This is a genomic window from Kitasatospora sp. CB02891, assembly GCF_002803145.1.
GTDB classification, from domain to species: Bacteria; Actinomycetota; Actinomycetes; order Streptomycetales; family Streptomycetaceae; genus Kitasatospora; species Kitasatospora griseola.
The window spans coordinates 57,672-112,955 of sequence record NZ_NNBO01000022.1; the positions used below are offsets into that span (position 1 = coordinate 57,672).

52 protein-coding genes, 1 pseudogene and 3 riboswitches (1 of these 56 cut by a window edge) are annotated in these 55,284 nt (G+C 71.7%); of the genes and pseudogenes, 28 read left to right on the forward strand and 25 right to left on the reverse strand.

Features of this window, described 5'->3' with window-relative positions; translation table 11 throughout:
- Positions 1-317: the 5' portion of a pirin family protein gene (locus tag CG736_RS33410; RefSeq protein ID WP_100589874.1), read on the reverse strand. It extends 619 nt beyond the left edge of the window; 317 of the gene's 936 nt are visible here — the first part of the coding sequence; it begins with the start codon at positions 315-317; the stop codon falls past the left edge of the window.
- 175 nt (positions 318-492) lie between these two features.
- Between CG736_RS33410 and CG736_RS33415 the strand changes: the two genes are divergently transcribed.
- Complete coding sequence (locus tag CG736_RS33415; protein WP_369880801.1) at positions 493-981, forward strand: carboxymuconolactone decarboxylase family protein; 489 nt, start codon at positions 493-495, stop codon at positions 979-981.
- Between the two features lie 98 nt (positions 982-1,079).
- The gene (locus CG736_RS33420; protein WP_100589876.1) at positions 1,080-1,718 is read left to right on the forward strand and encodes a DUF4291 domain-containing protein; all 639 of its coding nucleotides are present in this window, start codon (positions 1,080-1,082) and stop codon (positions 1,716-1,718) included.
- 96 nt (positions 1,719-1,814) lie between these two features.
- On the opposite strand, the gene CG736_RS33425 is transcribed toward CG736_RS33420, so the two are convergent.
- Both CG736_RS33425 and CG736_RS33430 read right to left on the reverse strand, forming a co-directional pair.
- Positions 1,815-2,345 carry a GNAT family N-acetyltransferase gene (locus tag CG736_RS33425; protein WP_100589877.1) on the reverse strand — a complete coding sequence of 177 codons (531 nt, stop codon included), beginning with the start codon at positions 2,343-2,345 and terminating at the stop codon, positions 1,815-1,817.
- A 238-nt stretch (positions 2,346-2,583) separates the two neighbouring features.
- Positions 2,584-3,360: an alpha/beta fold hydrolase gene (locus tag CG736_RS33430; protein WP_100589878.1), complete on the reverse strand. Its 777-nt coding sequence runs from the start codon at positions 3,358-3,360 to the stop codon at positions 2,584-2,586.
- Between the two features lie 403 nt (positions 3,361-3,763).
- On the opposite strand from CG736_RS33430, the gene CG736_RS33435 reads away from it, so the two are divergent.
- Positions 3,764-4,624: an S-methyl-5'-thioadenosine phosphorylase gene (locus CG736_RS33435; RefSeq protein ID WP_100589879.1), complete on the forward strand. Its 861-nt coding sequence runs from the start codon at positions 3,764-3,766 to the stop codon at positions 4,622-4,624.
- Positions 4,625-4,860: 236 nt separating this feature from the next.
- Here CG736_RS33435 and CG736_RS33440 read toward each other — a convergent pair whose 3' ends face one another.
- Entirely contained in the window at positions 4,861-5,184 is a 324-nt protein-coding gene (locus tag CG736_RS33440) for a hypothetical protein (protein WP_100589880.1), read from the reverse strand.
- Positions 5,185-5,538: 354 nt separating this feature from the next.
- Here CG736_RS33440 and CG736_RS33445 point away from each other — a divergent pair, with 354 nt between their 5' ends.
- Complete coding sequence (locus tag CG736_RS33445; protein ID WP_100589881.1) at positions 5,539-5,883, forward strand: hypothetical protein; 345 nt, start codon at positions 5,539-5,541, stop codon at positions 5,881-5,883.
- 172 nt (positions 5,884-6,055) lie between these two features.
- Here CG736_RS33445 and CG736_RS33450 read toward each other — a convergent pair whose 3' ends face one another.
- Positions 6,056-7,057, reverse strand: a complete 1,002-nt coding sequence (locus CG736_RS33450; RefSeq protein WP_100589882.1) for a Ku protein — start codon at positions 7,055-7,057, stop codon at positions 6,056-6,058.
- A 32-nt stretch (positions 7,058-7,089) separates the two neighbouring features.
- On the opposite strand from CG736_RS33450, the gene ligD reads away from it, so the two are divergent.
- Entirely contained in the window at positions 7,090-7,989 is a 900-nt protein-coding gene (ligD, locus tag CG736_RS33455; protein WP_100589883.1) for a non-homologous end-joining DNA ligase, read from the forward strand.
- Positions 7,990-8,129: 140 nt separating this feature from the next.
- Here the strand turns inward: ligD and CG736_RS33460 are convergent, their stop codons facing one another.
- Positions 8,130-9,038, reverse strand: coding sequence for a GNAT family N-acetyltransferase (locus CG736_RS33460; RefSeq protein ID WP_232734354.1), 909 nt, complete (start codon positions 9,036-9,038; stop codon positions 8,130-8,132).
- 287 nt (positions 9,039-9,325) lie between these two features.
- On the reverse strand, positions 9,326-10,087 hold the full coding sequence (locus tag CG736_RS33465; protein WP_100589884.1) for an alpha/beta fold hydrolase: 762 nt from the start codon (positions 10,085-10,087) through the stop codon (positions 9,326-9,328).
- A 109-nt stretch (positions 10,088-10,196) separates the two neighbouring features.
- Between CG736_RS33465 and CG736_RS33470 the strand changes: the two genes are divergently transcribed.
- A complete protein-coding gene (locus CG736_RS33470; RefSeq protein ID WP_100589885.1) occupies positions 10,197-10,988 on the forward strand; it encodes a DNA-formamidopyrimidine glycosylase family protein in 792 nt (263 codons plus the stop codon).
- Between the two features lie 73 nt (positions 10,989-11,061).
- Here the strand turns inward: CG736_RS33470 and CG736_RS33475 are convergent, their stop codons facing one another.
- On the reverse strand, positions 11,062-11,697 hold the full coding sequence (locus CG736_RS33475) for a uridine kinase (protein ID WP_100589886.1): 636 nt from the start codon (positions 11,695-11,697) through the stop codon (positions 11,062-11,064).
- A 156-nt stretch (positions 11,698-11,853) separates the two neighbouring features.
- Here CG736_RS33475 and CG736_RS33480 point away from each other — a divergent pair, with 156 nt between their 5' ends.
- The 3 genes from CG736_RS33480 to CG736_RS38220 are packed head-to-tail and all read left to right on the forward strand — an operon-like array spanning position 11,854 to position 12,877.
- On the forward strand, positions 11,854-12,357 hold the full coding sequence (locus CG736_RS33480; protein ID WP_100589887.1) for an HD domain-containing protein: 504 nt from the start codon (positions 11,854-11,856) through the stop codon (positions 12,355-12,357).
- 59 nt (positions 12,358-12,416) lie between these two features.
- The gene (locus tag CG736_RS38215; RefSeq protein ID WP_232734355.1) at positions 12,417-12,590 is read left to right on the forward strand and encodes a hypothetical protein; all 174 of its coding nucleotides are present in this window, start codon (positions 12,417-12,419) and stop codon (positions 12,588-12,590) included.
- Complete coding sequence (locus CG736_RS38220; RefSeq protein WP_229847972.1) at positions 12,587-12,877, forward strand: dsRBD fold-containing protein; 291 nt, start codon at positions 12,587-12,589, stop codon at positions 12,875-12,877. Before CG736_RS38215 ends, CG736_RS38220 begins: the two co-directional genes overlap by 4 nt.
- Positions 12,878-13,129: 252 nt before the next feature.
- Here CG736_RS38220 and CG736_RS33490 read toward each other — a convergent pair whose 3' ends face one another.
- Positions 13,130-13,408 carry a hypothetical protein gene (locus CG736_RS33490; protein WP_100589889.1) on the reverse strand — a complete coding sequence of 93 codons (279 nt, stop codon included), beginning with the start codon at positions 13,406-13,408 and terminating at the stop codon, positions 13,130-13,132.
- Positions 13,409-13,999: 591 nt separating this feature from the next.
- Between CG736_RS33490 and CG736_RS33495 the strand changes: the two genes are divergently transcribed.
- Entirely contained in the window at positions 14,000-15,880 is a 1,881-nt protein-coding gene (locus CG736_RS33495) for a M1 family aminopeptidase (RefSeq protein WP_100589890.1), read from the forward strand.
- Positions 15,881-15,979: 99 nt separating this feature from the next.
- Here the strand turns inward: CG736_RS33495 and CG736_RS33500 are convergent, their stop codons facing one another.
- Complete coding sequence (locus CG736_RS33500) at positions 15,980-16,540, reverse strand: dihydrofolate reductase family protein (RefSeq protein ID WP_100589891.1); 561 nt, start codon at positions 16,538-16,540, stop codon at positions 15,980-15,982.
- A gap of 268 nt (positions 16,541-16,808) precedes the next feature.
- Between CG736_RS33500 and CG736_RS33505 the strand changes: the two genes are divergently transcribed.
- Positions 16,809-17,936, forward strand: coding sequence for a serine hydrolase (locus CG736_RS33505; RefSeq protein WP_100589892.1), 1,128 nt, complete (start codon positions 16,809-16,811; stop codon positions 17,934-17,936).
- Here CG736_RS33505 and CG736_RS33510 read toward each other — a convergent pair.
- The 3 genes from CG736_RS33510 to CG736_RS33520 form a co-directional block, all read right to left on the reverse strand.
- The gene (locus CG736_RS33510; protein WP_100589893.1) at positions 17,918-18,223 is read right to left on the reverse strand and encodes a DUF2087 domain-containing protein; all 306 of its coding nucleotides are present in this window, start codon (positions 18,221-18,223) and stop codon (positions 17,918-17,920) included. The genes CG736_RS33505 and CG736_RS33510 overlap by 19 nt on opposite strands.
- 166 nt (positions 18,224-18,389) lie before the next feature.
- Positions 18,390-19,778: an NRAMP family divalent metal transporter gene (locus CG736_RS33515; protein WP_232734356.1), complete on the reverse strand. Its 1,389-nt coding sequence runs from the start codon at positions 19,776-19,778 to the stop codon at positions 18,390-18,392.
- Positions 19,775-21,142, reverse strand: coding sequence for a magnesium transporter MgtE N-terminal domain-containing protein (locus CG736_RS33520; protein WP_100589924.1), 1,368 nt, complete (start codon positions 21,140-21,142; stop codon positions 19,775-19,777). Before CG736_RS33520 ends, CG736_RS33515 begins: the two co-directional genes overlap by 4 nt.
- A gap of 596 nt (positions 21,143-21,738) precedes the next feature.
- A riboswitch (M-box (ykoK) riboswitch) is annotated at positions 21,739-21,910 on the reverse strand.
- Positions 21,911-22,163: 253 nt separating this feature from the next.
- On the opposite strand from CG736_RS33520, the gene CG736_RS33525 reads away from it, so the two are divergent.
- Positions 22,164-23,507 (forward strand): acyltransferase, encoded by a 1,344-nt coding sequence (locus CG736_RS33525; RefSeq protein ID WP_157815830.1) that lies wholly within the window; start codon positions 22,164-22,166, stop codon positions 23,505-23,507.
- Between the two features lie 7 nt (positions 23,508-23,514).
- Here CG736_RS33525 and CG736_RS33530 read toward each other — a convergent pair whose 3' ends face one another.
- Positions 23,515-24,399, reverse strand: a complete 885-nt coding sequence (locus tag CG736_RS33530) for a GNAT family N-acetyltransferase (RefSeq protein ID WP_100589895.1) — start codon at positions 24,397-24,399, stop codon at positions 23,515-23,517.
- Between the two features lie 379 nt (positions 24,400-24,778).
- On the opposite strand from CG736_RS33530, the gene CG736_RS33535 reads away from it, so the two are divergent.
- The 3 genes from CG736_RS33535 (at position 24,779) to CG736_RS33545 (ending at position 28,441) form a co-directional block, all read left to right on the forward strand.
- A complete protein-coding gene (locus tag CG736_RS33535) occupies positions 24,779-26,161 on the forward strand; it encodes a glutamine synthetase family protein (protein WP_100589896.1) in 1,383 nt (460 codons plus the stop codon).
- Between the two features lie 130 nt (positions 26,162-26,291).
- A complete protein-coding gene (locus CG736_RS33540) occupies positions 26,292-27,668 on the forward strand; it encodes an aldehyde dehydrogenase (protein WP_100589897.1) in 1,377 nt (458 codons plus the stop codon).
- Positions 27,665-28,441, forward strand: a complete 777-nt coding sequence (locus CG736_RS33545) for a 3-oxoacyl-ACP reductase (protein ID WP_100589898.1) — start codon at positions 27,665-27,667, stop codon at positions 28,439-28,441. Before CG736_RS33540 ends, CG736_RS33545 begins: the two co-directional genes overlap by 4 nt.
- A gap of 101 nt (positions 28,442-28,542) precedes the next feature.
- Here CG736_RS33545 and CG736_RS33550 read toward each other — a convergent pair whose 3' ends face one another.
- Complete coding sequence (locus CG736_RS33550) at positions 28,543-28,929, reverse strand: hypothetical protein (protein WP_157815831.1); 387 nt, start codon at positions 28,927-28,929, stop codon at positions 28,543-28,545.
- Positions 28,930-29,147: 218 nt separating this feature from the next.
- Positions 29,148-32,267 carry a SpoIIE family protein phosphatase gene (locus CG736_RS33555; RefSeq protein WP_100589900.1) on the reverse strand — a complete coding sequence of 1,040 codons (3,120 nt, stop codon included), beginning with the start codon at positions 32,265-32,267 and terminating at the stop codon, positions 29,148-29,150.
- Between the two features lie 135 nt (positions 32,268-32,402).
- Here CG736_RS33555 and CG736_RS33560 point away from each other — a divergent pair, with 135 nt between their 5' ends.
- Complete coding sequence (locus CG736_RS33560) at positions 32,403-33,350, forward strand: pseudouridine synthase (protein ID WP_100589901.1); 948 nt, start codon at positions 32,403-32,405, stop codon at positions 33,348-33,350.
- A gap of 127 nt (positions 33,351-33,477) precedes the next feature.
- A complete protein-coding gene (locus tag CG736_RS33565; RefSeq protein WP_100589902.1) occupies positions 33,478-34,404 on the forward strand; it encodes a diiron oxygenase in 927 nt (308 codons plus the stop codon).
- Between the two features lie 141 nt (positions 34,405-34,545).
- On the opposite strand, the gene CG736_RS33570 is transcribed toward CG736_RS33565, so the two are convergent.
- Entirely contained in the window at positions 34,546-35,760 is a 1,215-nt protein-coding gene (locus CG736_RS33570; protein ID WP_100589903.1) for a transglycosylase family protein, read from the reverse strand.
- A 3-nt stretch (positions 35,761-35,763) separates the two neighbouring features.
- Positions 35,764-35,932: riboswitch (cyclic di-AMP (ydaO/yuaA leader) on the reverse strand.
- Positions 35,933-36,494: 562 nt separating this feature from the next.
- Between CG736_RS33570 and CG736_RS33575 the strand changes: the two genes are divergently transcribed.
- A complete protein-coding gene (locus CG736_RS33575; RefSeq protein WP_100589904.1) occupies positions 36,495-37,748 on the forward strand; it encodes an MFS transporter in 1,254 nt (417 codons plus the stop codon).
- 97 nt (positions 37,749-37,845) lie between these two features.
- Positions 37,846-39,210 carry an MFS transporter gene (locus tag CG736_RS33580; RefSeq protein WP_100589905.1) on the forward strand — a complete coding sequence of 455 codons (1,365 nt, stop codon included), beginning with the start codon at positions 37,846-37,848 and terminating at the stop codon, positions 39,208-39,210.
- A 70-nt stretch (positions 39,211-39,280) separates the two neighbouring features.
- Here CG736_RS33580 and CG736_RS33585 read toward each other — a convergent pair whose 3' ends face one another.
- The 3 genes from CG736_RS33585 to CG736_RS33595 form a co-directional block, all read right to left on the reverse strand.
- Positions 39,281-40,003, reverse strand: coding sequence for a hypothetical protein (locus tag CG736_RS33585; RefSeq protein WP_157815832.1), 723 nt, complete (start codon positions 40,001-40,003; stop codon positions 39,281-39,283).
- A 29-nt stretch (positions 40,004-40,032) separates the two neighbouring features.
- A complete protein-coding gene (locus tag CG736_RS33590) occupies positions 40,033-40,731 on the reverse strand; it encodes a tyrosine-protein phosphatase (protein ID WP_232734357.1) in 699 nt (232 codons plus the stop codon).
- 134 nt (positions 40,732-40,865) lie between these two features.
- Complete coding sequence (locus CG736_RS33595) at positions 40,866-42,314, reverse strand: glycine hydroxymethyltransferase (RefSeq protein ID WP_232734358.1); 1,449 nt, start codon at positions 42,312-42,314, stop codon at positions 40,866-40,868.
- A 30-nt stretch (positions 42,315-42,344) separates the two neighbouring features.
- Positions 42,345-42,452: riboswitch (ZMP/ZTP riboswitch) on the reverse strand.
- Positions 42,453-42,587: 135 nt separating this feature from the next.
- Here CG736_RS33595 and CG736_RS33600 point away from each other — a divergent pair.
- Both CG736_RS33600 and CG736_RS33605 read left to right on the forward strand, forming a co-directional pair.
- Entirely contained in the window at positions 42,588-42,725 is a 138-nt protein-coding gene (locus CG736_RS33600; protein WP_255419063.1) for a DUF664 domain-containing protein, read from the forward strand.
- A gap of 86 nt (positions 42,726-42,811) precedes the next feature.
- Positions 42,812-43,303: a hypothetical protein gene (locus CG736_RS33605; RefSeq protein ID WP_100589908.1), complete on the forward strand. Its 492-nt coding sequence runs from the start codon at positions 42,812-42,814 to the stop codon at positions 43,301-43,303.
- A 739-nt stretch (positions 43,304-44,042) separates the two neighbouring features.
- On the opposite strand, the gene CG736_RS33610 is transcribed toward CG736_RS33605, so the two are convergent.
- From CG736_RS33610 to CG736_RS33620, 3 genes are all read right to left on the reverse strand, one after another.
- Entirely contained in the window at positions 44,043-45,119 is a 1,077-nt protein-coding gene (locus CG736_RS33610; RefSeq protein ID WP_100589909.1) for an FUSC family protein, read from the reverse strand.
- A gap of 231 nt (positions 45,120-45,350) precedes the next feature.
- Positions 45,351-45,536 (reverse strand): hypothetical protein, encoded by a 186-nt coding sequence (locus CG736_RS33615; RefSeq protein WP_100589910.1) that lies wholly within the window; start codon positions 45,534-45,536, stop codon positions 45,351-45,353.
- Positions 45,537-46,079: 543 nt separating this feature from the next.
- Positions 46,080-46,265, reverse strand: a complete 186-nt coding sequence (locus CG736_RS33620; protein WP_100589911.1) for a hypothetical protein — start codon at positions 46,263-46,265, stop codon at positions 46,080-46,082.
- Positions 46,266-47,927: 1,662 nt separating this feature from the next.
- Here CG736_RS33620 and CG736_RS33625 point away from each other — a divergent pair.
- Positions 47,928-48,715: pseudogene (locus CG736_RS33625) on the forward strand (transposase).
- Positions 48,716-48,732: 17 nt separating this feature from the next.
- On the opposite strand, the gene CG736_RS33630 reads toward CG736_RS33625, so the two are convergent.
- Positions 48,733-49,482: a DUF6159 family protein gene (locus CG736_RS33630; protein WP_157815833.1), complete on the reverse strand. Its 750-nt coding sequence runs from the start codon at positions 49,480-49,482 to the stop codon at positions 48,733-48,735.
- 269 nt (positions 49,483-49,751) lie between these two features.
- On the opposite strand from CG736_RS33630, the gene CG736_RS36695 reads away from it, so the two are divergent.
- The 5 genes from CG736_RS36695 (at position 49,752) to CG736_RS33650 (ending at position 52,012) form a co-directional block, all read left to right on the forward strand.
- Positions 49,752-50,306 carry a hypothetical protein gene (locus CG736_RS36695; protein WP_157815834.1) on the forward strand — a complete coding sequence of 185 codons (555 nt, stop codon included), beginning with the start codon at positions 49,752-49,754 and terminating at the stop codon, positions 50,304-50,306.
- A gap of 116 nt (positions 50,307-50,422) precedes the next feature.
- Entirely contained in the window at positions 50,423-50,650 is a 228-nt protein-coding gene (locus CG736_RS33640) for a hypothetical protein (protein ID WP_100589914.1), read from the forward strand.
- A 173-nt stretch (positions 50,651-50,823) separates the two neighbouring features.
- The gene (locus CG736_RS33645; RefSeq protein ID WP_100589915.1) at positions 50,824-51,180 is read left to right on the forward strand and encodes a hypothetical protein; all 357 of its coding nucleotides are present in this window, start codon (positions 50,824-50,826) and stop codon (positions 51,178-51,180) included.
- Between the two features lie 118 nt (positions 51,181-51,298).
- Positions 51,299-51,451, forward strand: a complete 153-nt coding sequence (locus CG736_RS36700; RefSeq protein ID WP_157815835.1) for a hypothetical protein — start codon at positions 51,299-51,301, stop codon at positions 51,449-51,451.
- Between the two features lie 207 nt (positions 51,452-51,658).
- Positions 51,659-52,012, forward strand: coding sequence for a hypothetical protein (locus tag CG736_RS33650; RefSeq protein ID WP_100589916.1), 354 nt, complete (start codon positions 51,659-51,661; stop codon positions 52,010-52,012).
- Between the two features lie 632 nt (positions 52,013-52,644).
- On the opposite strand, the gene CG736_RS33660 is transcribed toward CG736_RS33650, so the two are convergent.
- On the reverse strand, positions 52,645-53,442 hold the full coding sequence (locus CG736_RS33660) for a TetR/AcrR family transcriptional regulator C-terminal domain-containing protein (RefSeq protein ID WP_100589918.1): 798 nt from the start codon (positions 53,440-53,442) through the stop codon (positions 52,645-52,647).
- Positions 53,443-53,724: 282 nt separating this feature from the next.
- Between CG736_RS33660 and CG736_RS33665 the strand changes: the two genes are divergently transcribed.
- Positions 53,725-55,251 (forward strand): MFS transporter, encoded by a 1,527-nt coding sequence (locus CG736_RS33665; protein WP_100589919.1) that lies wholly within the window; start codon positions 53,725-53,727, stop codon positions 55,249-55,251.
- Positions 55,252-55,284 lie beyond the last annotated feature (33 nt).

Sequence of the window (55,284 nt, forward strand, 5' to 3'; positions counted from 1 at the left end):
GCCGTCATGAGGTTGAGCTCGCCGGGGCGGACGAACGCGTGCACGCCGAGGCTGTCGCGGTGCTCGATCTCGCCGCTGAACAGCCAGCTGACGGTCTGTAGTCCGATGTGCGGGTGCGGGGCGACGTCCATGCCGCCGGTGGTGGCGACGTCGTCGGGGCCGTAGTGGTCGATGAAGCACCAGGCGCCGATCAGGGTGCGCTCGCGCTGGGGGAGGGTGCGACGGACGGTCATCGCGCGCGGTCCGCCGAGCGGGACGTCCCGCGGTGGGAGAACGCGGACGGTGGCCGGGCGGGGCCTGTTCTCGGCGGTGCTCATGGTGGTGCTCCCTCCCGTGCCGTCCGGAAGCCGGGGCTTCCGTGCGACTCGTTCCGCTCGTTTCACGTGTTCTGATTGTCCTGCGCGCGCGGCAAATCGTTTCAGCTTCAACTATTATGGAGCGTATCGTCCGACAAACACCAGCGCGTAGGCGGAGGAGCTCAAGGTGACCGAGGTGGCGACCATCACGACCGGCCGGCGGGTCTACATCGACAAGCAGCACCCGCAGGTCTTCCGGGCCATGCTCTCCACCGCCGAGACGGTCCGCGTGGCCGGCGCGGAGGCAGGCCTCGACCGCCGTCTGGTCGAACTGATCAACCTGCGGGTCTCGCAGCTCAACGGCTGCGCCTACTGCCTGGACCTGCACACCAAGGCCGCGCTGCAGGCGGGCGAGAGTGTGCAGCGGCTCGGCGTGCTGAGCGCCTGGCGTGACACCGAGGTGTTCGACGAGCGCGAGCGGGCCGCCCTGGCGCTGGCCGAGGCGACCACCCACCCCGCCGACTCCACCGCCCAGGAGGCGGCGTACGCGCAGGCCCGGGCAGTGTTCGGGGACGAGCAGATCTCCGCCGTGATCTGGGTCGCCGTCACCATCAACGCCTTCAACCGCGTCTCGATCCTGAGCAAGCACCCGGTCCGGCCTGCCCGCGTGCCCGCCAAGGGCTGACGGTCCGTCGGCACGGCAAGCCCCCTGCGAACAGCCGCCCGGCCGCCGGACCGGAAAATGCGTGGCCGGTGGGCCCGGGTGGATGGCAGGGTCGGAGGATGGCTCAGCAGCCCAGCTCGCCCCGACAGCCGTCGTCCCGGCACTCGCCGCGCGGCCCCGCCGCGTCCGGGCAATCGTCCGAACTGCACGCGGTGCGCGCCGACTTCGACGACAGCACGATCGTGGTCTACCAGGCGTACGCGCCGGCCATTGCCGAACCCGCGCTGCGCGCCGGGCGGTTCGTGGCACCGTTCTCGTTCCGGCGGATGACCTGGATCAAGCCCTCGCTGCCCTGGCTGCTGCACCGCAGCAACTGGGCCACCAAACCGGGGCAGGAACGCATCCTGGCCGTCCGGATCACCCGCCGGGGCTGGGAACGGGCCCTGGCGGCAGCCGAGTTGACCACCGGGGACCAGCAGCGCCTGGCGGCGGCCGAGGTGCACGTCCAGTGGGATCCGGAGCGGTCGTTGCGCGGGGCGGCGCTCAACCACTACAGCATCCAGGTCGGCCTGGGGCGGGAGACCGTCCGCACCCTCGTCGACGAGTGGATCGTCTCCCTCACCGACCTCACCCCGCAGATCCGGCGCGCCGCCGAGCTGGTCCGCGTCGGCCGCACCGAACAGGCCCGCCGGCTGCTTCCCGACGAGCGCCGCTACCCGCTGCCCGCCGACCTCGCCGCGCGCCTCTGCCGAGTCTGAAAGCCCGCCGAAACCCGCCCGGGCGGGGCGGGAGGTCGGCGGTGCGGGCGGCGGCGGTGCGGGCGGCGGCGGTGCGGTGAGGGGCGGGGCGGGGGATCAGGGCAGGTCGGCGGGGCGGATCCGGTACACCTGCAGGTTCAGGTCGTAGTACTTGGTGGTCTCGCCGACCCAGCGCATCCCGAGCCGTTTCGCCACCGCGTGCGCCCGTTCGTTCTTCGGCCGGGCCACCGCGAAGATCTCCTCGACGTCCTTGGTGAACGCCCAGTGCAACAGGGCCAGGCCCGCCTCGGTCGCGTACCCCTGGCCCCAGGCGTGCGGGGCGAGCTGCCAGGTGATCTCCAGGTCCTCCTCGTAGGGCGGCAGCGGACGGATGCCGAACCCGCCGACCACCTTCCCGTCCTCCCGGCGCTCCACCGCCCAGCGCCCGCGCGGCGGCAGCAGCCCGGGCTGCTCCTGCGCCCAGGCCTGCAACACCGTCCGCATCGCGTCGACGTCGGTGACCCGGGCCATCGCGGGCGTCAGCCAGCGGGCGACGTCCGTGGAGCCGTACACGGCCAGCGCGTCCTCGGCGTCGTCGGGCGTCCAGTCGCGGACGACGAGCCGATCAGTGGTCAGGCTGATCCCCATGGCCGGGTCCTCCCTCATACGGTTGGCGGACGTCTCCTCCCCCGGAGTGTGCGCCCCCGGCCCGCCCTCGTCGAGCCGGAGAACCGGCCCGCACCGCCCGTCATCGACCGGTCACCCAGCCGCCGGCTCCGCACGGCCGAGGCGCGTGTCCGGCCGTCCCGCCGGGGCGGGTTCAGCGGCGGCCGACGGGCCTACTGGGGCGGGTTCAGCGGCGGCCGGCGGGCCTACCGGGACGGGCTCAGCGGCGGCCGGCGAGCGGAATGCACACGCCGTCCGAACCGCCGGCCTCCACGGCCAGTGCGGTGCCGATCTCCTCGGGCAGTGCCGCCAGGCCCAGCAGGGCCAGCGCCAACCCTGCCGCGGTGCGATGCCAGTCGCCGGCCCGGCGCATCAGGGTGTGGCCGCTGCCGAACACCCGGTAGCCGGCCACCCGCGCGCCGTGGTCGCGGGCCCGCAGCGCGAACAGATCGGTGTCCGCAGGCGGCGTCACCCGGTCGCGGTCGCCGTGCAGCATCAGCACCGACCGGCCCCGCAGGTGCTCGGTCGGCTCGTCCCGCGGACACCACGGCGCCAGCGCCACCACTCCCTGCACACACGGGTGGGCGGCCGCCCGCAGCGCCGCCCGGCCGCCCATCGAATGCCCGATCAGCACCGTCGGCACCGGCCCGAGCGTCTCCGCCAACTCCGCCAGCGCCGCCTCCGCGTCACGCGCGGCGTCCGCGCGCTCACCGTTCCAGCCACGGCAGCGGTAGTGCACCGTGCCCACCGCCAGCGACCGGCCCGCGTCCCCGCCCGGACCGTGCTGGACCGCCCGCTCCACGGCCCGCGCGAACGGGCGCATCCGCAGGCCCGGCAGGTTCAGGGCCGGCACCGGCTCCGGGCCGAACTCCCGCCCGCCGTGCAACACCAGCACCGCCGCGTCCGGCGCCGGCGGCCGCACCCGCCACGACAGTGCCCGGTGCGCCGCCCCCGCCCCGACACCGCCGGAGTGCACCGCCAGCCGCCCGTCGTTCATCACACCGTCCCGTCACCGCGCCGACCTGGGCTGCCACTGTACGCGGACGCCACCACCGACCGGGAGCGCACCTACCGCACGACGCCCGCGCACACGGGGCAGGCGACGGTCGGATGCGCGGAGTGTTCGGCCGTCGGGCAGGCGGAGCGTTCGGCCGCCGGGCACGGGGAGTCGAAAGGGATGCCGAAGGGATGCCGAAGGGACGCCGAAGAGATGCCGAAGGGAGGTCGAAGGTGAGGCGAAGCGGTCAGGTCCGGTGCGGGACGCCGGGCCTGACTGCTCGTAGGGTGGCACCGTGCCCACGGCGGGACGCACGCCCGCCGGACGGCACCCCAGCCGCAGACCCGCCGGGCGCGCCGGGCCGTGCCGGGCCCGCGTTCGACCGGCAGAGCCTAGGAGAGCCATGGCCGACGTCCACCCGCCCCGCACCGACGGCGCCCCGACCGCCGAACTCGGCGTCATCGGCGGATCCGGGCTGTACGCGCTGCTCGACGACGTCACCGAAGTGCGCGTCGAGACGCCCTACGGGCCGCCCAGCGACGCCCTGTTCATCGGCGAGGCAGCCGGCCGGCGGGTCGCCTTCCTGCCCCGTCACGGCCACGGCCACCGGCTGCCGCCGCACCGCATCAACTACCGGGCGAACCTGTGGGCGCTGCACTCGCTCGGGGTGCGTCAGATCGTCGGCCCGTGCGCCGTCGGCGGGCTGCGCCCCGAGTACGGTCCCGGCACGCTGCTGGTGCCCGACCAGTTCGTCGACCGCACCTCCGGCCGGGTGCAGACCTACTACGACGGCCGGAGCCTTCCCGACGGCTCGATGCCGGAGGTGGTGCACATCCCGATGGCCGACCCCTACTGCCCCGACGGCCGGAACGCCGCGCTGGCCGCCGCCCGCTCGCTCGCTTGGGAACCCGTCGATGGCGGCACCCTGGTGGTGATCGAGGGACCGCGCTTCTCCACCCGCGCGGAATCCCGCTGGTTCACTGCCAACGGCTGGTCGGTGGTCGGCATGACCGGCCACCCCGAGGCCGCGCTGGCCCGCGAACTCGGCCTCTGCTACACCTCGTTGACGCTGGTCACCGACCTCGACGCCGGGGTGGAGACCGGCGAGGGCGTCACCCACGCCGAGGTGCTGGAGGTCTTCGCCCGCAACGTCGACCGCCTGCGCAGCGTCCTGTTCAAGACCCTGGAATCGCTGCCCGCCACCCGCGACTGCCTCTGCTCGCACGCCCTGGACGGCGTGGAGACCGGCCTGCCCGGGGTCTGACGCCGGCCGCTGCTCCGACGGCTCGGGCCGTCGAGTCCGCGGCCCGTTCCGGTGGCATCGGGCGCGCATCGGGCCCTGCGACGTCGATCGGCCGACGCCCGTCGTTCTGCGGCGGTGCGTCGGCCGATCACGTTCGTTGCGCGGGCGGTGCGCCCGCCATCAGGGTCCCTCGCCGGCGGCTCCGCTCGTTGTCGACCCTGCCCGTTGTCGATCCCGGCCGCTGCCGGCCCCGCCCGCTATCGATTCCGGGCGCGCCGAGTGAAGCGTGCCAGCGCCAGCAGGACCGCCAGCGCCGTACCCCAGGCCGCCACCACGGCGACCAGCAGCGCCGGTGCCCGTAGCGCCACCGCCAGTCCCAACAGTCCGAACGACACGGCCAGACAGCATGCGATCACCGCGACCACTGATCGTGGCCTGGCGACCAGCGACCGTCGAAGCCGTGCCAACCTCGCCGGTCGCATCGTGCGCAGCTCGCGTTCCAGCTCCAGATCGCTCCCCAGCTCGGCCTCGATCTGATGAAGGATCAGGAGCTCACGCGGGGAGAGTGCCGGTCCGTCCATCAACCACCTCCGCGCCGCCAGGCAGGCGCGACCGGCGTCCCCTGCCGGCGCGTCCCTACGTCCCAGGTAGGAACAGATCTGCCCGCTGGACGCCGGTTCTAACATGCGAACGTCGGGCCGAACCGCCGTGCTAGCAATGGCGTTTCGTCCCCGGACGACCCATTTGCCCCGCGCGCCGCGCCCATCCCATCGGCCTCCGTCGCACCTCTCCCGGCAGCTCGTGCACGGCCGGTGCGACGGCGCGCGACGTGCACGGGAAGAACCGATTCGCCACCGGGCCCCCTCACTACGGTGGTGCGCGCCGGACCGGACCCGCCGATTCCGGCGCCCGATCGGAAAGGCCGTACCACCCCCATGCACCTGCGTCACACGGCTGCCGCCGCCGTCGCCTCGCTCGCCCTGCTGTTCGCCACGCCATGCCCCGCCGCCGCGGCCGTCGGCGAATTCCGGTACACCTACTACGACGACTTCGGCAACCGCACATCGGGCGTCCTCGTCGACCCGGACAGCCGGGACTGCCACACCCTCCCCGAGGTCGCCGACCCCGACACCACCGAACCCGCCTTCGCGCCGCAGAACCTCACCAGCGCCACCGCCACCATGTTCACCGGCCCCGACTGCGACGGTGACTACTACTCGCTCCGCCCCGGCGGCCGCGCCTCCGACCGCCTCAAGCTCCGCTCCGTCGTCTTCTCCTGATCCGCGGTCCCGTCCGCACCGCACCGCCGCGCAGCCTCGCCCCAGCCGGGGCTGCGCGCCCGGAGCCGTGTCTGCTCGCTGTCCCCGGAATCGCCGGAGTTCCGTTGCACCCGGGAGGTGTGGGAGCCCGGGGAGTTCCGGGGCTCCCGGGAGGTGTGGGACCGACGGGGCGTCAGGACGCCTTGCGTGCGGCGGACTTCTTCGCCGCGGCCTTCTTGGTGGGCGTCGGCGCCTTGGCGGTCTTCTTCGCCGCCGCCCCGCTCCGGCCTGTCGCTGCCTTCCGGGTACGCTTCGCGGCATCGTCGCCCGTCGACGCACCCGCGTCTGTCGCCTCGGCGTCCGCCCCCGACCCGGCAGCGGCCCGACCGCCCTTCGCGCCCCGGCCGTGCTCGCCCTTGGCAGCCTTGACGCTGCTGCGCAGCACCGCCATCAGGTCGATCACCTCGGCCTCGCCGCCCTCGGCCTGCTCCTCCAGATGAGGGGCCTCCACCCCGGCCAGCTTGGCGTCGATCACCTCCTGGAGTGCCAGCTGGTACTCGTCGTGAAGCGCGGACAGGTCGAAGTCCTCCGACAGCGTGTCCATCAGCGAACGCGCCATCTTCAGCTCCTGCGGACGGACCGTCACCTTCTCGTCCGGCGCCATCCCCTGCGCCGAGCGGACCTCGTCCGGCCACAGACAGGTCTGGAGCACCAAGGTGTCCTCGTGCACCCGCAGGACCGCCAGCGACTCCCTGGTCCGCATGGTCACCTTGGTCACCGCGATCTGCCCCGACTCGCGCAGCGCGTCCCGCAGCAGCACGTACGGCTTCGCCGGGGCCTTGTCGGCCGTGGCCACGTAGTAGGCCTTGGAGAACATCAGCGGGTCGATCGACTCGGCGGGGACGAACGCCAGCACGTCCACCACCTTCTTGCTCGGCAGCGGCAACTCCGCCAGGTCCTCGTCGTCGAGCACCACCTGCCGACCGTCCGGGGACTCATACCCCTTGGCGATCTCGCTGTACGGAACCTCCTTCTCCTCCGCCTCGCAGAACCGCTTCAACCGGATGCGTGAGCCGTCCTTCGCGTGCACCTGGTGCAGAGCGGGGCCGCTGTGCTCCTCGGTGGCGGCATACAGCTGGACCGGCACGCTGACCAGCCCGAACGTGATGACGCCTTTCCAGGTGACCTGTGGCATGGCAAGGCCCTTTCGCGGGGATTTCCCACGGTATGCCCGAGCGACAGGTCACGGAAGTCGAGGGCCGCCGCCTGGTCCTCTCCCACCTCGACAAGGTCCTGTGGCCCGCCACCGGGTGGACCAAGGGCGAAGCGCTCTACTACTACGCGCAGATCGCCCCCGCGATGCTGCCGCACCTGCGCGGCCGCGCCGCCAGCTTCCTGCGCTTCCCCTCCGGGATCGGCGAGGAGGGGTTCTTCGCCAAGAACCCGCCACCCGGCCTGCCCGCCTGGGTGCACACGGTGACCGCACCCAGCCACGAAGGACCGAAGCAGCGCGTCGCCGTGGACGACCTGCCGACACTGATGACCGTCGCCAACGGTTACGCCCTGGAGCTGCACGTCCCGCAGTGGACCGCCGAGAGCGGACCCGACGCCCACGACCGCCTGGTCGTCGACCTCGACCCCGGACCCGGCGCCGACCTCACCCACTGCTGTCAGGTCGCGCTGCTGATCCGTGAAGCCCTTGCCGCCGACGGCCTGGTCTGCCGGCCCAAGACCTCCGGCAGCAAGGGACTGCACCTCTATGCCGCGCTGCGCCCAGCCCCCGCCCGGCAGGTCGGCGACTACGCGCGCGCCCTCGCCGAACGCCTCGCCCGTGAGCACCCCGCCCTGGTCGTGTCCCGGATGACCAAGGCGCTGCGCCGGGGAAAGGTGTTCGTCGACTGGTCGCAGAACGCGACGGCGAAGACCACCGCCGCGCCCTACACCCTGCGCGCCACCAGCGTTCCCGGGGTGTCGGCCCCGGTGAGCTGGAGCGAGGTCGAGCAGTGCACCGACCCGGCCGAACTGACCTTCAGCCCGGAGGAGGTGCTCGACCGGTTCGCCGAACAGGGCGACCCGCTGGCCGATCTGCTCAGCGACGACCAGGCGCTGCCGGACCGCGACGGCTGATCCGAGCGGTCGATCGACAGGGGCTGCCGACCGGCCGGGACGGCCTGCTTACGGTGGGTCCGTGGACCTGTGGGCTCGCAGACCCGTGGGCCTGCTGGTCCGTGGGCCCGGCGAGCGCGGGCGCGGGCGGTGATGCGGTGTCAGGACGTGGCGGTCTCCGCGGCAGGTTCGGCGATCAGGGCGGTGGCGATGCGGCGGAAGCCGACGCTCTCGTAGATCCGGGCCACGGAGTCGTCGCTCGCGGACAGGAAGAGCGTGCGTATCCCGGTGGCCCGGGCGTGCTCGACCAGGTGTGCGGTGACTCGGCGCGCCAGGCCCTGCCGTCGCAGGGACGGGAGCGTCGCCACCGCGACGATCTCGCTGACCCCGCCGACCGGCTGGTGGCAGCCGGAGGCGGTGGCCTGACCGTCCGGCCCGACCGTCGCGGCGATGACCGTGCGGCCGGCTTCCATTCGCCCGATCATCCGCGTCACCAGACCGTCAGCCATCGCCGTCCTGGTTGCCTCGGCCAGCTGCTCCAAGCCGGCCTCGCCGACCGTGGTGCCGGGCTCGGCGAAAGCGAGGTGCGGAACGGCGACGGCGCTCGGCAGCAGCGGGTCGTCGGTCGTCAGCACTCGGACCTCCGGGCCGTCCTCCGCCGCCGGAGCGGCGGTCGACGGGCCGTCGAGCTCCAGGACCAGCAGCGGGTGCTCGTGCACCTCCAGGCCGGAAGCCTCGACTGCGGCGCGGAGACCCGGCGAAGTCTCGTGCACCCACTCGAAGCTCTCCGGTGCGCCCAACTCGCGCTGGCGGGCCCGGACCAGGTCGACGTCGGCCGCGGTGAACGGCCCGTTGCCGCCCAGGGTCGGGCGCCCGTAGTAGTGCCAGCCCGGCCCCGTGCGGACGAACAGGGTGAGCGGGCCGTGTTCCTCGGCGGTCGCGGAGAACCGGGGAACGGCGTCGTAGAACTCTTCGAGCCGGGCCAGGACGGCCGCCGGCCCGCCGGCCTCCCCCTCAGGGGTGGGGGTGACGTCGGTGTCGTGCAGGGTGTTGCGCATCGTGCCGTCCAAGGGTGTGGTGCGTCCTCTCGTGGAGGTTGATCATGCGGAATCAAATCAGCGCGATCGGACGCGTGCATCCGTTTTTTCGAACCCTTCGCACGGCCCGTTCGATCCGACTGACCGGTGTGGTTGTCCAATGCCGAATCGGTTCTGCGATGCAGAGATTGGCCAAGTGAGGTGCGGAAGCGAGGCGCAGGGGCCTCCCGCGGGTGGCTGCGAGCGGGCTCCGAGGTCCGAACAGAGTGCTGGAGTTCACCCGAGGGAGGGAATTCGGATAGTGCGCCGCTGACGTGCCGTCAGGCCTTCCACACTTCGCCGAGGTGGGCGATCAGCAGCTCTGCCACCTCGGCCGGGCGCTCCAGAGCGGGCAGGTGGCCGGCCCAGGGGAGTTCGCGGTACTCGCCGGCCGCCAGCGCAGCCGCCGTGTCGACGGCGATCCGGCGGAAGTCGTCCACGTCGTGCCTGCCGCCGAAGACCAGTGCGGGGGCGACGGCGTTGCGCAGGTCCACCTCGATCTCGGTCGGGTGGATCTCCTCCTCGGGCGCGAGCTGCACCTCGTACGCGTTGCGCTGCATCAGCCGGACCTTGGCCTTGGCGGTCTCGTCCGCGTCCGGCCCGAGCCAGGTGTCCACCATCAGCTCGACCGCCTCGTCCAGCCGGCCGGACTCGACCAGGTCGACCTCCCGCTCGCCCAGCTCCACCAGCTCGGCGCTCGGTTCGTGCGTCGAACTGCCCGGGCAGAGCAGCGTCAACGAGTGCACGCGCTCCGGGCGCAGGGCCGCGAACTGCGCGGCCAGGTTGCCGCCGAAGGAGGCGCCGACGAGGGAGACCCGGTCGATGCCGAGCTCGTCGAGCAGCTCTTCCAGGTCGGTCAGGTTGCTGTACGGCGCGTCCGCGCAGGGGGTCTCCCCGAAACCGCGGAAGTCGCACCGCACGACTCGGTACCCGGCCTCGCGCAGTGCGTCCCACTGGCCGTCCCACATCCGCCGGTCGCAGACGGAGGAGTGCAGCAGCAGTACGGCGGGGCCGGTGCCGGCCACCTCGTGAGTGATCGTCATCGAGCCAACCTAGAACAGCGGCGTGCCGCCCGACCAGGGAATTTCCTGTCGGCAGACGGGCGGGAGCAGGCCGGGACGCGGTGTCCGTGGCGGGCGGCATGATGGGGGAGTGCCCGAAGGAGACAGCATCTACCTGGTCGCCACCCAGCTCAACCACGCGCTCGCCGGCGGGGTCCTGACGGTGGCGGACCTGCGCGTGCCCGCCCACGCCACCGCCGACCTCACCGGCCGCCGGGTGCTGGAGACGGTGCCGCGCGGCAAACACCTGCTGACCAGGTTCGAGGGCGGCGTGACGCTCCACACCCACCTGCGGATGGACGGCCGCTGGCAGGTGTTCCGGCCCGGCGAACGCTGGCGCAGCGGGCCCGCGTTCCAGATCCGGGCGATCCTCGGCACCGAACAGGGCACCGCGGTCGGCTACCGGCTGCCCGTGGTGCAACTGCTGCGCACCGCCGAGGAAGCCCGGGTGGTCGGCCACCTCGGCCCCGACCTGCTCGGCCCCGACTGGGACGTCGCAGAGGTCCGCCGCCGCCTGCTCGCCGCCCCGCAACGCCCGGTCGGAGCGGCGCTGTTGGACCAGCGGAACCTGGCAGGCATCGGCAACGTGTACGCGAACGAACTCAGCTTCCTGGCCGGAGTCACCCCGTGGCTGCCGGTCGCCGAACTGCCGGACCTGGACCGGCTGCTGCACCGGGCCCACCAGCTGCTGGACGCCAACAAGCTGCGGCACGGCCACGTCACCACCGGCGACACCCGGCCCGGCTGCCAGAACTGGGTGTACGGCCGGGCCCGCCGCAACTGCGTGCGCTGCGGGACACCGATCCGCACCGGCACCCACGCACAGGACCGCACCGCGTACTGGTGCCCGCGCTGCCAGCGCGGTCCGGCGCCGACCGGCTGACAGCGCCGGTCGATCGCCGCTGCCGGGCGGCGGTCGGTTGTTGCCGCTGTCGGGCGCGGGCGGCCGAGGAGTGTCAGTCCTGCTCGACCAGGGCCGGGTGGCGGGGGTCGTCCACCCGGACGGTGAGGTCGGCGAGCGCGGCCGGGTCGGTCTCGGTGCGGTAGCGCTCGTGGGCGGACAGCGTCCAGTGCAGGTCGGCGGGCGTGCGGCGGGCGAGCGCGGCGGAGGACTGGGTGAGGTGCACGGTCAGTTCGAACGGCAGCCAGCGGCCGAGCAGGAACGGTCCGTCCAGCAGCAGCACGCCGCGCGGCGGCAGCTGAAGGTAGCGGGCCCGGGTGGAGCGGTCGGTCGCCGGATCCCAGAAGGTGGGCAGGATCCGGCCGCCCGCGCCCGGCTCCAGCGGGTCGAGGACCTCGCGCAACAGCGCCCCCTCGTCCAGCCACAGGTCGTGAAAGGCGTCCGGATCCTGCTTGCCGTACTCGAAGCGGACCGAAGCCGGACGAAGGAAGTCCCCCGCCGACACCCGCTGCACCGGCCGGCCGAGCAGCCGCAGCGGCTCCACGAGCGCGTCCGCCAGTTCCCCGGGCCGGGCGGCGGCCGCACCGTCGACCGCCACCCGCAGGCGGCGGTCCGAGTCGCCGGGCAGCTGGTGGATCCGCTTCGCGAGCAGGTCGACCAGGCGTTCCGGGGAGATCGGGGTCACCCGCACCGGACCTCGCCGGGCAGCTGGTGGATCCGCTTCGCGAGCAGGTCGACCAGGCGTTCCGGGGAGATCGGGGTCACCCGCACCGGACGATCACTTCCTTCCGTCGAACGGACTATATTTTCCGACACCTGATCGTCGCTCATCCAGGGGGGACTCACCGTGCGTTCGCCGACCCTCGCCGAAGTGGACGCCCTCGCCGCCCGTGCACACGCCGGACAGCACGACCGGATCGGCGTCCCCTACATCGAACACGTCCGCGCGGTGGCGGCGGGCGTCGCCGCGTTCGGCACCGGCCTGCAGATGGCCGCGCTGCTGCACGACGTGCTGGAGGACACCCCGACCCGCGCCGACGACCTGCTCGCCGCCGGCATCCCCGTCGCCGTGGTCGCGACCGTCCGCCGGGTCACCCGGGAACCCGGGACGGACTACCGGACGATGCTGCTCGACATCGTCACCGACCACGCCGCCACGCTCGTCAAGATCGCCGACAACGCCCACAACTCCCGCGCCGACCGGTCCGCCCGGCTGACCGAGGCCGACCGCGACCGGCTCGCCGCGCGCTACCGCGATGCCCGCGCCGTCCTGTGGCCCGCCGTCGCCGAAGCCGACCTGCGGACCGTGCTGGCCGCCGTCAACCCCGCGTTGCTGGCCGAACTCGACTGAAACGTTCGGCAGGAGCAGGCTGGAGGGAGTAGTGGGGGCCCGACAGCGAGGAGCCCAGGATGTCCGAGATGAACGACAGGCTCAACGACAAGGCGCAGCGCGACGAGGACGACATCCGCGCCGCAGACCCCCTGGAAGGCATCACCTCCGACCAGAACATGCGTGCCTGGGAGGAACCGCCGGCGGAGGGCGAGCGGCTCGCCGAGCCGCCCCAGCAGGAGGAGCAGCGGTGAGCGCCCGAGCCGCGGTGCCCGAACCGCACACCACCGACTGGTCCGTACGCCTGCGGCTGGTCGAGGTCGGCGACCTCACCCAGGCGCACGCCGTCCTCGACACCGGTGTCAACCTGATCGAGGTCGACGCCGAGGCCCACCGCAGCGCCCAGGACCCCGCCGACCCGGCGATCGGCGACGAACTCGCCGTCGGCCGTGCCCTGGCCGCTCTCGGGCAGCAGCTGATCCACCGCGGCTCCACCGCCGCCGAAGCCGTCGAATCCGCGCGCCGTCGCGACACACCGTGATCACCGATCGGCGCGCCGGCACCCCGTGTGCCGGTGCGCCGGCGTGTTCGGGCGTCCGCGTCGCGACGGGCCGGGTGACTGTGGCAGCCCGTGGCAGCCCGTAGCTGCGCGTGACCGTGTGCAGCCGCGTGCGGGGCCTGTGCAACTGCGTGCGGGGCCGGGCAGGGCGAAGCCGAACGGGAAGAGCCGGATCCGGGCAGCCCGGAACCCGGGTCGCGGCACAGCCGACTGCGCGACCCGGGTTCGGCGGAGTCAGGACTGCGGGGCGGTCGCGCCGCCGCCCGTCTTCACTGCCTCCACCATGTGCTGATGCACCTCGCGCGCCGCCGCCTCGTCGGCCGCAGTCACCGGGCTGCCCTCCACGGTGAACCAGTCGAGTGCCCCGCTGTACTGCACCGTCAGTCGCGCCTCGCCCTCGATCCACATGGTGTGCACCGTGAGATCGCCGGTGATGACGCCGATCTCCACGGTCTTCACTCCACCGTGGCCGGACAGAATGCCCTGCGTGGTCCAGGTTGCCCAGGTGTTCACAAACCCGCTCCCATCCGCCGCCCTCAGGCCGCTCGGTCCCGACCCCACAGGTACCCAACCCGTGGCGACCGTCTTCCACTGTCACCCGGAAGGCCGAAAACCGCCCCCCGAGCGGGTGCGCCGCCAACGGCACCGGGTCGGGGGCAGCGCCTCGACCGCCCGGAGAGCGAACGCGGCACCGCCTTCCGCCCCGGAGGCACGCCGACGCGCCGTGCCGCACCCGCAACGCCCCGCGCCGCCGGAAGCCCTCTCCTGCGCCGCCGAACTGCGCTTCCCGGGCGACACTGTTCCCGGAGGGCCCGTCGCCCGCGTCACCGAAGCGATCGACGAACTCGACCCGGCCCCGCGCAGCGCCTGCGGCAGGAGTCCCCGGCGCCCGCGCGGGCGCAGTCGGTTTCCGACCCCGGACGGGGCGCCGACCCTCGGCGCTTCGGCGGGATTTTGCCCAATTGAGGCGCATTCCACGGAGGTTGATGGCAGGTGGGGCGCCGTAACGATCTATGGCATGCACCTATCAATTCTGAGAGTTTGCTGGCAATCTGCCCCTCGGCCCAGGGCCCCCACAGACCCTGGCGACCGAGAGGAGCACCGATGAGCGACAGACTCCGCGTCCTCGCCACCCGCGCCGCCGCGCTGCTGAGCACCACCGTGCTCGTTGCGGCCGGCACCGCGACCCTGACCGCCGCCACCGCCCAGGCCTCACAGGGCAACGGTGTTACGGCGGCCGCGAGTTGCACAGCGACCCAGGTGGTGGCGAACGGCGGATTCGAGTCCGGCACCACGCCGTGGACTTCGTCCAGCGGCGTGGTCACCAGCGGGGGAGGCCAGAGCGCCCACGGCGGAACGTTCTTCGCCTGGCTGAACGGCTACGGGTCGGCCCACACCGACTCGCTGGCCCAGACCGTCACCCTGCCCGCAGGCTGCACCAGCGCCAGCCTCAGCTTCTGGCTGCACGTGGACACGGCCGAGACCAGCAAGACCACGGCGTACGACAAACTCACTGCCAAGATCGGCACCACCACGCTCGCCACCTACTCCAACCTGGATGCGGCGGCCGGCTATGCGAAGAAGACCTTTGACGTGTCCGCCTACGCCGGACAGACCGTCAGCATCTCGTTCAGCGGCGTCGAGGACTCCGGACTGCAGACCAGCTTCGTGCTGGACGACGTGGCGCTCGACGTCTCGGGCGGCGGCACCACTCCGCCGCCCACCGACGCCACCCGCACTCCCGCGCCCACCGGGTACACCGTCAACCTGACCAGCGACGCCAGTGGCGCCAACTGGTCCGGTCATCAGAGCATCGGCTTCACCAACCCCTCGGCAACCCCGCTGACCGAGGTGTACCTGCGGCTGTGGGACAACTACCACGGCAGCTGCCCCACGACGCCGATCACCGTCAGCAACCTGACCGGCGGCACCGCCGCTGCGCTCACCGTCGGCTGCACCGCGCTCAAGGTCACCCTGCCCGCGCCGCTCGCCCAGGGTGCGGGCGGCAGCGTCGGCTTCGACCTGTCCATCGCCGTCCCCTCCGGCGCGGACCGGTTCGGACGCGACGGATCGTTCAACTTCATCGGCAACGCCCTGCCCGTGCTCGCCGTCCGTGACGCGGCCGGCTGGCACCTCGACCCGTACACCAACAACGGCGAGTCGTTCTACACGCTGGCGTCGGACTACACGGTCGCCCTCGACCATCCGAGCAGCCTGCTCGTGCCCGCGACCGGCACCTCGGTGGACACCCCCGGCAGCAGCGGACGGACCGTCACCACCGCCACTGCCAAGAACGTCCGCGAATTCGCCTGGGCGGCCGGTCCGTTCACCAAGATCTCCGGGACCTCGCCGGGCGGCGTCGCCGTCAACGTGTACTCCGTCAGTGGCATCAGCTCCTCCAGTGCGCAGTCCATGCTGACCACCGCCAAGTCCGCCGTCGACTCGCACGCCGCACGCTTCGGCGCCTACCCCTACGGCGAACTGGACGCGGTGATCGACAACAACTTCTGGTTCGGCGGCATGGAGTACCCCGGCTTCGTGCTCGACCTGGTCTCCACCACCGCCCTCACCCACGAGATCGGCCACCAGTGGTGGTACGGCATCGTCGGCGACGACGAGTACAACAGCCCCTGGCTGGACGAGGCGTTCACCGACTACGCCACCGACCTCGCCCTCGGAAGCTCCGGCACCAACTGCTGGAGCAGTGTCTCCTGGGCCTCCTCCGCCGAGAAGATCACCAACTCGATGGCCTACTGGGACGCCAACTCCTCCCGGTACTCGACGGTCATCTACGGCTACGGCAAGTGCGCCCTGCACGACCTGCGTCGCACCATCGGTGACACCGCGATGACCACGCTGCTGCACGACTACGCGGCAGCACACTGGTACGGGGTGTCCACCACCGCCGAGTTCAAGGCCGCCGCGCAGGCCGCGACGACCGTGGACCTGACGTCCTTCTGGACCCAGCACCGTATCGAAGGCTGAGCACCGGCCGTCGGCCCCGCTCGCCCGGACCTCCACCGGGCGGGCGGGGTCGGCGTGCCCCGTTTCCGGAGCAGGCACCTGGTCGTGGAGCGCCGCGTGTCAGGGGCGCCGGTATTTGAGCATGGTGACACCGCTGTCGAAGGTGTGGCTTTCGGCGAGGACCAGGTCGGTCCGGGTGTCGGACGGCGGGAACAGTGGTCGGCCGCGGCCCAGGACCACCGGGTGGACGTACAGGCTGTATTCGTCGATCAGGTCGAGCCGCCGCATCTCGGCGGCGAGGACGGCGCCGCCGACCGCGAGGTCGGATGCGGAGGCGGCTTTGAGGGCGGTGATCGCCTGAGGGTCGACGGCGCGGGCGATCGTGGTGTTCCAGTCGGCGTGGGTGAGCGTGCGGGAGAAGACGGTCTTCGGCATGTCACGCCAGATGCGGGAGAACTCGACCATGGGCGGGGTGGCGGCCGGATCCTGGTCGGCGGTCGGCCAGTAGTCCGCCATCAACTGGTAGGTGACGCGGCCGTCGAGGAAGCCGCTCATTGCTGCCAGCCGGTGGTTGAAGTGCTCGTGCAACTGGTCGTCGACCAACTGCCAGCCGAGATCGCCGCCCGGGCCCTCGAAACAGCCGTCGAGTGACACGGACATCATCAGGACGAGCTGGGACACCACTGCCTCCCGGGACGTGTGCGATCAGTGTGGTGTTTGCCAACATACCCGGGTGATCGGGCGACGTCATCGGCATCGATGCTCGCGATTGCGGAAATCTCCTGTTGGTGGATGTCGGGGTCAACCGATCGGCTGATGGGCCATCAACTGATCGGTGAGGAACGGATAGCCGAATGTCATGAGAAGGCGTCGCGGCGGCCGGGCACACTCCGGACACCACGGAAAACAGAAGGCGCGGAGGTCGCGCCGGAGTTGGAAGGAGATCACCATGCGTGAACTGCAGAGCATGCTGGAGCGCCGGGTCGCGGACGGCACGGTGGCGGGCGCGGTGGCGTTGGTGGAGCGCGGAGGGGCGACGGAGGTCGCCACGGCGGGCGATCTGAGCAGGGAGTCCCTGGTCCGGATCGCGTCGATCGGGAAGCCGATGACGGCCGCCGCAGTGCTGCAACTGGTCGACGACGGCGTCTTCGGTCCGGACGACCCGGTCGAGCACTGGCTGCCGGAGCTCGCCGATCGGCAGGTGGTGCGAACACCGCAGTCCCCGGTCACCGACACCGTGCCGGCCGCGCGACCGATCACGGTGCGGGATCTTCTCGAGTCCCGGGCGGGGTACGGCTTTCCGGCGGACTTCTCCCTGCCGGCGGTGGTCCCGTTGACGGACGAGCTGCTCCAAGGACCGCCCCAGCCCCAGAAGGTGGTGCCACCGGACGAGTGGCTGGCGATGCTGGCCCACATCCCGATGCTCCATCAGCCGGGCGCGGCGTGGCTGTACAACATCTGCTCGGACCTCCAGGGTGTGCTGGTGTCGCGGGCGACCGGACAGCCGCTCGACGAGGCGCTGGCAGAGCGGCTGTTCGAACCGCTGGGGATGGTGGACACGGGCTTCTCCGCACCATCGGGCGAGGCCGGCCGGCTCGGTCCGCTGTACCGGCCGAACCCGGACGGGACGCTGACCGTGACGGACCCGCCGGGCGGCCAGTGGAGCACACGGCCGGCGTTCCCGTCGGGGGCCGGTGGCCTGGTGTCGAGCCTGGACGACGTCCTCGCGTTCCAGCGGATGCTGGTGTCCGGCGGCCGGGCCAAGGACGGCAGGCACGTCCTGTCCGAGGGCGCGGTCTGGCAGATGACCACCAACTACCTGACGGAGCGGCAGCGTGCGCACAGCGAGCTGTTCCTGGAGGGCCAGGGGTGGGGCTACGGCGGATCGGTGGACGTGGAGCGGCGCGAGCCGTGGAACGTGCCCGGCCGGTACGGCTGGGTGGGCGGCACCGGAACGGCGGCCCACCTGGTCCCGATGACCGGGCTGGTGACGATCCTGCTCACCCAGCGGGCGATGACCAACCCCTCCCCGCCGCCGCTGATGCGGGAGTTCTGGCGCTATGCGGCGGGCGGCTGAGCAGCCGGGCCGGCGGGAGCCCCGGCCCGGCGGTAGCTGGACCCGTCGCGGGTGCGGGTCAGCAACTGAGCCTCGATCAGATAGCGGCGAAGCATGGAGGTGTCGGTATGGACGGTGAGTAGCGCCTCATTGACCTCACGCTCACTGTACGAACGGTCGGGCTCGAACAGGGACTGCGCGAGATGGTCGAGCAGGGCGGTGCGACGGGCCGGCTTGCGCGGAATGGACGTCAGACGGCCATCGGTGAAGAAGGCGGCAAGGGCGGTCGGCGTTTCATTGGCGGACATGGACGCAAAGCCTCGCAGGGCGATCGCCGGGCGGACAACCGGATTTCGGCGCGGGACGCCGGCCACGGGCCGACGTCCCCGGCAGAGGAGGATATGCATGCGCAGGACGAACGGATGGCGCGCTGTGCTCCGGCATTTGCCGCTGCGGTGCGGGTGGGGTGCAGGATCAGGCCAGGCCGAACCAGCCGAGCACGGTCTGCACCAGCAGGACGGTGGACATCAGCGCCACGCCGGCCACCACTGTGGTCGCGGCGATCCGGTACCGGCGGCTGTTCGCGGCATCGCCGAGCAGCGAGCGGCGGTTGGTGAGCACCAGCAGGTACACCAGCACGATCGGGCTGATCAGCCCCTGGAGCACCTGGGTGCCGATCAGCAGCTGGATGACGTCGACGGGCGTCAGGGCCACGACGGCGCCGAGGGCGATCTGTGCGGTGAACACGCCGAGGAACAACGGTGCGTCGCGGAACCGCCGGGAGACCGAGCGCTCCACTCCGGCGGCCTCGCCGATCGCGTAGCTGGCGGACAGCGGAACCACGGCGCCGGCCAGGGCGGACGCGCCCAGCAGGCCGAAGGCGAACAACAGTTCCGCACCGGGGCCTGCCACCGGCTCCAGCGCCCGGGCGGCCTCGGCCGCGGACTGCAGCGGACCGGTCCCGCCGATCGCCGAGGCGGTGGCCACGATGATGGTCAGGCTGATGATGCAGGCGAACACCGCCCCCAGAACGGCGTCCGCCCTGATCAGCTTGTAGTCCTCGGGCTTCGCTCCGCGGTCCACCACCCCGGCCGCGGCGTAGAACTGCATGTACGGGCTGACGGTGGTTCCGATCAGGGCCACCGCGAGGAGGATGAAGTCGCTGGACGGCTGGAGATGCGGAACGACCAGGTTCTTGCCGACCTCGCCCCAGTGCGGGTGGCCGAGGATCATCGCGATCGGGTAGGCGAAGAACGCCAGCGACATCACCAGGAAGATCCGCTCGGCCCAGCGGTAGGAGCCGAACAGCACCAGCGCCCACAGCAGCGCGGCGGCCGGCGGGACGACCACCCACTTCGGCACGCCGAGCAGCTCGAAGGCCGCGCCGATCCCGGCGAACTCACTGACCACCAGTCCGGTGTTCGCCAACAGGAGACAACCGACCGCCAGGGCAGTCAGCCGGAGGCTGAACTGCTCGCGGATCAGGGCACCGAGGCCTTTGCCGGTGTACGCCCCGAGACGGACGGCCATCTCCTGGACCATCACCAGCGCGATGGTGACCAGCACCATGAAGAACAGCGTGCCGTAGGTGAATTGGGATCCGGCCGAGGCATAGGTGGCGATGCCGGCGGCGTCGTTGCCCGCGTTCGCGGCGACCAGGCCCGGCCCGGCGATCATCGCCAGAGCGGCGAGTCGGCGCAGCCCGCGCCGGCGACCCGGTGGCGGTGCCGGCGCGGCCGTCGGCCCGGAGAGTCCCGCGGTGACGCCCGGTTCGGCCGGCGCGAGGCCGGCCGGGGCCGAAGCGGCCTGCAGAGCGGCGGAGCCGACGGCGTCGGCGGCGATGGGGTCGATGTGGGCGTTCACTGGCGGAACCTCCGGAGGTGCAGGCGCCCGCGGTCGGGCAGCAGAGCGTCGATGATGTCGTCGGCGAGAATGCGGCCCAGCGGCCGTCCGTCCTCGCCGACCACCACGAGGGAGGACTTGCGGGCGGCCATCAGCCGGTCGGCAGCCTCGGCGAGCCGGGTGTCCGGGGCGAGCGTCACCGGTGCGCCGAACTGGGCCAGCCAGTCCGCCAGATCGGCGATCCGGGTGGAGTCCTCGGCCACCGCCAGCTCGAACAGCGGGAGGTCGGCGATCAGCCGTCCGTCGGCGTCGAGCACCGCCACGGCGTCGATCTCGGCGCGGTGCTCGGCCTGGGCGGCCAGCTCGGCGCGGACTTCGGAGACGGTCTGCTCCATCCGGACGGTGACCAGACGGGTCGTCATGGCTCCACCGGCGGTGCCCTCCCGGTGGGAGAGCAGGCCTCGGAGTTCGGCGGCCTCCTCGCTGGGCATCCGCTCCAGCAGGGTCTCCCGCTCACTGGGCGCGAGATCGCGCAGTGCGTCGGCGGCCTCGTCGGGCTCCATCGCGTCGACCAGCCGTGCGGCGTCCTCCGGGTGGGCCTCGCGCAGCAGGTTCTCGAGCTCGGCGGGCACCATCTCCTCCAGGGCGTCCGCGGCGTGTTCCGGCTCCAGCCAGTCCAGGAGCTGGTGGCGTTCGCTGCGACCGAGGTCCTCCAGGATGTCGGCCAGATCGGCCGGGCGGAGTCGGTGCAGCGCGGATCGCGAGGCCCGCAGCCGGACTTCCGCCGGGCCGTCGGTGGCCTGTTCGCCGAACGGGGCGACGGACTGCCAGTCCAGGACCCGCTCGGGTGTCGGCCGGGCCTGCCAGCGGCGGGGGCCGAGCCGGCGCAGCAGCGTCGGCAGGGAGACGTCCACTCCGACCAGGACGACCCGACCCACCAGCGGGGCCAGGTACAGGTCGGCGGCCCGAGTCACCTGGACGCCGTCCACGTCGACGAGTTGGTGGTCCAACACATCGCGGGCCAACAACACCTCCCCGGGGCGACGCTGGAAGTCCCGCAGGTCGACCCGGGAGGCGCTCAGACGGACCTGTCCGGCGGCGAGCCGTCCGATCGCGTCGGCCGGCAGGAAGGCCCGGCGGCGTCCGATCCGCAGGATCAGACCGGTCATCGGCGGGTACGGCTCGGGGCCGTACAGCCGGGCGACGACGTCGGCGAGTCGGCCCACCTCGGCACCTGCCTGATTGGTGACAGGCGCTCCGATCAGGCCCGCCAGCGAGACGAGGGAGGAGCGCACGGCACGGTCGGCGACGGTGCGGTGGCCCAGGTTGGTCCGGCGGTCGCGGATTCTGGAGGTGGTTGAACTGAAGAGTGTGTTGGTGGCCATGGCGAACACCCCTCTGTCCCGGCGAGGCGGGACCGACGGGCGGTTGGAGGCAGCTCCTCATGGACTCCGGCCGACTTCCGCGACCGGCCCGCTCCGACGGCCCGGACCGGTTTCGGCGGGACCAGGCGCGCAGCGGCCGACCCGGTCGAGACCGACCCGGCCCGGCGGAAACGGTCCGGGCCGGGCCCGAGGGCCGATCCGGCGGCCCGGGCGCAGGCGGTCCCACCGCGTGGCGTCGACGGCGAAGGGCCGTCGACCGCCCACGGCATGGCGGAGGGAAGCCGTGACAGGGCACCGCGGTGCCCGCCGGACCGCACCGGGCCGGACCGCTGTCAGGTGCGGCCGTGGAGGCGGGCAGACCGTAGGGCAGCGACAGCCGGACCCACGGTAGGTCGGGCGATCGACGGCGCTCGGCCGAGCGAGATCACGGAGTCAGTGAAGGAGGAACTGCCTCGAACCGCAGAACAACGGCGAGGACGAATCGGGAAGGGGCTGATCGTGCCCCGGACTACTGCAGTCCATCTCTCGCCTCCTCCCGATTTGGCCGACGAGTTCCACTCGTGGGCGCGCGGCAGGCGACCGGGCCACGAGAGCCCGGCGCACCCCTACTCGTCAGAGCTTTGGCACTCCACGGCGTGTCCCCGGTCAGGGGAAGCCACTTGGGGTCACCCCTTGGGCCGGGGAGACCTGTCCTGATCCGGAGCGTCTCTCGACGGGTGGGATCAGTGGCCTGTGTCCGTGAAGACGCCTCACCGAACGAGGTGTCTGTCCTTACTCGACCAGGATAGGGGCACGGCAACCCCGCTCACCGCACCCTTGACCAGGGTTTGACCCCGACCTGGTCGGGACCTGGGGAAACGACCGGCACCGGACACCCAGGTCGGACGGGGACCGGAGACGCAGACGGGGATGGCCGAGGCGGCCCGACGGTGAGGCCTGTCGCTGAACCGCGATGCGCCGGACGGGGCGGGTGTGATCGGCGAACGGAGATGATGACCGACAACGGGGAGAGGGGATCGACGTGACGGGAACGTCGGTGCGCAGCGGGTATGTCGACCTGCTGCGGGCAACGGCGATCGTGCTGGTGGTGGTCGGGCACTGGCTGATCACCGCACTGGAACGGGGGCCCGACGGGTCGTTGGCGGCACCCGAGTTGATGGCCGCCGTGCCGTGGACCCAGCGGCTGACGCTGGTCTTCCAGATCATGCCGGTGTTCTTCCTGGCGGGTGGCTACGCGGCAGCCGGCTCCTGGAGCGCCTGCCACGCCGAGGGCGGCACAGCCGCCGGTTGGATCCGTGGGCGGGCCCTGCGGTTGCTGCTGCCCACCGGCGCGTACCTGGTGCCGGCGCTGGGCGGCCTGCTGATCGCCGCGGCCTTCGGCGCGGACCCGGCACTGCTGGGGATGATCGGCTGGGCGCTGGCCATGCAGTTCTGGTTCCTGCCGGTCTATTTGACGATCAGTGCGCTGACACCGTGGCTGTACGCGGTGTACCGGCGGTGGGGTCTTCGCTCCGTGGCGGTGACGGCCGTTGCGGCCGTCGGCGTCGACCTGGTGGTTCTCGGCGCCGGCACGGACTGGGCAGGGCAGCTGGGGCGGCTGAACTACCTGCTCGTGTGGGCGGTCGCGTATCAACTCGGCTTCGCTTGGAAGGGCGGCGGGCCGACGACCCGCCCGTGGTTCGGGGCCGTTCTGGTTGTGGGCGGCGCGGCGGGCTACGCGGCGCTGGTCCGGTTCGGGCCGTTCCCCGTCAGCCTGGTGCTGGTCACCGGTGAGGAGGTGTCCAACACCGATCCGCCCTCGTTGGCGATGCTGGCCTGGCTGTTCGCCCAGTGCGGCCTGTGCCTGTTGCCGGCACCGCTCGCGGAGCGGGCGCTGCGGTCGGCACGCCGAATGCGTTTCGTCGATTCTCTCGGCCGGATCAGCATGACGCTCTACCTGTGGCACATGGTGCCGGTCCTCGCCGCGGGCGCCGCCTTCTACCTGACCGACCTGGCTCCCGAGCCGATGGTGGGCTCGGGAGCCTGGTGGGCCTGGCGGCCTGCCTGGATCCTGGTGCTGGCCGCACTGTTCTGCCTCCTGCTGGCGGTCCTGCGGCCCGTGGACGGAGTGCTGATACGCCTGGCCGGCAGGGCTCGACCACGAGCCGCGATCAGCGGGGCCTGGCGGCCCCTTCTCCTGGTCGCCGGCCTGGCCGTCACCGTCTGGGCACTGGCGCAGTGGGCTGTGCAGGGTCTCGCCCGGGGTGGATCGCCGGACTGGCCGACGGTGCTGGCCTTCGTCGCCGGGTCGACACTGGTCGTCTCCGCCGGCACCCGGTGGGCGGCCGCGGAGACGGCGGAGGTCGCCGTGCGGCAGGCGGGTTGACCGGACGTCAGGACGGGAGCGGGAGGCGGAACTCGATGGAGCGGTGCGTGGTGCGGTAGCCGAGGGCCCGGTTCACGGTGATCATGCCGACGTTGTGGTCGGCGGTGTCGGTGAGGAGACCGGTGATTCCGGGCTGTTCGGCGCGGGCCCAGCGAATGCTCTCGGCCTTCATGGCCCGGGCGAGACCCCGGCGGCGGTGGGCGGGCAGCACACCGGTGCCGTAGTGCTGGGCGTCGCCCGAGCGGTCGGCCGGAAGGACGAGCTCGGTGAAGCCGACGACGGTGTCGGTGGCCTCCTCCACCACGGCCACGGTGTGCAGGAGTTCACCCCGGTCGGCGACTGCCTTCGCGACGGCGAGGACGCGGGCCTCGTCCCAGAGGATCAGACCGAAGACGGTGTCACCCATCGGCATGTCGTCCATGGCGGTGCGCGACACCGTGAAGGTGGCCAGCCACTCGTCCGGGCAACTGCCGACCCAGGAGATCAGCCGGTAGCCGGGGTGGAGCGGAGCTTCGTCGGCGGCCGACGGGGCGGTGGGACCGGTCAGGTCGAGCCGGGCGTAGTCGAGGATCAGCGCCCGCTCGAAACCCCGCGCGGCGAGGAAGGCGTCGCCCGGGGAGCCCTCGACTGCCTGGGCGAGCATCGATCCGCGGCCGTCCTCGGCTGCTGCCGCAGCGGCCGCGGACAGCAGCGCCGAGCCGACACCGCGCCGGCGTTCGGCGGGGTGGACGTTCAGCGTCAGAGAGGACAGATGGGCCTGGCCGGGCGAGGTGAACAGCGAAAGGACGGCGGATCCGAGCGGAGTGCCGTCGGGCGCGGTCGCCAGCCAGGTGAGTCGGCGGGAGAGCGCCGCCGGGACGGCGTCGGTGAGGGCGGTCAGACGGAATGTCACGGGTGGTGAACTCCAACGGGGAGGAACGGCAGGGCGATGAGCATGCACGCGGCACCGAAGCAGCTGGCCCCGCCCGGCGCAAGCGATTTCCGGTCCGCTGCCGGAGGTCGACCACGCCGCGTCAGTGCCGACGCGTGGCTGCCGGTGCCGGGTTGCCGCCGAGGTGAGAGAGGGAGTGGAGAGGTCGATCGGAAAGCTGATGATGCGTCATATTGCTTGGAAGGATGATGTTCTGACGATGAATCAGTTTTCCGTGACACGCGCGCGGCCACTGGTGCGGGCAGGTCCGGGGCGGGATCATCAGGGCCGTGGTGGTCGGCGTCCCGGCAGCCGCGCAGGGCTGCCGGGACGCGCCCGGGCGGCGGAAGTGGAGGGGCGGATGACCGACGCGCGACTCACGGTGGAGCGCCTGCGCAGCCTGGTGGCCGAAGGCGCCGTGGAGACCGTGGTGCTGGCCGCCACCGACATGCAGGGGCGGCTGCAGGGCAAGCGGCTGGCGGCGCAGTATTTCCTGGACGAGGTGCTGGCCGGCGGTGCCGAGGGCTGCGGCTACCTGCTGGCGGTGGACGTGGAGATGAACACCGTGGACGGCTACACGGTCTCCTCCTGGGAGACCGGCTACGGCGACCTGGTGTTCCGTCCCGACCTGACGACCCTGCGAATGGTTCCCTGGCACCCCGCCACGGCGATGGTGCAGTGCGACCTCGCCCACCAGGACGGCAGCCCCGTCGCGGTGTCGCCCCGCCAGGTGCTGCGCCGTCAGCTGGACCGGCTCGCGGGGTACGGCTGGCGGGCCTACGTGGGCACCGAGTTGGAGTTCATGGTGTTCCGCGACAGCTACGAGCGGGCCTGGGAGAAGCACTACCAGGACCTCACGCCCGTCAACCAGTACAACGTGGACTATTCGATCCTCGGCACCGGGCGGATCGAGCCGCTGCTGCGCAGGCTGCGCACCGGGATGGCGGGCGCCGGGCTGGCGGTGGAGTCGGCGAAGGGCGAGTGCAACCTCGGACAGCACGAGATCGTGTTCCGCTACACCGACGCGCTGGCCTGCTGCGACGACCACGCCGTGTACAAGACCGGAGCGAAGGAGATCGCCGCGCAGGAGGGCGTCAGCCTCACCTTCATGGCCAAGTACGACCAGCGGGAGGGCAACTCCTGCCACATCCACCTGAGTCTGCGCGACCAGCAGGACCGCCCGGTGTTCCCCCGGCGCGGAGCGGGGGAGACCGAGAACGGGCAGCCCGGCGGGCTCTCCCCGACGATGGAGCACTTCCTGGCGGGGCAACTCGCCTGCCTCGGCGAACTCGCGCTGCTGCTCGCCCCGACCGTCAACTCCTACAAGCGCTACGTGGCGGGCAGCTTCGCCCCGACCGCGATCGCCTGGGGCCGCGACAACCGGTCGTGCGCGCTGCGCGTGGTCGGGCACGGCGGGTCGCTGCGGTTCGAGAACCGGGTACCCGGCGGGGACGTCAACCCGTACCTGGCCGTGGCCGCACTGATCGCCGCCGGGCTGCACGGCGTGGAGCACCAACTGCCGCTGGAGCCGGAGTTCACCGGCAACGCCTACGCCTCGGACGCCCCGAGAGTGCCCGCCACCCTGCGGGAGGCGATCGAGCGGTTCGACCGCAGCGAGGTCGCCACCGCGGCGTTCGGCAAGGACGTGGTCCGGCACTACGCCCACGCGGGGCGGGTGGAACTCGCCGCCTACGACGCCGCGGTCACCGACTGGGAGCGCCGTCGCGGCTTCGAACGGCTGTGAGCGCGGAGGCTCGGCGCCGCCCCGGCAGCGCCACCACCGGACACCGCAGCGCGGACAGCACAGGGCGGGCGCCCACGCCGATGCCGCAGCGCGGACACCGCCACGGGACCCCACAGCAGAGGAGAGCGCCGTGACCGACCAGCCCGATCCGTACCAGGTGGTCAACCCCGCCACCGAGGAAGTGATCGCCACCGTCGAGTTGGCCGGCACCGGGGCCACCGACGCCGCGATCGCCCGCGCCAAGGCCGCGTTCGAGAGCTGGCGGGCCGTCAGCCCGGGCGACCGGGCCCGACTGCTGCGCCGGTTCGCCGCCGAAGTGGACGCCGACCGCGAGCACCTGGCCGCACTGGAGGTCGCGAACGCGGGCCACACCATCGGCAACGCGCGGTGGGAGGCAGGGAACGCGCGCGACGTCATCGAGTACTACGCCGGCGCGCCCGAGCGGCTGTTCGGCCGTCAGATCCCGGTCGCAGGCGGCCTCGACGTCACCTTCCACGAACCGCTCGGCGTGGTCGGCGTGATCGTCCCGTGGAACTTCCCGCTGCCGATCGCCGCCTGGGCGCTCGCACCCGCCCTCGCCGCAGGCAACACGGTGATCGTCAAACCCGCCGAACTCACCCCGCTGACGGCGCTGCGCCTCGCCGAACTCGCCCTGCGCGCGGGGCTGCCGGAGGGGGTGCTGCAGGTCCTGCCCGGCCGCGGGCCCGTGGTCGGCGGGCGCTTCGTCACCCACCCCGACGTCCGCAAGGTGGTGTTCACCGGCTCCACCGCCGTCGGAAAGGCCGTGATGGCCGGCTGCGCCGCCCAGGTCAAACCCGTGACGCTGGAACTGGGCGGCAAGAGCGCGAACATCGTGTTCGCCGACGCCGACCTGGAGAAGGCTGCGGCCACCGCCCCGTACGCGGTGTTCGACAACGCCGGGCAGGACTGCTGCGCCCGCTCCCGGATCCTGGTCGAGGCGAGCGTGTACGAGGCGTTCATGGCCAGGCTGGAGAACGCGGTGCGCGCGGTGCGGGTCGGCGACCCGGGCGACGAGAAGACCGAGATGGGGCCGCTGATCTCGGCCGCGCACCGGCAGCGGGTCGCCTCGTACGTCGACGGCGACACCGAGGTGGCGTTCCGCGGCAGCGCACCCGAGGGCCCCGGGTTCTGGTACCCGCCGACGGTGCTCGCGCCGATCGCGCCCGAGCACCGGGCGTTCACCGAGGAGGTGTTCGGGCCGGTGGTCGCGGTGGTGCCGTTCCGCGGCGAGAGCGACGCGGTGCGGATCGCCAACGCCACCGAGTACGGCCTGTCCGGCTCGATCTGGACCCGCGACGTGGGCCGGGCGCTGCGCGTCGCCCGCGCCGTCGAGGCGGGCAACCTGTCCGTCAACTCGCACTCCTCGGTGCGGTACTGGACGCCGTTCGGCGGTTTCAAACAGTCCGGTCTGGGCCGCGAACTCGGCCCCGACGCCCTGCACGCCTTCACCGAGACCAAGAACGTCTTCATCGCGACGGAGGAATGATCCCCATGACCAAGCGACTCGCCGGCCGGGTGGCCGTCGTCACAGGCGCGGGCAGCGGCATCGGCCTGGCCACCGTGCGCCGCTTCGCCGCCGAGGGGGCGAAGGTGGTGTGCGCCGACATCGACGAGGAGACCGGCGCCAAGGCCGCCGAAGAGGTCGAAGGCCTGTTCGTACGCACCGACGTGAGCGACGAGGAGCAGGTCCGCACGCTGTTCGACACCGCCGTCGAGCGGTACGGCAGCCTGGACGTGGCGTTCAACAACGCCGGCATCTCGCCACCCGACGACGACTCGATCCTGGTCACCGGGCTGGAGGCGTGGAAGCGCGTCCAGGACGTCAACCTGACCTCCGTCTACCTGTGCTGCAAGTACGCGATCGGGCACATGCGACGGCAGGGCAAGGGCTCGATCATCAACACCGCGTCCTTCGTGGCGGTGATGGGCGCGGCGACCTCGCAGATCTCCTACAGCGCCTCCAAGGGCGGCGTGCTCTCGATGAGTCGCGAGCTGGGCGTCGAGTTCGCCCGCGAGGGGATCCGGGTCAACGCCCTGTGCCCCGGGCCGGTCAACACCCCGTTGCTGCAGGAGCTGTTCGCCAAGGACCCGGAACGGGCCGCCCGCCGGCTGGTGCACATCCCGCTCGGCCGGTTCGCCGAACCCGAGGAGATCGCCGCCGCGGTCGCCTTCCTGGCCAGCGACGACTCCTCCTTCATGACCGCCAACACCTTCCTGGTGGACGGCGGCATCTCCGGCGCCTACGTCACCCCGCTCTAGCCGTCGCCGGGTCGAACAGGACGGCCGGGCGGGTCGCGAGGACACCGCCCGGCCGTGCTGCCGTTGGTCGGCCCGTCCCGGTGGGGCGGAACCGGCACAGCTCATTCCGCGGAGAAGGCGTCCCCGTCGACCGCGAGCGCGCTGCCGCCGTGGGAACCGGCGTCGCCCTCGACAGCCAGCGCGTCGCCGCCCGTGGCCCAGGCGTCGCCACCGAGCGCGGCGGCGCTGCCGTCCAGCGCGACCGCGTCGCCGTCGACGGCCAGCGCGTTGCCGTGCACGGCCCAGGCGTCGCCTTCGACCGCCACTGCGTCGCCGTCGATCGCCACCGAGTCGCCGCCGAAGGCGATCGCCCCGTGCGGGTGCTCGTGGTGGTGCCCGTGCTCGTGGTGGTGCCCGTGCTCGTGCGCGGCTGCGGTGCCCGCGGTGCCGAACAGGGCGAGCCCGGTGAGGAAGGTGGCGGTGGTGAGCTTGGCAATGCTGGAACGCATCGATTCCTCCATGGTTGGCGCCGAACACGACCGATCGCGACCGATCCTGGGGGAGGTCCGACCCGCGACGCGCGCCTTCGGTCGTGTCGTCACCCGCCCGGGGCAACGCGACTGCCGTGACGGGTGATCGAGGTACCGCCGGATGCCCTACCTGGTCCCGGCACTGTCGATTTGCGCGTCGGGCACGGGAGTTGAGGGGGTGCAGTATGACGATCGGATCAGCGGGCTGGGAGTTCCATCTCGAACCAGACCACCTTGCCGTCCCGGGTCGCCCGGCTGCCCCAGCGGTGCGCCAACTCGTTGATCAGCTGCATGCCCCGACCGCCCTCGTCGTGCGGAGTCGACGGCCGCAGCCGCGGCTCCCGGCTGTCCGCGTCCGACACCTCCACCGTCAGCAGCGTCCCCCGGAACACCCGCAGCTGCAGCGGTGAACCGGCGTGCATCAGGGCGTTGGTCAGCAGTTCCCCGGTCAGCAGCACCACCGGCTCCACCAGCGAGGTCAGGCCCCAGCCCGTCAGCGTCCGCCGGGTGAAGTCCCGGGCGTGCCGCAGCAGCGCCGGGTCGCCGGACAGCGGCAGCGTCGCCAGCCGGTCGTCGCCGACCGGGCCCGCGTGCGCCATGATCACCGCCACGTCGTCCTGGCCCATCGTCGCCCCGAGCGCGTCCAGCACCACGTCGCAGCCCCGCTCCAGCGTGCCCTGACGGTGCGTCACCGTCTCACGCAGCAACTCCAAGCCCTCGTCCAGGTCCTGGCCGCGCCGCTCCACCAACCCGTCCGTGTACAGCACCAGCAGCCCGTCCTCGCGCAGCGGGAACCGGATCGACTCGAACGGCACCCCGCCCACGCCCAACGGCGCGCCCGGCGGCGGCTGAACCAGCCGCGCCTGCCCGTCGTGCTCGGACACCACCGGCGGCAGATGCCCCGCCGACGCCAGGACGCACTCCTCGTCCACCGGGTCGAACACCGCGCACACGCACGTCGCGAACTGGCCCTCGCCGAGTTGCGCCGTCGCATCGTCCAGCCGGCGCAGCACCCGCGCCGGATCCAGGTCCAGCGTCACCAGGGTGCGCGCCACCGTCCGCAGCTGGCCCATGGTCGCGGCGGCCCGGATGCCGTGGCCCATCACGTCGCCGACGATCAGCGCCACCCGGCCGCCGGTCAACGGCACCACGTCGAACCAGTCGCCGCCGATCTCGTCGCCCACCGTCGAGGGCAGATAGCGGTGCGCGATCTCCAACCCCGGCGTGCGGTGCACGTCCTGCGGCAGCAGGCTGCGTTGCAGGGTCAGCGCGGTGTCCCGCTCGCGCCGGTACAGCCGGGCGTTGTCGATGCACACCGCCGCCCGGGCCGCCAACTCCTCGCCGAGCGCCAGGTCCGCCGCCGTGAACGCCTCCGGATTGGCCATCCGCGCGAACTCCACCCCGCCCAGCACCTGCCCGCGCGCCAGCAGCGGAACCATCAGGTACGAGTGCAGACCTGCGTCCAGGCTGGGCTGGACCCGCTCCGGATAGGTGACGATCCGCCGCAGCGCGAACTCGTCCACGTGCGGGACCAGCACCGACCGGCCGGTGCGCATCGCGTGCGCGTACAGGTGCGCGGAATGCGAGGCCTCGCCGATCTCGTCCGCCGCGCCCACCAACTTGGCGCGGCTGCCCTCGCCGTCGTCGGTGCGCTCGCCGATCGCCACTGCCCGCAGCAGCACCGAACCCGACTCGGGCACCGGCTCCGGGTCCTCGTCCGCCATCACCGCTTCGCGGATGTCGACCGTGACGAAGTCCGCGAACCGGGGGATCACCACGTCCACCAGCTCCTGTGCGGTGAGATGCAGGTCGAGCGTGGTGCCGATCCGGGTGGACGCCTCGTTCAGCAGGGCAAGCCGCTGCTGGGCGGTCTCGGCGGCCTCCAGCGCGCGCTGGCGCTGCTCGGCGGCGTCCCGCTCCCGGGTGTACAGCAGCGCGTTGTCGATCGACACCGCGGCCCGCCCCGACAGCTCGGCCGCCAGCGCCACGTCCGAATCGCCGTACCGGGGCGCGCTGTGCGAACGCAGGAACGTCGCGGTGCCGATCCCCGAACCGCGAGCGATCAGCGGCACCACCATGAACGACCGCACCCCCTGCTCCCGGATCGCGGCAGTGCGCATCGGATCGTCGGCGAACCACTCCATGGCCGGGTCGTCGGTGTCCGGCACCAGCACCGACCGACCGTGGGCCAGCGCCCACGCGAACGGGCTGCCCGGGTGATAGCGCTGCACCGCGCCGACCGCACCGGCCGCACCGACCGGGCCGATCGACCACATCCCACTGCCGGGCACGGTGTGGAACGCCAGCCGGCGCAGCACCGCCGACCCGTCGGACCGGTCCGGCAGCCCGACGGCCTCGCCGCGGACCAAGGACTCCAGCACCTCCACCACCACGGTGTCGGCCAGCCGCGGCGTCGCCGTCTCGGCCAGCTCACGGGCGGTGGTGGCCAGATCCAGGGTGGTGCCGATCTGGGCGGACGCGTCGTTCAGCAGCGCCAGCCGCTGCTGGGCGGCCTCCGCGGCGATCTCCGCCTCGAAACGGTCGGTGATGTCCACGACCGTCACGCAGACGCCGAGCACCTTGCCGTCCGGCTGGTCCAGCCGGAAACACGCCACCGACCAGGCGTGCTCGCGATCCGGGTCGGCCGGCGTCCAGCCGTGCGTGCGGGCGTCCAGCACCGACTCGCCGTCGGCCAGCACCCGGGCCATCATCGCCTCGACCTGCTGCCCGTCGATGCTCGGCAGCACCTCGGTCAGCCGCCGCCTGATGCTCTGCCGGCGCGGCACCCCGTTGAACCCGGCCAGCGCGTCGTTCAACCGGACGAACCGCAATTCGGTGTCGAACACCGCCATGCCGACGGGGGACTGGGTGAAGAAACCGTCCAGAATGGCCAGGTCGGAGGCCAGCCTGCGCACCGAACTGACGTCGGAGGCCACCGCCAGCACCATCGGGGCGCCGTCCGGGCCGACGATCGGATAGGTCCGGAACTCCAGCCGCACCAGGTGCCCGTCCTGGTGTCGGACCGGAAAGACCCCCGAGAACGGCTTCCCGCTGAGGATCCGGGAGAACAGCTCCAGCACCTCCGGGCGCCGGTCCGCCCCCACCAGCAGGTCCGCGGCGCGCGCGCCCACCGCCTGCTCGGCGGGAAAACCGAGCAACGTCTCCGCGTCCGGACTCCAGTGCAGGATCCGGCCGTCGGCCGCGACCAGCGCCGTCGCCACCGGGATGGCCAGCAGGCCGTCCGGCAGTTGCGCACCGCCCTCCGCGATGGGAGAGGTGGGGCGGGTCCGCTGATTGCCCTGCTTGTCGGTGTCCATCTGGCCACCTGCCGTTCCGGGGGCGGGTACCGCCCTGCCATCGTCGCACGCCGGGCCGCCCGCGCCCAGACGGGTGTGCGCCCGCTATCGTGGGTCGGATGTGCACCCGTCGGACCGACCTCCGGGCGGCGCCCGATGGCGCGTAGGCCCCCCGCCCCTCTGAGCCCGCTGCCCCAGCGCGAGGGCATCGACCCCGTCCACGTACGCCTGCCGCTCGACGGCGGGTGGCCGACCGTCCGGGCCTACCTGGAGGAGCGCTACGGCACCGCCGCGGGCCCCGGGCGGATCGCGGTGATGCTCGACGCCGGAGAATTCGTCGGCCCCGACGGACCGGTCACCGCCGACGAGCCCTACCGGCCCGGCGGCCACGTCTGGTTCCACCGGGAGCCCGGGCCGCCCGAACCCGTGGTGCCGTTCCCGGTCGAGGTGCTGTACCGCGACGAGCGGATCGTGGTCGCGGACAAGCCGCACTACCTGGCCACCACACCGCGCGGCCGCCACGCCACCGAGACCGCGCTCGCCAGGCTGCGCCGCGACCTCGACCTGCCCCGGCTCAGCCCCGCGCACCGCCTGGACCGCCTCACCGCGGGCGTGGTGCTGTTCGTCGCCGACCCCGCCCGCCGGGGCGCCTACCAGGGACTGTTCGAACGGCGGGAGGCCGTCAAGACGTACGAGGCGATCGCCGCGCACGACCCGGCGGTGACCCTGCCGACCACGGTGCGCAACCGACTGGTCAAGGACCACGGCCGACTGGACGCCTACGAAGTCCCGGGCGAGCCCAACGCGGAGAGCCGGGTCGAGCTGCTGGAGGCCCGCGACGGCCTCGGCCGCTACCGGCTCGCCCCGCGCACCGGCCGGACCCACCAGCTGCGGGTGCACATGAACGGGCTGGGCCTGCCGATCCTCGGCGACCCGATCTACCCCGCGCTGCTGCCCGAACAGGACTCGGAGGACTACCGGCGCCCGCTCCAACTGCTGGCGCGCTCGCTGGAGTTCACCGACCCCGTGGACGGCACGCCGCGGCGCTTCGTCAGCGGACGGGTGCTGGCGGCATGGGCGGATCCGGTCGGCTGGCGGGGCTGACGGACCCTCGGGCCGACGGTCTGCGCCTCCTTGTGCGCAGTGTATTGACGGACAGTCTAATAACTTCTACCTTCGCGGCAGTGGCACCATCCCACCCTCGACTCCGCCCCACCGCGAAGGAGCCGGCATGCCGCCCCAGCCCGCCGTCACCCCCGGCGCCCCCGACCGCGAGCGCACCGCCCCGGACCGGGAACGCACCGCCGAACGCCTGCTCGCCTCCTCCGCGAAGCTCTCGTTCAACCCGCTCAAGGACGTCGACTGGGACGCCGACCCCGTCCCCGGCGCCTACTACTGCCCGCCCCGCCACCTCTCCCTCTACGGCACCGACCTGTGGGAGCGGATGACCGAGGGCGAGCGCATCGAACTCTCCAAGCACGAGGTCGCCTCGGTCGCCAGCGTCGGCATCTGGTTCGAGGAGATCCTCATGCAGATGCTGCTGCGGCACGCCTTCGACCGGGACCCCACCAGCAACCACGTCCAGTACGCGCTCACCGAGATCGCCGACGAATGCCGGCACTCGATCATGTTCGCCCGCATGATCGAAAAGATGGGCGCCCCCGCGTACGGCGCCGGATTCGTCGCCCACAACCTCGGCCGGCTGTTCAAGGCGATCTCCACCCACAGCCAGACCTTCGGCGGCACCATGTACGTCGAAGAGATCCTGGACGCGTTCCAGCGCGAAATGATGAACGACGACAGCCTCCAGCCGCTCACCCGGCAGGTCTCCCGGATCCACGTCATCGAGGAGGCCCGACACATCAGCTACGCCCGCGAGGAACTCGTCCGCAAGCGGCTCGGGTTCCTGCAGCGCCGGTGGGAGCAGCTGTTCCTCGGAGTGGTCATCTACTTCGCCACCACCGCGCTGATCCACCCCCGGGTCTACGCCGCCGTCGGCCTCGACCCGAAGGTCGGCAGGGCCGTCGCCCGGGCCAACCCCCACTGGCGCAGCACCAAGATCGAGATGGCCCAGAAGGTGATCGGGGTTCTGGACCGCGCCGGACTGGTCGGCGCCGCCAACCGCTGGCTGCTGCGCGCCGCCGGAGTGATCGCCTGAGCGGGAGTGGGTGGGCACCGGGGACGGGCGACGGCCTCGTCAGGGATTCCGTCGGGGGAGCACCGCGGCGGCCTGCACCGCGGTGGCCTGCACCGCGCCGGGCCGCCGCCCCGAAGTGACGGCGGCCCGGCCGGGCAGTCCTCAGCCCAGGTTCAGCACCTGGCCCGGCCGGATCAGGTCCGGGTTCTCGCCCAGCACCTGCTTGTTGGCGTTGTAGAGCTCGGTCCAGCCGCCGTCCAGCTCGTGGGTGCGGGCGATCTTCGCCAGCGTGTCACCCGGGCCGACGGTGTACGGCTGGGCGGCCGGGGTGCCGGCCGCCGGGGTGTCGGCGGCCGACGGGCTGCTGGTGGGCGGCGTGGACGTGCTCGGCTGCTGCGTGCCGACCGCCTGGCTCGGGTCGGTGTTCGGGGCGGTCGGCGAGGTGGTCGGTGCGGGCGACTGGTTGCCGCCGGTTCCGTTTCCGCCTCCGGTCTCGCCCTGGCCCTGGTCCTGCCCCTGGCCGTTGCCCGTGCCGTTGTTGCTGTTGCCGTTCTCCGTGCCGTTCCCGTTCCCGTGCTCGCTTCCGTTGCCGTTCTTGCCGTCGGAGGGCGTGGTGGGGTTCGGGCTCGGGGCGGTGCTCGGGTCGGTCGGCGGTGCCGGGACGACCGGGGTGGCCGGAGTGGTCGGGACCTGCGCGTCCGGAGTGGTGGTCGGGGACGGTGCAGCGGTCGGCGGCTGCGGGTGCGTCAGCTGCATGTAGCGCTCGTACAGGCTCTGGTGGCTGGTCCAGAACCAGCCGCCGTTCTTCTGGTACCAGTACACGTGGGACACCGGGTCGTAGCCGGGCAGGCCGGAGAAGATCGGGGCGGCGTTCGGGGCGGCGACGGTGCCGTCCGAGGCGGTGTTGGCGGCTGCCGCGCCGCGGGCACCGCGCAGCGCACCCGACTCGTCCGCCGAGTCGTTGGTGTCCACCACGCCGGGGGCGCTGGCCACGCGCAGGTCCGACGAGTCGGCGCACGAGGCCCACGGCTGCGGGCCCTCGGTGGCCAGGATGCGTTCGGCGACCGCGATCTGCTGGCTGCGGGTGGCGCCGTTGGGCAGCTGGGCGTACTGAGTGCCGCCGTAGTCGACCCAGCGCTGGGCGGTGATCTGGAGACCGCCGTACATGCCGTCGCCCGAGTCGAGACTCCAGTTGCCGCCGCTCTCGCAGTCGGCGACCCGGTCCCAGACCGCGCTGGGCGCGGCCTGTGCACCCGTCGCGGTGAGCAGTGGCAGTGCGATGCCGACACCGACGACGCCGGCCGCGGCGATGGCCCGCTCGGCGGCTTTCTCCGCCTGGCTCTGCTTGCGGTGACGCCCGGAACCCGTGAAGAGCATGCTCGATCCTCTCCGCACGCCTGCGAGGTGAGCTGTCGGGTTCGGACCCGGAGGGAGGCCCGGCCGCCGTCTGCCGGTCGGAGCCGGTTCGGGCGACTTCACCCCTAGCCGTGGGGGACGGCGACGTACCTGGTTCCCCCGTCCCCGCCCAGGGTTGTGGTGATCGACCCGGCAACGCGGCGGGCAGGGTTCGGCGTTGCCGCGTGCGGGGCCCGGCGGTGCGGGCCGGACCGAGCCTATTCACTCGAACGGAGCAATCACAAGCTCATCGCGCCGGCATCACGGGCGAGTCACGCCGGTCCGGCCGGGTTCGGACGCGGAGTGCCCGGGCGCGGGCGGGGAGGCGTGGCGGCCGTGCGTGGGCGACCGGTTGGCGGGAGTTCGGAGGCGGGGGAGCGGTCTGATCTGGTGGTCGGGGGATGGGTGGTCGGGGAGCGGTCTGATCGGGCGGTCAGGGGATGGGTGGTCGAGGGGTGGGTGATCGGGCGGTAGGGGGTGGGGTGATCGGATGCGAAAGTCTGACCGATCGGTGGGATTGGAGATCGGGTGGAGGGGAAGGCGGGCGTCCGGGCTCCGGTCGATGAATTTGGCTGAACGTCAACTTGCCTGAGAAACATGGCAGTTGAGGTGAACCAGGGCATTGCCGACCTTGCGGATAAATCATGCGACAGCCCGTTCGGGGGCTCCCTACCATCACGGTGATCGCTGTTCCCCGACCCGCTGTGGAGGTGCCCGTGGCTGCGCTGATTCCCGAAGTGCTCCGGGTGGAGCGCCAGTTCGCCCGTCTGTTCGTCGCCCAGTCGCTGTCCGTACTGGGGGACAGGGTGTCGTTCGTGGCGCTGCCGTTCGCGGTGCTGTCGATCGGCGGGTCAGCTGCCGATGTCGGCCTGGTGGCGGCGGCGGGCTTGCTGCCGATGCTGGTGTTCACGCTGGCCGGCGGCGTGTGGGCGGACCGGATACCGAGACAGCGGATCATGCTGGTCTCCGATCTGGTGCGGTGCGTGGTCCAGACGGCTGTTGCAGTGCTGTTGCTCACCGGGACGGCCCGGGTCGGGGTGCTGGCGGCGCTGATGGTGGTGTTCGGTGTGGCGGACGCTTTCTTCCTGCCCGCCTCCACGGGGCTGCTGCCGCTGCTGGTGCCCAGTGAACGGCTGGGCGAGGCCAATGCGCTGCGCGGGTTCGTCCACTCGGCGGGGCTGGTGGTCGGCCCGGTGCTGGCCGGCGCGCTGGTTGCCGTCGCGGGCCCCGGCGGCGCCCTGCTGGCGGACGCCGCGAGCTTCGCCGCCAGTGCCGCAGTGCTGGCGAGGCTCGGCGCGGTGGGCGGGAGGGCCGTCGCGGAGCGGGCCGAGCGACTCGGGTTCCTGGCCGAACTCCGGGTCGGCTGGCAGCAGGTGCGTCAGCGGTCCTGGGTGTGGTCGAGCATGCTCGTGATCGCGGTCTACCACGTGGTGGTGCTGCCCTCGGTGTTCGTGCTCGGTCCGGTGCTGGCGGATCGCGAGTGGGGCGGGGCCGGTGCCTGGGCCGCGGTGGTCACCGCCTTCGGCCTCGGTGCGATCGTCGGCGACGTGTGTGCCTACCGCCTCAAACCGGCCCGTCCGATGGCGGTGGCGGCCGTCGCGATGGTGGTTGCCTCCTGTCAGGCGCTGATCATCGGATCCGGCGCTCCGGTCGTGGTGATCGCTCTGCTGGAGGCGTGCACCGGAGTCGGCGTCTCCCTGTTCTTCGTGCTGTGGGAGACGTCACTCCAGGTGCACATACCCGAGCAGATGCTGTCCCGGGTCAGCTCCTACGACCACCTGACCGCGGAGGCGCTGATGCCGCTCGGCCTGGTGCTCGCAGGCCCGCTCTCCGACGGGATCGGCGTGCACCGGGCGCTGTTCGGCATGACCGCGCTGGCACTGCCGGCCGGCCTCGTCCTGCTCGCCCTGCCGGCGGTTCGGGGACTGCCTGCACGGCCGGCGACCATCCCTGCATCCACTAATCCATAAAAGATTGGAATATGATCGCCGATGTGCCCCCGCTCGATCGACGCCCGCGGAGCACCGCTCCACGCACCACGTCCCACGTACCACCCGGGAGTCCCCCATGTCCGTCCAGGCCCAGCCCCCACTGCCGCCCCCGGCAGCCACGCCGAGCGCCGCGGCGCGCACCACCCCGGGCGGCCGGCCCGGGGGCCGGCCGATCCGACTCGGGCTGCGCGCCAACCTCGCACAGTTCGGCCTGCTGGTGGCGGTCAACGCCCTGGTCGGCGGCATGCTCGGCCAGGAGCGGACGGTCCTGCCGCTGCTCGCGGATCAGGTCTTCCACCTGTCCGCCTACACGGGTGCGCTGACGTACATCCTGGCGTTCGGCGCGACCAAGGCGGTCACCAACTTCTTCGCCGGCACGCTCTCCGACCGGTACGGGCGCAGGCCGGTGCTGATCGCGGGCTGGCTGATCGCCCTGCCGATTCCGGCGATGCTGGCCTGGGGGCCGACCTGGGGGTGGATCGTCGCGGCGAACGTGCTGCTCGGCGTCAATCAGGGTCTCACCTGGTCCACCACCGTGATCATGAAGATCGACCTGGTCGGTCCGGCCCGGCGCGGCCTGGCGATGGGCCTCAATGAAGCGGCGGGCTACCTCGCGGTGGCCGTCACCGCGATCGGCACCGGCGCCATCGCCGCCCACTGGGGCCTGCGCCCGCAGCCCTTCCTGCTCGGCGCGGCCTACGTCGCGCTCGGCCTGGGCCTGACGGTCGCTGCTGTCCGGGAGACCCGCGAGTACGCCCGTGCAGAGGCCGCCGCCCACCCGACCTCGGCCGCCGCCACACCAGCGGCCACGGCCCAGGCGCACCCCGGCGGTGACCAGGCGGCGGTGCTCAGCACCGCCCGAATAGCCCGCACCACCAGCCTCGGTGACCGGGCGCTGTCCAGTGCCAGCTGGGCCGGCATGGTCAACAACCTCAACGACGCGCTCGCCTGGGGCATCTTCCCGCTGCTGTACGCCGCGCACGGTCTGGAGCTCGGCCGGATCGGCATTCTGGCCGCGCTCTACCCGGCCGTGTGGGGTGCGGGGCAGATGCTCACCGGCTGGTGGTCCGACCGGATCGGCCGCAAGCACCTGATCACCGCGGGCATGCTGCTGCAGGCCGTCGCCCTCGGCCTGGTCGCGGCCGGGACCAGCTTCCCGATCTGGGCCGCGGCCCAGGCCCTACTGGGCGCGGGCACGGCCCTGGTCTACCCGACGCTGCTGGCCGTCATTGGAGACGTCGCCCACCCCGCGTGGCGGGCGCGCGCCGTCGGCGTCTACCGGCTCTGGCGCGACGGCGGCTTCGCGGTCGGTGCGCTGATGGCCGGCATCCTCGCCGACGCGTACGGCGTGACCACCGCGATCTGGGCGGTCGCCGCGTTGACCGCGGTGGCCGGTGTCATCGTGGCGGTGCGCATGTACGAGACCCACCCGCGCAGCTGACCGGTCGTCAGCAGCAGACGGCCTCCTCGGCGGCGCGGGAACGACCGTCCCGGGGAGGCCAGCGAAGGAGTCACTCTAGGAGGAGCGACACAATGCCCAGCACCGCCGCGAGGACCGGCAGCACGGCGAACCAGACGAAGCCAAGGCGCAACGGAAGGCTGAGGCCGTTGCGGACCGGCGCTCCGGCGCGTCGGAGCCGGTCGGTACGGCGGATGTTCAGCAGCGCGAGTCCGACGCCGGGAGCGAGGGAGAGCAGCCACAGTCCGAACAGGAACCTGGCGCTGTCGCCCACCGCACGGTCGGTGCCGAACTCGACGCAGTGGCCGGTCGGAAGGCAACTCACCTCCAGCTCGGTGCCGAGCGCGTACGGGGCGGACCTGTTCGGAAGCTGCCGGTAGTCGCTCGCCGGGTCGGCGGTGCGCGGCTCGCCGTGGCCGGAGCAGCTGTAGGTCTCGTTGCGACCGCTGCGGCCGTTCGAGTCGCAGTGGTCCACCGTCATCCGCAGATGAGGGGTTCCGCGCCAGCCGGCCTGGTAGGTGAAGTCGGTGGCTCCGCCATAGGCGAAGCCGAAACCGAGAAGACCGATGAACAGGAGGACGGCGACCGTGAGCACCGCCCCGCAGCCGGCCGAGAGACGGGAGTTGCCGGACCTGAGGTACCGCTCGTCCGGATCGGGCCGCCGGTCGGGTCCGTCGGGCCCGGCCGCGTCGGGCGGTTCGTCAGGCTTGTCGGGGCCTGTCAGGCGGCCAGGTCTGGTGACGTCCATGGTTGATCCCCCGTCGGGTTCGTGCATGGTCGGCACCCTAGCGCCGGAGCAGATCCCTACGGGCTGACAGCGGCGTGGAACTGGGAGCGCAGGGCGGCGAGTTCGGACGTCCGAGCGCTGTGGGCGCGCAGGTGCTCGTCCAGTGCGCCGTGCTGGGAGCGGACGGAGAGCAGGGCGCGCCGCAGATGGACGGCCGCGACCGGGCGAGTGGCGTGGCCGGGTGCGCCGGGGGCGGGAACGGTGAGCCCGAGCGCCGTGTTGGACCGCAGGAAATCGGCGAGGATCTCCGGCTCCGCTGCACCCAGCAACGACTGGATCAGCGCGACCACCACCCCGGTTCGGTCCTTGCCGGACGCGCAGTGCACCAGGACGGCCCGGCGGTCGGCGGCCAGCAGGGCCCGGACCGCCGCGACGGCCGGGCGTCCGGCGAGCTCCGCCATCAACGGGTACAGCTCGGCCTGCTCCTCGGGCCAGCGCTGCTCCGCGAAGACCGGAACGTGCAGGTAGCGGATGCCGGAGTCGCCGAGCGCATCCGGGCGGGCAGTGGTCTCCGGAGTGCTGCGCAGGTCGAGGACAGTGCGCACGCCGAGGTCGAGCAGCGCCCGGGCGCCGTCGGGCGTCAGCCGGTCCAGCGCCCCGGAGCGGTACAGCACCCCACGGGGAAGTGTCCCGAGCCCGCCCGCGTCCCGGAAGTTGCGCACCCCGGGGACGGTGGGCCCGTCCAGTCCCGCTGCCGTCGGTTCGTCCGCGATCATGGCGGCCATCCTAGGTGGTGGGAATACCCGGCCCCGCCCGCGCCACCAGGGCCGGGCCGGTCGGCACCGTCCGGGCCCGCGGCCGGGGAGGCCGCGAGCCCGGCACCAGGGGCACAGGGGTGAGGAAGGGGCGGTCAGGCGAGGGTGATGCCGGGGTAGAGCGGGTGCTCCGACAGCAGGTCGACGGCGCGCTTGGCGACCGCGTCGCGGACGCCGGCGTCGAGCAGGTACTGCGCCTTGGAGGAGCCGGCGGCGGAGGTCGTGGACAGTACGGTGTGGATCAGGTCCGCCACCTCGTCGAACTCGGCGGCGCCCAGACCGCGGGTGGTGAGGGCGGGGGTGCCGAGCCGGATGCCGGAGGTGTACCAGGCGCCGTTCGGATCCTGCGGGACGGCGTTGCGGTTGGTGACGATGCCCGAGTCCAGCAGCGCCGCCTCCGCCTGGCGGCCCGTCAGGCCGTAGGAGGAGACGTTCGCCAGCACCAGGTGGTTGTCGGTGCCGCCGGTCACCAGCCGGGCGCCGCGCTTCAGCAGGCCCTCGGCCAGCGCGTGCGCGTTGTCCACCACCTGGTGGGCGTACACCTGGAACTCGGGACGCCGGGCCTCCGCGAACGCGACGGCCTTCGCGGCCATCACGTGCGACAGCGGACCGCCGAGCACCAGCGGGCAGCCCCGGTCGACGTGCTCGGCCAGCTCCGAGGTGCACAGCACCATGCCGCCGCGCGGGCCGCGCAGCGACTTGTGCGTGGTAGTGGTGACGATCTGCGCGTGCGCGACCGGGTCGAAGTCGCCGGTCAGCACCTTGCCCGCGACCAGGCCCGCGAAGTGCGCCATGTCGACCATCAGGGTCGCGCCGACCTCGTCCGCGATCTCCCGCATCCGGCGGAAGTTCACCAGCCGCGGGTACGCCGAGTATCCGGCGACCAGGATCAGCGGCTTGAACTCGAGGGCGATCCGCCGGACTTCGTCGTAGTCGACCAGTCCGGTCACGGGGTCCGTCCCGTAGCTGCGCTGGTCGAACATCTTGCCGGAGATGTTCGGCCGGAAGCCGTGCGTCAGGTGGCCGCCCGCGTCCAGCGACATGCCGAGCATCCGCTGGTTGCCCAGCTCGCGGCGGAGCTCCGCCCAGTCCTGCTCGCTCAGGTCGTTGACGTTGCGCACCCCCGCCCGCCGGAGCGCCGGGCTCTCCACCCGCTGCGAGAGCACCGCCCAGAACGCCACCAGGTTGGCGTCGATCCCGGAGTGCGGCTGCACGTACGCGTGCTCGGCGCCGAACAGCTCCCGGGCGTGCTCGGCGGCCAGCGACTCCACCGTGTCGACGTTCCGGCAGCCCGCGTAGAAGCGGCGGCCCGGGGTGCCCTCCGCGTACTTGTCGCTCAGCCAGTTGCCCATCGCCAGCAGCACGGCGGGCGAGGCGTAGTTCTCGCTGGCGATCAGCTTCAGCGAGGCGCGCTGGTCCTCGATCTCCGCGCCGATCGCCGCGGCGATCCGAGGTTCGACGGCGCGCACCACGTCCAGGGCGCTGCGGAAGGCGGTGTCGGCGGCAGGGCTGCCGAAGGTGTGCGGGGTCAGGGACTCGGCCAAGGCGGTCTCCTCGTACGGAACGGCGACGATTCGGACGGCCCAGGCGCTCGGCTACAGCACGTCGGAACCCGCAGGTTCCGTGCGGAGCCGCTCCCCGATGGTGAAATCCATCCCAGCGCGCCAGTCACGGCTCACCGCGATGCTACCAACCGCCCGGACCAGGTCCGGGCACACCCCGCTCGGCCCCCGCCCCGGGTGAGCGGCCGGGTGCGCGGCGCGGGCCGGTGACGGACAGCCCGCGGAACTCCCGGTGTGCGCGTTCGGGCCTTCGACATGATCGTGCGCATGACCTGGACCGTCTCCGAGCTGTCGCTGCGGATGACGTTCCTGCACGTCACGACCGAGTACGCCCGGCACAACGGGCACGCGGACCTGCTGGGTGAGCACATCGACGGGTTCACCGGCGCCTGAACCGACGTCGAAGTGCCGTGCGGGGCAAGGCGGATGGGGTACCCCTGATCGAACGGTCAGTCAGATGACCGGATAGCATACTGAGTATGGGACCTCTCGAACCGAATGTGCCCGAGCTGATCCTCGGCCTGATTATTTTCTTCCTGCTGTTCGCGGTGCTCGGCAAGGTCGTGCTGCCGCGCATCGAACGGACTCTTGCCGAACGCCACGACAAGACCGATGGCGGCCTGGTCCGGGCCGAGGCCGCCCGGGCCGAGGCCGAACGGATACGCGACGAGTTCCAGGCCGAGCTGTCCGCAGCCCGGCACGAGGCCGCCGCGATCCGGCAGACCGCCGCCGAGGAGGGCGCGGCCCTGGTCGCCGCCCTGCGCGCCGAGGGTCTCCAGCAGCGTGAGCGGCTGGTGGCCGAGGCGCAGGTCCAGCTGGCGGCCGACAAGGTGCTGGCCGAGGCCGAACTGCGCGAGGACGTCATCAAGGTGGCGACCGAGCTGGCCTCCCGGGTGGTCGGCGAGCCGCTGGCCGACCTGTCCTCGACCCGTGCCATCGCGGAGGAGTACCGCAACCGCGCCACCGTCTGACGTCCTGTCACCCGACAGCCGCAGACCCGGACGGGCCGTCCGCCCCCAGAAGTCCTGGGAGCGGACGGCCCGTTCGGCGTTCCGAGCGGCGCGACCGGACGCGCCAGGAGGTCGTGCCGCTGGGTGGGGCCTGACGTCGCCCGGTACTGCCCAAGCTCTTCCGGGGGCGGGAGCAGGACGGTGATGGACAGTTCGACGGCGACGACCTGGCGGGCGAGGTAGCCCGATCGGCCGGCGGCGGCTCCGACCCAGGATCCGGCGGTGTTCTTGGGCGTCCAGACGCCGCCGTGTTTCTCCACGGTGCCGATCTGGTCGCCGAGGCCGCGCACCACTTGGTAGTGGCCTCGGCAGCCTTCGTGGTCGAGTTCGAAGAGCCGGGGGTTCCACCGGCCGTCGGGCAGCAGGTTGGCGGGGCGGACGGTCAGGGGTGTGTCCTTCCGTCCGGGCGGGTCGGGGTGGGGCCTGGCGTCGGCGGCCGGCGGGGCCGGTGGGGTACAGGCGGCGGGGGGCCTGGTGCCGGCTGCCCGAGTTCGACGCCGTCGGCGAGTAACTACTTGACGGCGGCCGCGGCTTGGTGGCGGTAGGGGTGTTGGGAGCGGGAGGGGCCGTTCTCCCGAATTTCGTACATGTCTTGCGCGAAGTCGCGTTTGTTGCGGGTGCTTTCGAGGCGGCGTGCCGCGTTGCCGAGAAAAGGTCCACGGCGGCCGAGTTGGCTCGGAGCGCAGTCAGATCAGACTGATCATGGCGACGACGTGGCGGTGCGCTTGGCGAGCAGGCCCGCGAACATGATGATGATCAGACCGATCCCCACCCCGCACAACGTCCACAGCACCCGGTAGCCCTCCGCGGCATAATCGGAGGGCTGCGGAAGGTCCACGAGGACGAGCACCCCCGCGGCGATTGCCGCACAGTAGAGCGCGTAGTTGTAGAAGCGAATCGCCGCCCCGTGCATCAGCAGGACAAGCGCGACCACTTCGAGTCCACGCTCGACCGCGAACAGCCTGAGTCCGTGTTCACTGGCTGGCACCAGCAGCAACAGCGCAGCCCCGACTGCACCGATCAGCGTGCCAGCGAGGCGCTGCGCGGCTACGAGCGTGCTCTGACCCAGGCTCGGCTTCATCGCGACCATGGCTGCGATCGGCATCCAATAGCCGTGCGACAGGTTCAGTCCGAACGCAAGCGCGACGGTGCCGCCGATGGCCATGGCGCGGATCACCGCGAACATGACCATCGGCCCGGTCAGCTTCTTCCGCGAGGTATCGCCGGGGAGCTCTGCGACCGGCTGGGGCCGGTCCTCGCGCCCGCGGATCAGCCATGCAAAGAACGTCACCGCGATCCACAGCGCCGACCCCCCAGCCCAGGCGAGCACCTGGGCCCAGGTGTAACTGGTGATGCGGGCATGCTGATGGAAGCTGGATGCGAGCCCGAGGGTGACGACGAACCAGAGGTTGAGAAGCAGGGCTGCGACGAATCTGTGCACCCCGAACGCGGCCGCCAGGCCGGCCACCAGCGTGACCATGAAAGCCGCAAGCACCAGCCAGCCCCAGGCGTCTGCCCCGATGCCGAACCCCAACGCGGTCACCCCGGCGCCGATCAGCGCAAAGACGGCGATGTGGGACACGCGGTGCCCGTAGCCGCCTCCCGGGTCGGCCAACCCCGCGAAGAGCAGGCCGAACAGTGCGCTGAAAAGGTACTGCTCATGCCCGATCGCCCAGAAGACGAGCAGTGGCACCAGCGCGGCGTCCAGGAACATCACCGCGCGCGGCCAGTTGATCCCCGCGGGGCTGAGCTTGAACACGTTCGAGAGCGCGCTCATGATCTTCCTCCAATGAACGGGCCCGATCAACGCCTCACACGACCTGTGCACCACGAGCCTCGGCGACCCGGACCGTGATCAACAAGCAAAGCGTGACGACCAGACACACCCCGCCCCCACCGAGGCGGGGGCGGGGTCTGGTGTCAGCGGTGTGCAGGCCCGGACGGTGTGGCCGCGTGTGGTTTCGTCTTGAAGCCGCAATCGACGACCAGGCCACACAGCCCCGCAGGCTCAGCCGTTGGTGTGCTCGAACGCCTCAAACCAGCTGATACGCGGACCGACGAGGCCGACGGCAACCGAGCCCGCCTGCAACCCGGCCGACGACGACGGCTCGTCATGAGCCACCGCAGCAGTCGGCACGGCGGCGACCACCGCTGCGGCCAGGGCCACGGTCGCGGCAATCTTGGAGAGGTTCATTCGAAAGTTCATCTCAGGGACTCCGATCGTTTCTGGACGTAAGCCGGCCGGACCGCGTGGACGCGTGCCGCCCGGGGAGGCACGGAGAACATTTGCATGCGATGTGATGTCAATTCCTGATGTCGCAATTCGGTTGGGGCAAGCGGGTGCGCTTTCTCCCTCGTCCAGGTGACCCAACTTCACCCGTTCCGGCCGCTTTCCCTCAGCGGCGGGCTCGGGCACTTCGCTGCCGGAGCCGTCCACGGGGGCGGGGGCGATGTCTGGTGTCAGCGGTGGGTGGTGCGCAGGTGGCGTCGGCGTTCCTCGTCCACGTAGCCCTTGCCGGGGCTCGGGATCGTCCAGCCGTGGGTGCACACGGCCTTGGAGTACGCCCGGCCGGGGCAGCCGTCGGTCAGCGGCTTGTTGCGGCTGGTGTGCTTGCGGGCGGGTAGTCGGTGTCGTCGGCAGGGTGGTCGGTGCGGGGCGCGTGGTGCCCGGCCGCGGGGGCGCTCTCCTTCGGCCGGCGGGCCGGGGGCGAGGCCTGGCGCCGCTTGTCGGCCTGCTTCAGCGGGGCCCACTCGTCCTCGGTGAGGCGTCGCCGATGCACACGGGTTCGGTGTGGTGGTACCAGGTCTCCCAGTCCTGCTCGACCAGTCGGCCGGCCTGGGCCTGGGCGGCTTCGGGGGTGTCGGCTTCGACGGGCACCACGTGCACGGTGATGACGTCCATGGCGACGATGCCCTTGGGCATGCTGCTTTCTGGCTGCTCGGGATGGGGCCTGGTGCCGGCCGGCGGCGGGCCTGGTGTCTACGCGGCCTGGGCGGCGGCCGGCGGCGAGGCGTTGAGGGCCCGGAGTACGGCTTCGGCCATGGCGGGGGTGAGGTGCGAGCGCGTGATCTCGAGCTGCCGAACCGGGCGCGGTGGACGTTGACGACGGCGCGGGGCGATGCCCAGGACGTTCCGGGGCCCCGGTTCCAGCGCAGGGTGCGGGTGGTGTCCTCGCCGTGGCGACGGCTCGCGGTGCTGGACGGCTGGCCGGTGGTGAGCGGCGCGGCCTTCAACCTCCGGGCGACGGCGGTGACTTCGTGCACGTCGGTGAGGTGCTGGTGCTGCCTGCGGCTCATCTCGGCGACCGCTGCGTTCAGGGTGGGCAGCCGCCGCCGCTGGACGTCGCGGGCGACCTGGGCGGGGGTCTTGGCCCGGGTGACGGCGATGTCCCCGGCGTCCAGGCCGTGGCGGTCCGTAGTCGGCGCCGTCGGGGAGGGCGGCATTCACCCACCACCGGTCGCGGCGCAGGCGTTCCTGCTGGACCAGGGCGCACACCCCGTCCTCGGCGCGGGCCAGTTCGACGCACGGGTGCCAGTCCGGTATCCGCCGGGGTTCGACGGTCCACTCGTCGGCACCGAGGGCGTGGGCGAGTCCCTCGGCGGGCGCCAGCAGTTCGGCGCGGGGCGGGGCGAGTTCATCTCGGATGGTGGGCACTGGTGTCCCCTGCAGCGGTGCGGGGGGCTGGTGTCAGCAGCGGATGTCACGCAGCGAGCAACTGCGGTGCGCGGACGTCGGGTTCGTGGCCGTTGCTGTATCCGGACTCGCGGTCGTCGCTCTAGAAGATGTCCAGGGCGTCGGCTTCGGCGGCCTCGGGGCTGTCGGCGTCCAGTTAGGTCTCGGTGTTGTCGATACGGACGGTGTAGCGGGGAACTGCGGTCTCCTCTGGGTGGCGCGAGGTGGGGGGCTGGGGCCCGGCCGGCGTCGGGGTGTTCCGTTGTGGAGGCGGTTCGCGCGCGTGCGCGCACGCGATGCGGCGGCACCCCGGCCGGCCTCCACGCGCGGCCCCGCAAGGGCAACGCTCCCCGATCGGTCCTCTCTCCCTGGTCGTGGTCGAGCAATTGGCGGGGCGCCGCGCTCAAGGAGGCTTCCGTGTCCGCGAGTTCACGCCGTAGGCCCCCCTTCCCCCGCACTGGGCCCGCCTTCGCTGCGCGGTGACGAACCGCGACGGCTGGGTGTGCCGGCACGTCCGCTACGACACCGGCGAACTGTGCGCCGAGCCCGCGCGCCACTGCGACCACATCGTCCCCGCCTCCGAGGGCGGCAGCGATGACCCCTCCAGCCTCCGCGTGTTGTGCGACTGGCATGTGGCTCCGCAAGGACGCCGCCGAGGCCGGTCGCGCCCGCAAGAAGGCTGCCGCGAGCCGCGGGCAGCCCACCCGAACCCGCCGACCGCACCCCGGGGAGGTCCGTTGAACGTCGATCCAGCTCTGAAGGACCCGCGTGGTACTCCAGCCGTAGATGTGATCTTGTGAGTGAGGTCGGTGCGGAGACGGCTGCGGCCACCGGTGATCATCGTGAGGTGGGTGGCCTGACGATGAAGTGGTGGCCGCAGGTCACGGCGTAGTGCCTGCCCGTTGGCAGGTGATGTTCGAGGGGCTGACGAGCTGGATCTCGGGCCGCTTCGCGCGGCTCGAACCCTGTCTTCGGGCACGACAGTTGATGGTCGGCTTGCTGGCAGACTTGTTACGCAAGAACTGCTGGACGATCGTCGGGGGGCGCCACCCCATACGGCCGGCAGTACCTGCTCGGCCGGGCCAAGTGGGACCCCGACCTCGTGCGGGACGACCTGCGAGCCTTCGTGCTGGACCTGGACCACCTGGCCGACGACCAGGCAGTGCTGGTGGTCGACCAGACCGGCGACCTCAAGAAGGGCACCCACACCGTCGGCGTGCAGCGCCACCTCACCGGCACCGCTGGGGGGATCGAGAACGCCCAGGTCGCCGTCTACCTCACGACGCCTCCCGGGCGGGCACGCCGGCATCGACCTGTCCACCATTGTCAAGATCGCCGGAATCCGCTGGACGGTCGAGGAGACGTTCCAAAGCTCAAAGACCCTGGCCGGATTGGACGAGCACCAGGTTCGCCGCTGGGACTCCTGGCACCGCTGGGTCACCCTCGCCCTGCTCGCCCACGCCTTCCTCGCCATTTCCGCCGCCCTCGAACGCCAGGGCCGGGCCAGGGCCGACGACGGAACCAGCCCCGACGGACTGATCCCGCTCACCTGCAACGAGATCCAGTACCTCTTCACAGCCCTGACCGCGCAGCCCGCTCACGACCTCGCCCACTGATTGCGCTGGTCCACCTGGTGCCGACGCCGCCAAGCTCGCGCACAACGCAGCCGCTATCGCCGCCAAGCCGGCCTGCAACCATGACGATCACATCTGGAGTATTAGGCTGCGGTCGAAGCGTCCCGGTAGAGCATGGTGCGGAAGATCCCGGAGACCGTGGCCCCCACCAGAAGTGCGCAGACCAGGATCAGGGCAGCGATCAGTCCGCCCGCAATGGCAGGCCCCACGCTGTTCGACTCCACTCCGAGCATGAATGCCACGAATCCGATGACGACCGAGAGGACCATGGGCAGCGCGATCCACAGCGAGCCGTACACCTGCCGGGAGAAGGTCTCGCGCAGCATCCGCGCCGACCGGCGGGTGCCCTCCGTCACTCCGAGCCCGTCGATCATCATGGCCGGCAGCGCCAGGTAGGTGGCGACGGCCCATCCGGCGCTGAACAGTTCGTCCGTGATCCAGCCGACGACCGGGATCCGTTCCAGCTGTCGGATGAGCAGCAGAACCGTCGTGTTGAGCAGGCTCCACGCCAGCAGCCGTCGCCAGTGCCGCAGGGCTCGCCGATAATTCACGCCGATTCGGGCGGGCTCTCCCCGCAGCACGCCATCGACCGCGCAGATCATCGCGGCGCTGGAGAGGGTGAGCGCGAATCCCAAGAGGAGATAGCCGACGCCTATGGAGATCACATCGAAGGTGGACGGTGACGGCTCGGCCCAATCCCGAAGGAACGCCAGCACCGCCACGCCACCGGAGATCAGCGCCAGCGCGGCACCGCTGAGCAGCGGGAACACCAGCAGGCGGCGGTTGTTTCGCAGCACCCCGAAGGACACACGTACGGGCTGAACGGTACTCACGAGAGGGTCCCCACGGGTGGTCATGTTTCGCCGACGCGCCACAGGCTATGCCAGTCGTCATGCCGCTCATCACGGAGGCGTCACCGTCACAATCCGGAGCGATTCGTGACACAGACAACACATCGCTCAGCCGGCCCCTGGACGCTCGCCAGAACCTCCGAATGATCACTCGTTAGTTGAAGTCGGCTCCGCGTCGAGTCTCACCATTTCCTACCAAAAGATCACATCTGCGACTGTAGTGCTAGGCGGTCCGGGCCGCGCTCATCGAGTTGTACGAAAACGAACTCGACCGCGAGCCTGGCGACTTGGTGGCGATCGACATCGCCGCGGCCATGCCCGCCCGTGCCGCCGAGCTCGACGCCGTGGTCAAGCGCGAAGGCCAGATGATCCCCGGCGGCAACCGCGCCGGGATGATGGTCCTGCACCAGGCATCGTGCAGGCCCGGACGAACCGGTCAAGCGGGGCCGGTCACCTCGCCGAGATTCGCGGTGAGGGCGAGGGCCCCAAGTGCGGCCACAACGTCCGCGACGCCGTCGGTGCCCGCTGGGGCAACCGTGCCTGACGAACCCCCACCACGAGCCATCGTGCCATGGCGGCTCTTGAACTTGCCGCGCAAATCGAACGTCGTCAAAACTTCGAGCAGCTGCCCACTACGGCGGCTTTCATCGCGCGATCCGGAGGTAGACATGGCGGACGAGCAGACGAACGACGAAGGCACGGCCCCCAAGAAGGACGGATTCGCCAATGGCGAGGTAATCAGCATCGAGGGTGAGGAGCACGTCATCGTCAGGGAAGACGAAATCACGGGCGTCATCGAGCGCTGACAGGTGATCAATGGCTCCAGCCTTTCGGAAGGAGGTTGGAGGCATTGATCGTTCCGGCGCGAGCGTCCCAGGCGCGCTGTCCACCCTCCGCATGCCGACCTCGAAGGGGGCCCGCTATGGCACGCCGCAAGACCCGGGCCGCCGGCCCCACGGACGAGGTCCTGCGCATCGCCCGCACGGTCGTCTACTGCGACGCCTGTCTGGACGCCGAAGTCCCGCTTGCCGTTGCCCACGAACTGTGGGCCCACGACATGAAGTTGCCCTTCGCGGCCGGCGAGGACATCTCGGTGGAGGCGGCCCGGCTGCTGGAGGAGCGCGCGCACTGCGAGACAGACGGGATGTGAGAACCCGCCGTAGGCGCGGACGGACACCGAAGCCGAGCCAGTCACCGCTTCACACCCCTGACTCACCTGCACGGGTGGTTTGGCATCTGGTGCCGCGAATGTCGCGGAAGGCACTCATAGCCTGAGCCCCGTACGTCGAACGACAGCACATGCGGCACTTCCGAGGAGCGTAGATGCCCAACTTCCAGCTCGGTGAAGTTCCCACCGGCTTCGTGTTCAACGAAAGCGACGGCCTCATCCACTACAGGTACGGACTCCTCCTGCCGATCCCTCAGCCCAACCAGACCGGCGTATGGGGCGACGCCTACTTCAGCCTCGGCTCCAGCTGGGTCGATGTGCGGCTGAAGGTGCAGTTCCACAACGGCACGACCTGGCTCCCCGCCAAGGACTGGGACGTCAGTCAGGGTGGTGCCCGCGTCACCGAGAAGCTCCCCAAGGGGATCCAGAAGATTCACGTCGGACGCGTGAAGAAGAGCAGCAGCGACGTGGTGGACGACAACCCGGTCGGTTGGCTCATCGAATACGTCTGACGGATCCGAGCTCACCCTGCCGCGCCCCGGACTGGCCTCGCGCCGGGCCGGGGCGCGTCGCGTTGGCTCACCCTGGGCGCAGGACCAGGGCTGTGCGCCTGAGTTGAGGAGGGCAGCCTTGATCATCTACGAGGCCGTCCGCACGATCGCGGACACCGTCCCGCATCTGCACCGCACGCCGGCAGGCGAGTTGCTGCGCTGGTCGGGCCGCGCGTTCCGGCCGGACTGGAAGTACACGCCGGAGCAGTGCCGCACCCTGGCGCGCTGGTAGGAGCTGCGCGACGACGCCGTGGTCGAGGACCCGAACGACCCGGAGACGTGGGGCCGAGCCTTCCGCCACGAGTCCGGCACCCTGCGCCGCCTCAAGGGCTGAGGCAAGGACCCCGGCGATGGCCTCGGTCTACGCGGTACGCGGCGGCCTCCCGCCTCCTGTCGATCGCTTTCTACTGGCTGGTGCGGGCGGCTGGAGACCGGCCGCGTGATCGGCGGCCCCGGCTACCGCCCCGGGGCCCCGCTCGGCTCCCTGTGGGCCGACTTCAACAAGGCGATGGGCAGGCGGACCGGCTCGGGGCTGTCAAGGCCGCTGCCAGTCGACACCCGCAACTCCTTCCCCGCCGAAGACCTCAAGCGTGAGGCCCAGCGGGCCGAGGACGCGTTCCGCGCCGAGATCACCGACCGCGTCGAGAAGCACGAGCGCGAGCGCGCCGGCTGGGGCTCGGCCGCCCTGGACGACCCCGAACTGGTCGCCGGGGAGATGGAGTTCCTGGAGTCGCTGAAGTCCGGCAGCACGGGGGCGGGCGGGGTGCTCGTCCAGGACGGCGGCGGGAACTGATCCACAACGAGCTACAGAACGACCCCGGGGCGATCGGCTACCCACCCCCACCCCCACTGCCGCTGCCAGGCCGTGCCGATCTTCTCCCGCCACTATCAGCTTCCCTCCGAGAATGGGAAGTTCGCCCGGATGTGGCGGGACTTCGGCGGCGGGTCGCTGCTGGCCGACTGGCGCAGCTACTACTCCGGTGGAAGGCCTGCTGTCCAGTGGCGTCCATCGCCGCCGCGGCGTCCGGCAAGCTGTTGTCCTCCGGCGTCAGGTACGGCGCGGAGGCGTACCAGTGGGAGCCGGGCCCGTCGGCGCAGGCGGCGTTCGCGGGCCCGGACGCGGTGACGGCGGCCACGCCGACCGGCCAGCAGGCCGAACACGGACAGCGCGACCGCGACGGCGCGTCGACGGCAGGAAAGTGTGGGGGAGTGCGCGTTCCGAAGACCTCTCCAGGAGGTGGCGAGGACGGCGGCCCGGGGCGCGAAGTGGGCGCGCGCGGCTGGGTCACCGGTCAGGCACCGAGCCGAGGTTGACGTGACCGGCCACTGATGTAGACCTGTGCCGAATCGTCGTCAACCCTTGCTGACGCCCGCGGCTCGATCCTTGAAGACGACGCCGAACTGCCCTGATGCTCGATGCAGTCGTCAGCCGGCCGCTCCGTCCGTCGGGCCGTGCCAGGTCCGGTCGTCGGACGCCGGGCCGAGGCGGTCGGGTGCGGCCGCCGGCGGCGTCGGTGCGTTCGCCGGGAGGAAGGACTCCAGGCCGCGCAGGAACACCTCGATCTTGAAGGCGTACCGCTGGTCGCCGTCGCCCTCCATCATGGCGTCCGCCATGCGCTGCAGGGTCGGGAAGCGCTCGGCCGGCAGGTCGTGCAGGTAGCCACGCAACTGGTCGAAGTAGGCGCCGAGATCGGTGCCCCGGGCCAGCCGCTCGTTGTACACCCAGGCCTCGTACGCATCGGTGTCGATGATCTGGCCCAGGGCGTCCAGCGCCCAGGCCGCCACCTGCGGGGGCAGTCCGACCTGGAGCAGCAGGTCGAGCAGGAACTCGGTGATCCGCAACTGGCTCTCGCCCACCGGGATGCTGCCCAGTGACACCAGCGCCACGTCCCGATGAGCCGTCAGCACCCGCTGCGCCTCGAAGCAGATCTCGGTGATCTGCTCCTTCCAGCGTTCGGGCTCCGGCCGGAGCGGCAGGCGGATCTCCGCCGTGACCTGCTCCAGCATCAGGTCGAACAGCTCCTCCTTGTTGGAGACGTGCGCGTACAGCGAGGCCGGACCGGTGCCGAGCTCCTGCGCGACCCGGCGCATCGTCACCCCGGCCAGGCCCTCGGCGTCCAGCACGCGGATCGCCGTGTCGACGATCAGCGAGCGGCTGAGCGGCTGGCGCGGGTCGGCCTTGCGTGGCTTGTGCCACGGGATCGCGGGCATCTGCGCGGGCATCGGGCCACCTGCTTTCGCTGAACGTTCTACCGTCGATCATCGTACTCGGGGCGAACGCCGTTCGACCGGTGGGCGAAGCATCCGGTTCGGGGGCAGGTCCCAGGGGGCTCAAGTGCTGGTCAAGGCCCTCGGGGACGAGTCCGGGTCGGTCTCCGGGGGAAGTCGGGGTAAATCCGTTTGACGGGAACGCCGCTCGGCTCGTAGAACAGTGTTCGTTAGAAGAAACACCGTTCACTGCGCGGCCCCAGTCCACCGCGCCCTGGCATTCAGCAGGAGTATGCAATGACCGACGCGGTCGGACTTTCACCTTCGGCGACACCGCCCTCCGCGGGCGGGGCCGAACCCTACCGTTGGCGCTGGGTCGCGCTGTTCGTCATCCTCGCCGCCGAGGTGATGGACCTGCTCGACTCGCTGGTGACGAACATCGCCGCCCCCGCGATCCGGCAGGACATCGGCGGTGGCGAGTCCACCATCCAGTGGCTCGGCGCCGGCTACACGCTCGCGATGGCGATCGGCCTGATCACCGGCGGCCGGCTCGGAGACATCTTCGGTCGTCGCCGGATGTTCATGCTCGGCGCGGCCGGGTTCACGCTCGGCTCGCTCGCCTGCGGCATCGCCCAGGAGCCCTGGCAGCTGATCGCCGCCCGGATCGCCCAGGGCCTGCTCGGCGCGGTGATGCTCCCTCAGGGCCTCGGCATCATGAAGGAGATCTTCTCGCCGAAGGAGCAGGGCGCGGCCTTCGGCATGTTCGGTCCGGTGATGGGCCTGTCCACGGTCGGCGGTCCGATCCTGGCCGGGTGGCTGATCGACGCCGACTTCGCCGGCACCGGCTGGCGGATGATCTTCCTGATCAACATCCCGCTGGGCCTGTTCGCCTTCATAGGCGGCCGGGTCTTCCTCCCGGCGCAGGCGGAGGGCCGGACGGTCCGGCTCGACCTGGTCGGCGCGCTGCTCGCGGCCGTCGGCGCGGCCACCGTCATCTACCCGCTGGTGCAGGGCCGTGAGCACGACTGGCCGCTGTGGGCGTTCGCGCTGCTGGCGGTCGGCGTGGCGGTGTTCGGTGTGTTCGGGTGGTACGAGTCGCGGCGCAAGGCCGTCGGAGCGGATCCGCTGGTCGAGCCGAGCCTGTTCGCCAAGCGTGGCTTCAGCGGCGGCATGGTGCTCGGTCTGATCTTCTTCACCGCCATGACGGGCTTCTGGCTGACGTTCAGCCTCTACACCCAGCTGGGCCTGCACTACAGCCCGCTGAAGTCCGGCCTGGCGGGAGTGCCCGCCTCGGTCGGCATGGTGATCGCGTTCGTCGCCTCCCAGGCGCTCCAGCGCTTCGGCCGCAAGGTGATGCACGCGGGCCTGTTGGTGATGCTGGCCGGCGTGCTCGGCCTGATGTACACGCTGCACAGCCAGGGCGCGGGCGTCACCCCGTGGCAGACGGTGCCCGCGCTGCTGGTCACCGGACTGGGCATGGGCCTGGTGATGGCCCCGTTCTTCGGCATGGTGCTGGCCTCGGTGGACGCGCACGAGACCGGCTCCGCCTCGGGCACGCTGACGGCCGTTCAGCAGCTGGGCGGCGCGCTCGGCAGCGCCATCCTCGGCACGGTGTTCTTCGAGCGGCTGAAGACGGCCGACTTCGCCGGCGCCGAGCAGCTCACCCTCTGGTCCGAGATCGCGATGCTGGTCGCGGTGTTCGCCGCCATATTCCTGCTCCCCAAGCACGCCCGCCCCGAGGACGGCGAGGGCGCGCCCGAGGGGAGTGCCGACGCCGCGGCCACGGTCGACGTCCGCAAGGAGGGGGAGCACCAGCCGGTGTGACGCCACGTCAATGACCGGCCGGTCGGTCGCCCT

What these genes read in the sequence shown, in the direction of transcription:
- CG736_RS33420 (WP_100589876.1), top strand. Translation starts at nt 1,080, where the DNA reads ATGGCTCAGCAGCCCAGCTCGCCCCGACAGCCGTCGTCCCGGCACTCG.
- CG736_RS33425 (WP_100589877.1), bottom strand. Translation starts at nt 2,345, where the DNA reads ATGGGGATCAGCCTGACCACTGATCGGCTCGTCGTCCGCGACTGGACG.
- CG736_RS33430 (WP_100589878.1), bottom strand. Translation starts at nt 3,360, where the DNA reads ATGAACGACGGGCGGCTGGCGGTGCACTCCGGCGGTGTCGGGGCGGGG.
- CG736_RS33435 (WP_100589879.1), top strand. Translation starts at nt 3,764, where the DNA reads ATGGCCGACGTCCACCCGCCCCGCACCGACGGCGCCCCGACCGCCGAA.
- CG736_RS33440 (WP_100589880.1), bottom strand. Translation starts at nt 5,184, where the DNA reads ATGGACGGACCGGCACTCTCCCCGCGTGAGCTCCTGATCCTTCATCAG.
- CG736_RS33445 (WP_100589881.1), top strand. Translation starts at nt 5,539, where the DNA reads ATGCACCTGCGTCACACGGCTGCCGCCGCCGTCGCCTCGCTCGCCCTG.
- CG736_RS33450 (WP_100589882.1), bottom strand. Translation starts at nt 7,057, where the DNA reads ATGCCACAGGTCACCTGGAAAGGCGTCATCACGTTCGGGCTGGTCAGC.
- ligD (WP_100589883.1), top strand. Translation starts at nt 7,090, where the DNA reads ATGCCCGAGCGACAGGTCACGGAAGTCGAGGGCCGCCGCCTGGTCCTC.
- CG736_RS33465 (WP_100589884.1), bottom strand. Translation starts at nt 10,087, where the DNA reads ATGACGATCACTCACGAGGTGGCCGGCACCGGCCCCGCCGTACTGCTG.
- CG736_RS38215 (WP_232734355.1), top strand. Translation starts at nt 12,417, where the DNA reads ATGTCCGAGATGAACGACAGGCTCAACGACAAGGCGCAGCGCGACGAG.
- CG736_RS33495 (WP_100589890.1), top strand. Translation starts at nt 14,000, where the DNA reads ATGAGCGACAGACTCCGCGTCCTCGCCACCCGCGCCGCCGCGCTGCTG.
- CG736_RS33505 (WP_100589892.1), top strand. Translation starts at nt 16,809, where the DNA reads ATGCGTGAACTGCAGAGCATGCTGGAGCGCCGGGTCGCGGACGGCACG.
- CG736_RS33510 (WP_100589893.1), bottom strand. Translation starts at nt 18,223, where the DNA reads ATGTCCGCCAATGAAACGCCGACCGCCCTTGCCGCCTTCTTCACCGAT.
- CG736_RS33520 (WP_100589924.1), bottom strand. Translation starts at nt 21,142, where the DNA reads ATGGCCACCAACACACTCTTCAGTTCAACCACCTCCAGAATCCGCGAC.
- CG736_RS33535 (WP_100589896.1), top strand. Translation starts at nt 24,779, where the DNA reads ATGACCGACGCGCGACTCACGGTGGAGCGCCTGCGCAGCCTGGTGGCC.
- CG736_RS33545 (WP_100589898.1), top strand. Translation starts at nt 27,665, where the DNA reads ATGATCCCCATGACCAAGCGACTCGCCGGCCGGGTGGCCGTCGTCACA.
- CG736_RS33550 (WP_157815831.1), bottom strand. Translation starts at nt 28,929, where the DNA reads ATGCGTTCCAGCATTGCCAAGCTCACCACCGCCACCTTCCTCACCGGG.
- CG736_RS33555 (WP_100589900.1), bottom strand. Translation starts at nt 32,267, where the DNA reads ATGGACACCGACAAGCAGGGCAATCAGCGGACCCGCCCCACCTCTCCC.
- CG736_RS33560 (WP_100589901.1), top strand. Translation starts at nt 32,403, where the DNA reads ATGGCGCGTAGGCCCCCCGCCCCTCTGAGCCCGCTGCCCCAGCGCGAG.
- CG736_RS33565 (WP_100589902.1), top strand. Translation starts at nt 33,478, where the DNA reads ATGCCGCCCCAGCCCGCCGTCACCCCCGGCGCCCCCGACCGCGAGCGC.
- CG736_RS33570 (WP_100589903.1), bottom strand. Translation starts at nt 35,760, where the DNA reads ATGCTCTTCACGGGTTCCGGGCGTCACCGCAAGCAGAGCCAGGCGGAG.
- CG736_RS33580 (WP_100589905.1), top strand. Translation starts at nt 37,846, where the DNA reads ATGTCCGTCCAGGCCCAGCCCCCACTGCCGCCCCCGGCAGCCACGCCG.
- CG736_RS33585 (WP_157815832.1), bottom strand. Translation starts at nt 40,003, where the DNA reads ATGCACGAACCCGACGGGGGATCAACCATGGACGTCACCAGACCTGGC.
- CG736_RS33590 (WP_232734357.1), bottom strand. Translation starts at nt 40,731, where the DNA reads ATGATCGCGGACGAACCGACGGCAGCGGGACTGGACGGGCCCACCGTC.
- CG736_RS33600 (WP_255419063.1), top strand. Translation starts at nt 42,588, where the DNA reads ATGATCGTGCGCATGACCTGGACCGTCTCCGAGCTGTCGCTGCGGATG.
- CG736_RS33605 (WP_100589908.1), top strand. Translation starts at nt 42,812, where the DNA reads ATGGGACCTCTCGAACCGAATGTGCCCGAGCTGATCCTCGGCCTGATT.
- CG736_RS33610 (WP_100589909.1), bottom strand. Translation starts at nt 45,119, where the DNA reads ATGAGCGCGCTCTCGAACGTGTTCAAGCTCAGCCCCGCGGGGATCAAC.
- CG736_RS33615 (WP_100589910.1), bottom strand. Translation starts at nt 45,536, where the DNA reads ATGAACCTCTCCAAGATTGCCGCGACCGTGGCCCTGGCCGCAGCGGTG.
- CG736_RS33620 (WP_100589911.1), bottom strand. Translation starts at nt 46,265, where the DNA reads ATGCCCAAGGGCATCGTCGCCATGGACGTCATCACCGTGCACGTGGTG.
- CG736_RS33640 (WP_100589914.1), top strand. Translation starts at nt 50,423, where the DNA reads ATGGCACGCCGCAAGACCCGGGCCGCCGGCCCCACGGACGAGGTCCTG.
- CG736_RS33645 (WP_100589915.1), top strand. Translation starts at nt 50,824, where the DNA reads ATGCCCAACTTCCAGCTCGGTGAAGTTCCCACCGGCTTCGTGTTCAAC.
- CG736_RS33660 (WP_100589918.1), bottom strand. Translation starts at nt 53,442, where the DNA reads ATGCCCGCGCAGATGCCCGCGATCCCGTGGCACAAGCCACGCAAGGCC.
- CG736_RS33665 (WP_100589919.1), top strand. Translation starts at nt 53,725, where the DNA reads ATGACCGACGCGGTCGGACTTTCACCTTCGGCGACACCGCCCTCCGCG.